We start from the raw sequence: 53,118 nt of genomic DNA, 5'->3' as shown, positions 1-53,118 counted from the left end.
TAACAAAATCATAACCATGTTCTTTCATTTGTGCTTCTAAGTAAGGAATGTGTTGGAAATAGTTTGCATCTAACTCTTTATCAGCTAACGCTTTATTCGGCAATACATAATCTTGGAACGTCACGATTTCTAATTCAATCCCTTTTTCTTTTAAAATCGGTTTTGCTTGTTCTAAAATTTCCGCATGTGGTACGTTTGATGCACCAACGACAAGTTTATTCGTTTTTTCTTCCGCACTTTCGCTTTTTCCGCAAGCAGCAAGCGCTAAAACAACAATTGCAGCAACAAGTAAAGAGATCCATTTTTTCATTTGTTTCTTCCTCCTTTTTATCGTTTATCTATTTTAGAAGTGACAAAGTCACCAATAAACTGAATAATAAAGACAATGACTAAAATGAGCACTGTTGCAACAAACGTAACATCGTTATTGTTGCGTTGGAACCCTTCTAAATACGCTAAATTTCCGAGCCCTCCAGCGCCAACAACTCCTGCCATCGCTGTATATCCGACGAGCGCAATCGCCGTCACTGTAATTCCAGATACAAGTGCTGGAAGCGCTTCTGGGAGGAGCACTTTCCAAATAATTGTCGATGTCGTCGCACCCATCGCTTTTGCTGCTTCAATGACACCTTTATCGATTTCACGAAGCGCAATTTCCACCATGCGCGCATAAAACGGTGCGGCACCGATAATGAGTGCTGGCAACGCAGCGTTTGCTCCAAGAATCGTGCCAACGACAAGTTTTGTAAACGGAATAAGCAAAATAATTAAAATAATAAACGGAATCGAGCGGAAAATGTTGACGAACGACGCAATGGCACCGTTAACGAGACGATTTTCCCATATGTTTCCCTTAGACGTTAAAAACAGCAATAAACCAAGTAAAATGCCAAGCACAAATGTTGCTATAACAGAGATAGCTGTCATATACAATGTTTCCATCGTCGCCGCCCATATTTTATCCCAAACGACGTTCGGGAATAGTTCATTCCACATTCGCCAACACCTCCGCTTCCACTTCTTGCTGGCGAATAAAAGCGAGCGCTCGCTCAACTTCTTCATTCGCACCGTCTAAATGAATGAACAACACTCCATATGAGCCATGATGCGTTTGTGAAATTTTGCCTTGTAAAATATTCACGTTTAAATCAAAATGGCGAATAAGTTGCGTGATGAGCGGTTGCTCAGCCGCTTCGCCGACGAATGTAAGTTGAACAACTTTGCCGTTTGGATATCGTTCAAGAAGATGCAACATCGCTTCTTTCGTTTCCTCCGGCTCCGTCACTTGTTGGACAAATCGTTTCGTAATCGGTTGCTGTGGCTTACGGAATACATGAAGCACTTCGCCCATTTCAACAATTTTTCCGTTTTCCATGACCGCTACGCGATCGCAAATTTTACGAATGACATGCATTTCGTGTGTAATTAACACGATCGTTAAATCGAGACGTTTATTAATATCGACGAGCAAATCTAAAATGGAGTCCGTCGTTTGTGGGTCAAGCGCTGACGTCGCTTCATCACATAGCAACACTTTCGGGTTGTTCGCTAACGCACGCGCAATGCCGACGCGCTGTTTTTGCCCTCCGCTCAATTGCGACGGGTATGCATTTTCTCTTCCTTGCAAGCCGACGAGTTGAATGAGCTCATCGACACGCTTCATCCGTTCCTCTTTCGGCACACCCGCAATTTCTAACGGGAAAGCAATATTTTCACACACCGTTCGCGACCAAAGTAAGTTGAAATGTTGGAAAATCATCCCGATTTGCTGACGAGCTTGTCGTAATTGTTTCCCACTAATTTTCCCCATATCTTTTCCATCGACAATGACTTCACCGCTTGTCGGCTTTTCTAGTCCATTTAACAATCGAATAAGCGAACTTTTTCCCGCTCCGCTATAACCGATGATGCCGAAAATTTCTCCTTCTGCAATATGCAAGTTTACATGATCGACCGCAGTCACATTTCCGCTTGCTGCTTTGTATACTTTCGTTACATTTGATAAAGTAATCACGTCGCTGTCACCTTCCTTCCATGAAAAAAGCCTTTCTGTTCAAGAGAACAGAAAGGCGTTATCGTCCATTCTGTCTCTTATCTCTCAAAGCAAACGCTTTGTGTGAATTGGCACCATTTCAGCAGCGCTGACGGTTGCCGGGTTTCATCGGGCACATCCCTCCACCTCTCTTGATAAGAGCGCTTTTAAACGCTTTATTCAGTTAACGTTTTAATGTATTCAAGAATGATGTTGAACTACGAATGTGAGTATATCATCGAAAAAAGGACGATGTCAATAAAAAATAATAAAAATTTTTTTAAAAAATAATAAAAATTTTTTTGATGTAAATAAGAAAACGTGCTAACTTTATATAGCTAGCACGTTACACCCGCGAATACATCGACCGAACGCCTGTCGCCGCTTCGATCGCTTGTTCTAAGTCTTCGATTAAATCATCCACATTTTCGATGCCGACCGATAAACGAATCATATCTTCTGTTACACCAGATGCTTGTAAATCTTCTGTGCTTAGTTGTTGATGCGTTGTGCTTGCCGGATGAATAATTAAACTTTTTGCATCGCCAACGTTTGCCACATGCGACCAAAGCTTCACATTGTTAATAAGTGCAGCTCCTGCTTCCCTTCCCCCTTGAATGCCAAAAACGACGACTGCTCCTGCCCCTTTTGGCATATATTTTTTCGCTAGCTCTTTCGCTGGATGGTTGTCATGTTCAGGATACAACACCCAACGGACAGCTGGATGATTATCTAAATATGCAACAATTTTTCTTGTGTTTTCAATATGTTCTTTCATGCGCACGTGCAACGTTTCAAGCCCTAAATTAAATTGAAAGGCGTTGAACGGGCTAATGGCTGGTCCTAAATCACGTAACAACTGCACACGTGCTTTCACAATATACGCTGCCGCTCCGATGTCTGCATAGATAAGGTTATGATAGCTCGGATCTGGTGTCGTAAACGCTGGAAACTTTGGCGAGTTCCAGTCAAACTTTCCACCGTCGACAATGATGCCTCCTAGCGTCGTCCCGTTGCCAAGCAACCATTTCGTCGCAGAATGAACGACAATGTCTGCTCCATGTTCAATCGGACGGCAAAGATACGGCGTCGCAAACGTATTATCGATAATGAGCGGGACACCTGCTTCGTGGGCAATGTTTGCAACCGCCTCAATATCTAACACATGCAAACTCGGATTGCCGATCGTTTCCGCAAAAATAGCTTTCGTTTTCGGTGTAATTGCAGCGCGGAAATTTTCTGGGTTAGCTGGATCGACAAAATGAGTTGTAATGCCGTATTTCGGTAACGTATTTGCAAACAAATTGTACGTCCCTCCATACAGCGTGGAAGCAGACACAATATCATCTCCTGCTTGAGCGACGTTTAAAATGGCCATCGTAATCGCCGCCATGCCGCTCGCCACTGCTAAAGCCCCTACACCACCTTCAAGCTTTGCTACTCGCTCTTCAAATACGGTCACCGTCGGATTATGAATGCGCGTGTAAATGTATCCTGCTTCTTTTAATGCAAATAAGTTTGCCGCATGCTCTGTGCTATCAAACAAATACGCATTTGACTGATAAATCGGTACCGCACGCGCTTTCGTTATCGGATCGGTTTGTAGTCCCCCGTGTACAGCAATCGTTTCAAATTTCATCATTTCTCCCCCTGAACGAATAATTGTTGAATATTTTGAATTTTAACACGATAAAAACTGCTCGTCAATGAACAAGATCGTACGGTTTAGCAAGAAAGAAAACTGACTCTAATAATAAAATGTGGCGAAACGATGCTGTGACGGACAATTCGTTTAAGCGAAGTTGTTGCTGAAGTTTTAACGATCCTTGTAGTAGTGACATAATGGCCTGTGCGGAACCACGAATCGATATGACCCGATCCTCGTTCGCTTTTTCAACGCGTTGAATTCCTTCTTTTGATATGCTTAATAAAATTTGCCCGCTTTCCCATTGCAATTGAATATATAAACCGTCATTTGGTAAAATTGGTGTTAACATATTCATACAACCGCCCCCGTCCCATGTATTGTCGTATTCATTGTTTCCATACGAAGACGGTGAGTTCCTTCTATAACTGCTCGACAAATGTCTTCCTTCCTCGTCAATTTCCCAAGAAATATGTCGAAAGCTGGCTTATTCAGCCAGCTTTCGCAACGTTTCATATACATGTGGAACGGAATGAAAGGCGTATATTTTTTTCACGAGTTTACCACGTTTAAAAATAAGTAAGCATGGAACGCTTTCAATATGCCATTCGATCGCTTTGTCAGGCACATAATTTAAGTCTTGACGCTCAAACGTGACAGTTGGCAATAACTGTTCAAGCACATCAACCATACGGCTTGCCACTTGGCATGTGCCACATAATGGCGTGTACATATAAACGACCTTCACAATCATCACACAACTTTCTACAAATATTGTGCGTGTACATCGATATTTGCGCTTAATAATACGACCGCAATATGATGTTTCGGAGCAGCTGCAACTTCACGATACATTTTATCAATATATAAATGCTCAGCTTCCGGAAACTCACGGCGAAGTTGGCGACGCAATTTTTCTCCCGCCTCATCAGAGTCAACTAAAATGTACACATCTTTATCATACAAAGCTTCGATTAATTCATCAAGTTTGGCGGTACCGAGCGTTCCGTTTGTGCATATAATTTCTACTGGCTCACTAATAATGCTCTCGATCTTTCTTTTATCTGACCGCCCCTCGACAATAATCACTTTTTCCACTTCAATGATCGCCATCGTCATCACCTTGCACATTCATTTATGTATATTATATTCGTTGTCGTTCACTTTTTCTCCTTTTATGAAATCGAAAAGGACAGCGATGCCACTGTCCTTAACACCAACCACCTTCTGTGTCGCAATCCACATATTTCGCATCTGGATGTTCAGTAACTGTCACCGTTTTCAAAATGCGCCCTTGTTGTTCTACATATCCGCTTTTCAGCTTGAATTCGTTCGTTTCCTGAGCAAACTCTCCAACACATTCGTTGTCATAAAACAGCTGAAAACTTCCATGCTTATTTAATTTCCCAACAACATCGTTTGTAATATCAATTGTTTTTTGTTTCAACAAAAAAGACACCCCTGTGTTGTAGGGTGCCCTGCGATTTGTTTTTTAGTCTTGATTAATCATTTGTTCGTATTGTTCAGCAGTTAGTAGGTTGTCTACTTCGCTCATATCGCTTGGCTCGATGACGATCATCCACGCTTTATCATACGGTGATTCATTCACGTACTCTGGATTATCGTTTAACTCTTCATTCACAGCTATCACTTTGCCACTGATCGGTGCATATAGTTCAGATACTGTTTTTACTGATTCAACACTACCAAATGGCTCGTTTGCTGTAAGTTGTGCGCCGACTTCTGGCAACTCAACAAATACGATATCGCCGAGTTCCGATTGGGCAAAATCTGTAATACCAATGCGAACCGTATCCCCCTCGACACGCACCCATTCATGTTCTTGTGAATAACGCAGCTCTTTTGGAATGCTCATCGTTGTCCCTCCAACACATTGTTTTCCTTTTCATCATACACGATTTTCGACACGATTTCACGACAATTTAAACATTTCATGATATTTTTGTTCGTCAAATCCGACAATGACTTGCTCTCCATTTGTGATGATTGGACGCTTAATTAACATGCCGTCCGATGACAACAATTGTAACATTTCTTCTTCTGTCATCGTCTTTAATTTGTCTTTTAATCCAAGTTCACGATACTTCATGCCGCTCGTATTAAAAAATTTTTTCAAATCAAGCCCACTTTTTTCATATAACGTCCGCAACTGCTCTTTTGACGGGGGCTGTTCTACAATATGTACAGCTTGTACGGAAATGTTGTTGTCATCTAGCCATTTTTTCGCCTTGCGACATGTGCCGCATTTTGGATACCAATAAAATGTCGTCATTTTCTCACCTCATCATCCTTATGTACAATAACAAAGCGAAAGTACCAGACGATGTGTCTGGTACTTCCATTATTACACAACATATCGCTCTGCTTCAATTAACGTTGCTGCCGCCTCACGTTTTTTCGCAATGACGTTGATTGGCGTATGGCGCGTTAATTTCCGCAACGCCGATAGCATCATGCGCAACATGTCCCCATGTTCCACAGCAACGATCGTTTCTTTCGCATGCGCTTCAATTTCGTTAAACGCCTCTTGGCAGAAAATTTGTGTATACAATACTTTTTGTTTATTTTTCTCAACCCCAGATTGCGCAATTGCTTTTTCCGTACGCAATAGTGCTGACTCCATCGCATACACGTTGCTGACAATATCTGCAATATTTACAAGCACTTCTTGTTCTTTTTCAAGTTTCGGACCGAATTTTTGAGCCGCTAATCCTGCGATCATTAAAGCAATTTTTTTCGCGTTGCGAACAAGATATTTTTCTTGTTCAAGCACGCCATCGCCTACTTCTTCAGGCATAAGCATCATTAACTCTTCTTGCAGTTGTTGTGCTTTTTGTAAAAGTGGCAATTCACCTTTCATCGCCTTACGCAAATACATACCTGGCACAAGGAGGCGGTTAATTTCGTTCGTTCCTTCGAAAATACGATTAATGCGCGAATCGCGATACATGCGCTCAATTTCGTATTCTTGCATGAAACCATAGCCACCGTGAATTTGTACGCCTTCATCTACGATGTGATCGAGCATTTCTGTCGCAAACACTTTATTTAACGAACATTCAATCGCATATTCGGCGATCGCTTTTGCCGTTTCTTTTCCATCTTTTGCTTGTTCATCTGTTAATTGTCCCATGCGCGCTTCAAATAAACCGACTGTGCGATAAACGGAACTTTCAGCTGCATACAATTTCGATGCCATTGTTGCTAATTTTTCTTGTGTTAACGAAAACTTCGAAATTGGCGTTTTAAACTGTTGACGTTGATTTGCATATTGAATCGTCACTTCAAGCGCACGTTTTGCTCCACCGACAGCACCAACACCGAGTTTATAACGACCGATATTCAAAATGTTAAACGCAATGACGTGACCTTTTCCAATTTCGCCAAGTACATTTTCTTTCGGAACGAGGGCATCTTGTAAAATTAATGTGCGCGTCGATGAGCTTTTAATGCCCATTTTCTTCTCTTCTGCGCCTGTCGATACGCCTGGGAATTCGCGCTCAACGATAAATGCTGTAAAGTGTTCACCGTCTACTTTTGCGTACACAACAAACACATCAGCAAATCCAGCGTTTGTAATCCATTGCTTTTCTCCATTTAAAATGTAATGCGTACCTTCCGCATTGAGTTTTGCTGTCGTTTTTGCACCGAGCGCATCCGAACCAGAACCTGGCTCAGTTAACGCATAAGCAGCAATTTTTTCGCCTGTCGCAAGCGCTGGTAAATATTTTTGTTTTTGCTCTTCTGTTCCGAACAAGACGATTGGAAGCGAACCGATTCCGACGTGCGCACCGTGCGAAATAGAGAAACCTCCAGCGCGCGCCATTTTTTCAGCAATTAATGCGGAGCTAATTTTATCTAAGCTCAAGCCGCCGTATTCTTCTGGCACATCTGCGCCGAGCAATCCAAGTTCGCCTGCTTGTTTTAAAAGAGCAACTGAGCGATCAAATTCATGATTTTCTAAATGCTCAAGTTGTGGCAACACTTCATTAACGACAAATTCTTCTGTCGTTTTCGCAATCATTTTTTGTTCATCTGTAAAATCTTCTGGTGTAAACACTTGATTTGGCGATATATCTTCAATTAAAAAGCTACCACCTTGCGCAATTTGTAATGCTTTTTCCATTGTTTATTCCCCCTCTTATAATAATTCAAATACGCCAGCAGCACCCATGCCGCCACCAATACACATCGTGACAATACCAAATTGTTCGTTGCGACGACGCATTTCATGTAAAAGTGTCAACGTTAACTTCGCTCCGGTGCAACCGAGCGGATGACCGAGAGCAATCGCTCCTCCGTTCACATTTACCTTTTCTTCATCTAATCCGAGTTCCCGAATGACTTGAATCGCTTGTGAGGCGAACGCTTCATTTAATTCAATTAAGCCAATGTCAGAAAGCTCAAGTCCCGCAAGCTTAAGCGCTTTTGGAATCGCCGCAATCGGACCGATGCCCATCACTTCTGGTGGAACACCTGCTACTGCAAACGAACGAAATTTACCGAGTGGTTGTAAACCGAGCGCTTTCGCTTTTTCGTGATCCATGACCATCACCGCAGCTGCGCCGTCACTCGTTTGCGAAGCGTTTCCCGCCGTTACTGTTCCGTTTACCGAAAAGGCAGGACGCAACTTCGCAAGCGTCTCCATATTTGTATCTGGGCGAACCCCTTCATCTTGACTAAATGTTATCTTTTTCTCTACTAATTTATTATTTTCAATATGACGGACAGTCACATCGACTGGTACAATTTCATCGACAAATTTTCCTTCTGCAATCGCTTTTGCTGCTCTTTGATGGCTACGAACGGCAAACGCATCTTGGTCTTCTCGCGTCACACCGTACTTCATCGCTACTTGCTCGGCAGTATGCCCCATCGACATGTAATACTCTGGCGCGTTTTCTGCAAGCTTCACGTTCGGACGTACGACATGGCCCATCATCGGAACCATGCTCATCGACTCAACCCCACCAGCAATAATTGTATCCGCGTGCCCGAGCATAATTCTTTCAGCAGCATATGCAATCGCTTGTAATCCAGATGAACAATAACGGTTAATCGTGATCGCTGGCACCGTATATGGCAAGCCAGCAAGCGCCCCAATGTTGCGCGCTATATTTAGCCCTTGTTCCGCTTCGGGCATAGCGCATCCGATAATGAGATCATCAATGTTTCCTTCATAGTTTCCTGCCCGTTTCAACGTTTCTTTGACAACGATCGCCCCTAAATCATCTGGTCGGACGTTAGCTAACGTCCCTTTTTTCGCTTTGCCGACAGGCGTACGCGCTCCGGCAACGATGACCGCTTCTTTCACGTCAATCCCCCCTTAGTTTCTTAACGGTTTCCCTTTCACAAGCATATGTTGCATGCGCGCTTGTGTTTTCGGCTCGCCGACAAGGCTTAAAAATGCTTCGCGCTCTAAATCAAGCAAATATTGTTCGTCCACTTCTGTTCCGTACGGTACGCTGCCACCAGCAATAACGTAAGCAAGTTTTTTCGCAATTTTTAAATCGTGCTCTGAGATGTAGCCGGAATGATACATTCCTTGCGCACCAAGCAACAACGTCGCATAGCCTGTTTCCCCGACAACCGGAATTTTTTTGCGCACCGGTGGTTTGTATCCGCTCTCATATAACGCTAACACCGCTTGTTTTGCGTCATGAATGAGATGATCGCCATTGATCGAAATGCCATCTTGTGCATTTAAGAAATTCAATTCACGCGCTTCCGCGGCAGATGTTGATACTTTCGCCATCGCAATGGTTTCAAACACTTTATTTGCAACTTTTTGTAGATCAAATTCCACACCGTTCGGCATGCCGCTCAAATGTTTAATATACAGCTCTTTATTTCCACCGCCACCCGGAATGAGACCGACACCGACTTCGACAAGTCCCATATACGTTTCAGCGGATGCTTGAATGCGTGAAGCTGGCAAGCAAATTTCCGTTCCGCCGCCAAGCGTCATCGCAAATGGCGCCACGACAACTGGTTTTGGGCTATATTTAATATTCATCATCGCTTGTTGGAATTGACGAACGACCATTTCAATTTCAAAATAGTTGTCATCTTGCGCTTCCATTAAAATCATCGCAAGGTTTGCACCGACGCAGAAGTTTTTTCCTTGATTTCCGATAACAAGTCCTTTATAGTTGCGGTCAACTTCTTCTAACGCATAGTTAATCATTTGAACAATATCAAAACCGATCGCATTGTTTGGTGAATGAAACTCAAGTAACGCCACATCGTCACCGAGGTCGATCAAGCTTGCACCACTATTTTTCTTAATGACCCCTTTTTGTTCTTTTAAGCGCTGAACATGGATGACTTTTTCGTTTTCTTCAACCGGTTTATATTGCCCACGGTCGTAATATGATACTCGGCCATGTTCGTGTTTATAAAACGTTTCATGTCCGCTCGCAAGCATATCTTCAACCCACGATGGTACTTGACGACCTTCGGCTTTCATTTTTTCAACAGACTGCTTCACGCCGATTGCATCCCACGTTTCAAAAGGACCGAGCTCCCAGCCAAAGCCCCATTTCATCGCACGGTCAATCGCTACGATGTCATCTGCAATTTCTCCAAGCAGCTCAGCCGAATATAATAACGTTGGACTTAAAATGTTCCAAAGCAATTGCCCTGCCCGATCGTTCGCATATACAAGCGCTTTCAATTTATTCGCTGTCCCTTTTGCCTGCTTGCTCATTTCAACAGACGGTGCCTTTAATTTTTTCGTCGGTTCATACTCAAGCGTTTCGTAATTTAATTCAAAAATGTCTTTTCCTTTCTTGTAGAAAAATCCTTGACCAGATTTGCTGCCAAGCCACCCCTTTTCCACCATTGTTTTCATAAAAGATGGAACAGTAAATACTTCTTTTTCTTCACCTTCTACTTTTTCAAACACATTGTTGGCCACATGAATAAACGTATCTAACCCAACAACATCAAGCGTGCGAAACGTTGCACTTTTTGGGCGGCCAATTAACGGACCTGTCACAGAATCGACTTCACCTACGCTATAGCCACCTTTCATCATTTCGCGCACAGTGACAAGCAAGCCGTACGTTCCGATCCGATTGGCAATAAAGTTTGGCGTATCTTTCGCAAGAACGACTCCTTTTCCGAGCACGTTTTCACCAAATTGTTTCATAAACGCAACAACCGATGGATCGGTATGCTTTGTCGGAATGACTTCTAGTAGTTTTAAATAGCGTGGCGGATTGAAAAAGTGCGTGCCTAAAAAATGCTTTTTAAAATCGTCCGAGCGTCCTTCCGCCATTGCTTCAATGGAAATGCCAGATGTGTTCGAGCTGACAATACTTCCTTGTTTTCTTACTTCATCCACTTTTTCAAACACACTTTTTTTCACATCAAGCCGCTCAACAACGACTTCAATAATCCAGTCACATTCTGCTAAACGGTGAAAATCGTCTTCAAAGTTACCGACTTCAATGAACGCTAAATTTTCTTTCGACATGAGCGGTGCTGGCTTTTGCTTCATTAAACGTTCGACCGCTTGATTGACAATGCGATTGCGTACTTGTTTATGTTCAAGCGTCCACCCTTTTGCTTTTTCTTCGGCTGTCAACTCTTTCGGTACGATGTCTAACAACAATGTCGGAATGCCGACGTTTGCTAAATGTGCCGCAATCCCCGATCCCATGACACCGGAACCGAGAACAGCTGCTTTTTTAATTCGCATTCTCCTTCCCCCTTATCCCGATTGAATGAATGGTCATTCATTTTTCCTTTATCTTAAATATAAATTATATTTCAAATTTTCGCAACAAATAAATGTAACGAATTTTGTCAACGATTTAGGAAATGATACGAAAGGAGGTGAATGGCGATGAAAATGAAAAAACACCCATCGAAAGCAGGTGTAAGTGCTGCAAGCGTAAAAGGAAATGCAGGACCAACAGTGGAACGTGATGGTGGCGGAAAAAAGACGAGCCAAAATCAACAATATGGAAAAGAAAATATGGGGAATGAATAAAGGTGGGATGCGCCCACCTTTATTTCTTTAATATCCCTTTTAACACAAATGCCACATTTGCTGGACGTTCCGCTAAACGACGCATAAAGTAGCCGTACCAATCGGTTCCGTATGGAACGTAGACGCGCATCGTATATCCTTCGCGCACTAATTGTTCTTGGCGCTCCGGGCGAATGCCGTATAACATTTGAAATTCAAATTGATCGTTTGGAATGTTATGTTCTTTCACGAGCTGTTTCGTATATTCGATAATCGCATCATCGTGTGTCGCAACAGCTGTGTAGTTGCCATTTAATAAATGCATTTTAATAATCTTTTTAAAGTTTTCATCTACATCTTTTTTATCTGGAAAAGCTACTTCTGGTGACTCTTTATACGCCCCTTTCACAAGGCGTAAATTTGGATGATACGCATTTAAATCTTCAATATCTTTTTCCGTGCGATACAAATATGCTTGCAATACCGTTCCGACATTGTCATACTCTTTTTTCAGCTGTTTAAAAATATCGATCGTTTTTTGGCAACGAGAATAGTCTTCCATATCAATTGTCACAAATACACCGTGGGCTTTTGCTTCATCTAAAATGCGACGCATATTTTTCATCACAAGCTCATCGGAAATGTCCAATCCCATCGATGTCATTTTTAGTGATAGTTGTGAATTTAATTTATTTTCACCAATCGCACGAATCGCCTCAATCGAATGGTTCGCCATTTCATTTGCTTCTTGTTCATTATCAACAAATTCCCCTAAGTAGTCGATCGTGACCGCTAGCCCTTTACGATTGAGTTCTTTAATCACGTCTACTGCACGTTCAATCGTTTCCCCCGCTACAAAACGCGACGCACCGAAACGAAGACCGTACCGCTTTGCCAATTTTGTTAACGTTTTATTTTTTGATAAAAATAAGAAAAAGTCGCGCATTAATTGTTCCATTGTTGTTTACCCCCTTTGCAAGCGCATCCACCCGTATTGTAACACGTTTTCAATCACTTGAATATGTTTTTGTCGAATAGTCGTATTTTTTGTCTACATACGTATAACTATACGGCACGTGGGCAATATACAGTCGAACATGATTTTACATGGAGGGATGATCATGCAACAACAAATGAACACACAACAACATGCGATGATGGCTCAACCACCTGAAATGATTTCAACGAAAGACGCCCTTTATTTAACGGATGCCTTATCATGGAATTTGCTTGCGATGAAAAAAGCTCATTTTTTTGCTTCTCAATGCCAAGATCAAGAAATTAAACAAGCGATTGAGCGCGTCGGACAAATGCATCAACGCCATTATCAACAATTGTTACATCAATTACAGCCATCCGCACACATGCAATAAGGAGGACATAACGATATGAAAGTGCAAAATACTGAAACACAAATTCCGAAAACACCACAAATGAACGATCGCGATTTTATTAATGATATGTTATCAACTGAAAAATATATGACGGATAGTTATTGTACATTTTTAAACGAAGCAAGCCATCAACATTTGTATGATGAAATTTTGCATATGTTTACCGAAACACAAAATTGCCAACGTGAATTGTACAACTTAATGTTTAAAAAAGGTTGGTACGCGCTTGAACAAGCAGACCAGCAAAAATTACAACAATCATATCAACAATTTCAAGGATACGCGAGCCAATTCCCATACAACAATATGATGCAGTAAGAAAAGCCGGCTGCTTAGGCAGTCGGTTTTTTTGTATAATAAGGATAAATTGTTTAGAAGCGAGGGATCATCGTGTTCCAGAAAAAACAAACCTACGAACTTGTTCCTGGAGATATTCTCCTACATCCTTTATACCGTCCAGACGGGCTATTATTCGTACAAAAACATAAAAAATTAAGTGAGTCAGTTATTGCACATATTAAAAAACAATTTCCAAAAGATTTTCCGTTTCTCGTCGTTTCATCCGAACAACAGCTTCACGATTTTATTCGTGAGAAGCAATATGAACATCATTCATTTTATGAAGCACTAAAACAAGTTGTCGATATACACCGTCAATATATCCAAATGCCTATTACTGTACAGTTATATGAACCATCATTGACAGAAGAAGAGGTAGAAACAACGTTTCTTGCTGAATTAAATCTTTTCTCTCCAACATGGGCACTAATCGAACAAACATTAGACTCTCCACGCCTTTTGCGACGTGCCAAACAAATTGATGAACAGCTAAATCGCATTGTGTTAAAAGACGAAACGATTTTACATTTATATCAGAAAATGCGCCAATATCACGATGTACTTGCGATCCATAGCTTAAACACAACTGCTATTTCATTAATGCTTGGGCTCGTTTTAGAGCTAAGAGATGAGGATATTATTGAACTTTGTCTCGCAACTTTGTTTGCTGACATCGGATTTACACAAATTCCAAAAGAACAATTTGTTAACTATTTAAACGAAGCGAAAACGAACGAGGAAATTATGCGCAATCATATTAAGTTATCTATTGAATTAATTACTTCCTCTGCATACGGTCGTCAAAAAAACATCATTTACGGCATACTTGATCACCACGAATGGTTTAATGGATGGGGTGTGCCAAATAAAAAAAGTGGCAACGACATCCATTTGTACGGACGTATAATCGCCATCGCACAATACTACGATGAACTTGTCGGCGGCTATATTGGCGAGAAAAGCTATACATCTTTTGAAGCGATAAACGAAGTATGGAATGAGCGCGGAAAAAAATTAGATCCTCACATTTTGCGTATTTTTTTAGATAAAACGGCTTTATATAAGGTTGGACAAGCTATTCAAATTCGTCCGTATGAGTGGGCTTCAATTATCGGATTTACAGATTATATTCACGATCCCCTCCGCCCTCTCGTCCAAAAGCGTGATGGAACAATCATTGATTTATCACGAAAACGTTAGGTCGCCCAACCATTGGACAAATGCCCTGCATACATTATCAGTGTAATGAAGAATGTATAGGGAGGGAATGCTCAATGTATGGTCGCAGACCGTTTTTCGGCTTTTTTGGTGCACCGTTTTTCGGAGGCTTTTTAGGTGGATTACTTGGTAGCGCATTAACGCCTTATCCGTTTTATCCACCACGCCCATATTACTACCCACCACGTCCATATCCGTTTTACCCATATGGCGGCGGATGGTACTATTAAGCATAAAAAGCTAAGGAGCACTAGCTCCCTAGCTTTTTTCTATGCTTGAAAAGAAAGGGCAACTTCATATGAAAACATTTCGTTTCCAAGCACATAGTCAGGACGATCTTTTGCTTTTTGCTCATGCGCTTTACGAAATGCCTCACTTTGCGTCCAAGCCTCGAACGATTGTTTGTTCTCCCACGTAGTGCATACACGTACTTCATCATAATCTTCAAGCCCTTGCGTCACATGCAATTCTAAACGAATAAACCCAGGTGATTGTTCGATACCTTTTCTTTCTTTAAATCGCTCAACAAGTTGTGAAGCATATCCTTTTTTTACACGAATCGCATTTGTAACAACGTACATGTGTCATCTCTCCCTTTTATTTTTTTGAAATTACGAATGGATCAGCAGTTACTTTTTTCCCTGCATACTCAACTGCATATACAACAGACTGCTCTTCATCTTTTTCCGAGATCATCGGAACTACAATGGTAGCTACTGTTCGGTCTTCACTTAACGTAATCGTTGCCGGTTGGACAACTTGCTCCTCCCCTTTATTAATCGCGACCGTTATTTTCATATTTGCTGCGTTTAATGAAGAAACAGGAATATCAAAATATAACGTAAGCGCACCGTTCGTTGCTTCTACATAATCTAGCTCAGCTACAGGAGGCGTAATTAAATCGTTATACACTTCGGATAAGTTGTTATATTCATTTGTCAAATCTGCCCGGAACGTATCCGATAGCTTTGATAATAATGCATTGACTGCATCAAGCACTTTTTTCGCTTCAGCGAGCTTCCCATCTTCGAGGTATTCATTCGCTTTTAATAGTTGCTCGTACACCTTCACATCATTTGCATATTTATCATAGAGCGCCTTACTTTTTGAAAATTCTTCTAAAAGCAGTTTTCGAACATTCGCTTCGGACACGTTGTTATATACACGAAGCTGACGATTTTGCACGTATACTTGCAACTGTTTATGCGCCGCTTCCAACGCATCCATATCTTCATCAACAATTGCTTGCTCCAAAGCCGTTCTCATCTTTTTAGATCCTTCAAATACAACAGACGCATTCAAATACGGAATGACTCGTTTAGCCATATACGTTTTATACGCACCATCTAACTCACTAACATATTTCTTTTTCTCTTTCCCAGCAGACTTTTGAACAGCTTGTTTCGCTTGTACATATAACTGATGGGCCTTTTTATACTCAGCTAAAACGGTCGCATGTGGCGGGATGCTCCCTGTTTTTTGAACATACGCTGTATACGTTGTATGGGCTTTTTTCATTTGCGCTTTCGCTTCATTGACGATGGTAGCCACATTCGTTTTCGCTTCTGAAACAATCGGTTGAAAAGAAAGAAGCAAACTGAACATGATAAAACCGATGACCGTCATATTTATAATTTTTTTCGTACTCATTGCCCCTCAAGTCTCCCTTCCTCATTTTTATCAACAATTACATGCGTAAATCGTTCACCGTTTAAATCGACATCAAACGCTTGCCCAAAACCAACAACGTAACGTCCCTCCATTGGAGTAAGTTGAAAAAGCGAAAAATCAATACTTCGCAATAAACGAATCATCGGTTTGCCGTGAATGTCCTCAAACTTAGCAAAAATATGATCATTTCCGTTGTTACCAATGTGCGTTGGCTTACACGTGAATCGAACGCGCTCTCGTGCAAACAAATTGGTTGATGTTGCTTCATCAGCAATCAACAATACAGAAACTCGCTCGTTACGTTCTATATATTGGAAATGTTCAGCCGTTCGGCTAATAAAAATGTAAAAATGACTTTCGTCTATCACAAAGGGGGCATAACTAATAAACGGCTCACCATGGTCATTTATTGTACTGATCATCATTGTTTTACATTGTTTCACAAATTGCACATAGCGCTCTCTTTTTTTCTCTTCCAATGTTTTCTCACCTTTTCTACGTTAAGCATGGAATGTGACACGTTTTTCGGATAGGAATAAAAAATGGCTTATCCCCTTCATAACGGATATCGACATCAATACCGAATATATCTTGAAACATTTGTTTGCAAATGACGCATTGTGTGCGATCATCATATTGAATCTTCCCGTCTTTCATTACAATCATTCGATCGCTGTATTGTGCTGCTTGATTAATGTCATGTAAAACCATAACGACTGTCATACCTAATTGGTCATTCAACATTTGAATGAGTTCCATCACTTCTAATTGATGGGAAATATCTAAATATGTTGTCGGTTCATCAAGCAACAACACTTCAGGCCGTTGTGCCAACGCCATCGCAATCCATGCACGTTGACGCTCTCCACCAGACAAAGAGTGTAAAAATCGGTATTCATACGATTGCAAATTTGTCATTTCTAATGCCCAACGAATCACTTTTTCATCTTCGTCGTTTAACGATTGAAACCAACCTTTATGAGGGTTTCGACCAAACTCGACAAGTTCTCGAACCGTCATATCCAATTGATGATTGTTCGTTTGAGGCAACATCGCCATTTTTTTAGCGATCGCCTTACGACTTAACGTATGAATTTCACTTCCATCTAGTAAAACGGTTCCACCGATTGGCTTTAACACATGTGAAAGGAGACGAAGGAGCGTCGATTTTCCTGAACCGTTCGGGCCAATCAAGCTGACAATTTCTCCTTTTTGAATGTCAATATGAACATCTTCAATTGAAAAATGCTCCGAGTGTTGATACGTAATATGTTTAGCCGAAAGCACGCACATTCCCCCTTTTATGGAGAATATATAAGAAAAACGGTCCACCTAAAAATGAAAGCAACAACCCGACTGGCAATTCAATCGGATCAAACCAACTGCGCGCAATCGTATCAGCAAACACAAGAAACACCCCGCCCCCTAGTGCTGATAACGGCAACACAAAACGATCATCGCTTCCAACAATAAGTCGAATCATGTGTGGAACGACAAGACCAATGAAACCAATTAATCCAGAAACACTGACCGCAATACCTGTTAAAAATGTACTAATGACAATTAAAAAGAATCGAGAACGTTCCACATGATGCCCTAACAGTTTCGCCATCTCATCTCCTAAATGGAGAATGCGAATGTGCCGAATAGCAAGAAGCGACAAAATCAATCCTGGGATGCTATAAAGCACTAACAATTTTGCCTGCTCCATCGTCGCCCCTGAAATGACGCCTGCCATCCAAGGAAGAACCGCTTGCACGCGATCGCTATACAACAACATAATCGCACTCATCGTTGCACCAATAATGGCGTTAATGGCAACACCGACTAAAATAATTCTTGCAATGGATGAACCACCTTGCCATGCTAAAGCGTAAATAAGCATCGCTGTGACAAATCCTCCGATAAACGCTGCAAGCGGCAACAAAATGATATATTGCGGCAGTACAATCGTAATAATGACTGCCATTAACGCCGCTCCTGACGATACACCGATAATACCAGGGTCAGCAAGTGGATTTTTCATTACCCCTTGCATAATCGTTCCCGAAACAGCTAAACACATGCCTACAATTAAGCCAACGATCGTTCTAGGCAATCGTAAGTCCCATACGATCGTATAAAACATCGAATCTTTTTCCCCTGTAAGCCCTTCCCAAACTTCATGCAATTGCAACTTTACACTTCCTGTAACGATCGAATATAAGCATACAAATACAATAGAGATGAGAAGAAAAACGAACGTCCATATTCTTCTTTTTGTATAAGGATGTTTTCTTTCCTGTGTGTCACTAACAGTCATGTTATCCCTCATCTATTACTTTTTCATTTTTGCCCGCACTTTTAATAACTCTTTATTCATATGATCTAATGCGTCTGTAATTTTCACTCCAGGGCTTGCGGCAAACAGTTCACTTGGTAAAAAGATGACGTTTTTATTTTTCACCGCTTTCAAGTTACGCCATGAACTTGTTGACATTAACTTAATCATTGCTTTTTTTGTTTCAGCATGGTTCGCATGTGTAATGATGAAAATTACATCTGGATTGCTCGCGATAATGCGTTCCGTACTTAAATTAGCGTATCCAGGATAGTCTTTCAGTTGCGAAAAGCTTGCTGCAATATTTTCTCCACCAGCTTTCGCTAATACATCACCGGAAAATGATGTCGGTAAAGCGACAAGGGAACTAGCCCCTGAACCGAATAAAATAACAGCACGCACTTTTGTTTTCGTTTTACTATATTTTTTTACTTTACTATCAATCTTTCCAACTAACACTTTCGCTTTTTGTGTTTTGTTAAACAATTTTCCTAGTAGCGTAATAGACGACTTAATATCATCCACGGAGCTACCAGAAGTGATAACGACTTTCAATCCCAATGATTGTGCTTTTTGAATATGCCCTAAAAAAGATGCCCCCGCAATCACTACATCCGGCTGTAAACTAACGATTTTTTCGAAGTTTGGTTGATGAATGTTTCCTACTTGCGGAACAGATTGTAAACTTGCATCCACAGGTGTAGCAGAAGTCGGTCGCCCTACGACTTGTACACCAAGCGCTTGAAGCGTATGTAAATCCCCCGGACTTAATACAACAACACGCTCGGGTGTACGATCAAACGTCACGGTTCGCCCGGCTAAATCTTTAATGGTTAACTCGGTCGATGCTTCAGCCGTCCCACCGTTGAAAGCAAACAATCCGACAAGCAAACATAAAGACAGGACATAAGAAAATAATTTCCTCATTTCCCTTTCTCCTTTCTAATGATTATCATTATCATTTACAAATAACATAATAATCGATATTGATAATCTTTGTCAATTAGTTTTTTTCGTATATAAAAAAGTTATAAACGGTAGAAACATACCCAAAATAAAAAACGACCGCCAACGCAGTCGTTTTCCTCTTTACTAAGTATGGAGACGGTGGGAGTAAAACCATATCATGTGAAACCTTGATATTTCAAAGTTTCAAAACCTCTGTTTCTTGCATTGTGCAAAATTTGTGCAAAATTATTTTCAGTGTACCAATCCATGCAAACAAGGCGGAGCGATCCGCCTTGTTTATCCAAAATAAGTGATGATTAAAACGATGACAAAGCACACCAACACTACCACATCACTCGGCTTCATCTTCTCTTCGACGCGATACGTTCCATACGTACCATCTACCTTCACCAGCTTTATTTCGCGGGGCGGTTCATCTTCATATGTGACTTCATCCAAGTCTAATAACAATTCCCCCTGTTTCCCGAAACTGTATAGGTCGCTGTCGTTCGGAAGGAATCTCCCCTTCTCGTCGCGCAGGCGGTTCGACACGTCGATTCGTGGACGACTGTAATAGTCGCGTTCCTGCAACATGTTCAGGAGCAACCGAAGCTTCTCCTCTTCTTGTGGCGTTAGCATTGACATCCTCAACTCCCCTTTTGTTTTCTGGGCATTGCTCCAGCCATAATTGATGGTCCAACAGCTCCCATGGAGGAGAGGGAAGAGGGACGTCTTTTTTCTGATATTGCTTTAACATTGCCTGAAATTCTTTTGTATGCGCTGCTGTAAAAAGAGCTGCTCGAATGATTTGATTTCGATCTAAACTCGTCGCGTAAAACAAAGCATCCACATAATCACGAAAAACAGGAGCATACCGCACTGTTGGACGATACACACTCATTTGGTTGACGTCACCGGCGCTTTTTCATTCGCAATAGCTTCAAGTATTTTTCGCCCCTCTGACGTCAAGTAGACGCCTTTCATTTGTAATAGTTGTTGAGCCAAATCTTTTGTCATTCGTCATTTCCCCTTTCAGTATTTTGACGTCTGTCCGACGTCTTGGTACATAATATGGACTAACAATTGAATTTATGCCATTAAAATTCTTGAATAAAGAAAATAAAATTCTTAAGAGGAGTATCAAAACCATTTATCGAAATGAAATAACAGGGGGGATTAATAGATGTTTCAATTAGAGAGTCGCATCGGAGAATGGCTTGAAAAGAGTGGATATCGAAAAGACTTTGTTGCTAAACAATTAGATATTGGTGTTCGTCAACTTGATAAATACATAAAAGGAGATAGCTTTCCATCTGTACCGCGTTTGTTTATGCTGGCGGAGTTATTCCGATGCACTACAGATGACTTGTACAGAAAAAAAGAACCTACTCAAAGCGAGTAGGCTTATATCTATTCTACGGATGTTTTAACTATGGTTTGGCTACATATGAAGCGAGAGCTTTTTGAACATCATAAATGCTTTTATCTTTTCTAAATTGTTTTGAAATAGTTGGTTCTATTGCACTTGAAATCCAAATTTTTAGTTCTGCATCAAGATCAAAATGCCCTGCTGTTTCTATACTAAAACGAGAGATACTTTTATAAGGAACAGAGAGATATTCGACTTTTTTACCAGTCATTCCTTGTTTATCGATTAATATAAGCCGTGTGTTTGTAAAAACAATAAGGTCTCTAACTAATTTGAAAGCTAGTTCAATTTTTTCGTTTTCTGCAATAATGACTTCTAATTCCTTTTCCACTTCATTAATATCTGCTTTAGTGGCATTACCCATTAATCCGTCTAATAGTCCCATCTTCTAACCTCCCTATTCATCGACAATCAATACCAGTTATTCGACAAGGAGATAAATTATTCCTTCTAATAAATAAAAAAATCCCCTGCCGAGTAGCAGGGGAAAAATCAAACGATCACAGCTGGATATCCTTTTTTCTTTAGTTCTTCTGCTAAACGTTCCGCATTTTTTCGATCACTGAACACCCCGACTTGGACGCGATACAATTTTCCGTCAGACGGTTTTTGTGTTGTCTGTGTTGAATTTTCTTTTTTCTTTAAGCCAAAGGCTTTAATAATACCTTGCACGTGGCCGTATATAATTTGTTGCAAGAACTGCTCCGATTTTAATTTGACAGCATCGTTGACATTGTCAATGAACAAGTTTTCTGTCAAAATGGCCGGCATTTTCGTTTCCCTCAAAACCGCATAGTTAGCTCGTTTCTTACCACGATCGTTAACATTACCAAGCGATTTCATGATTTCCGCATGAATGACATTTTGATATGCAATCGTTGCTGAGTTAGCGTTGGGGTGTACATACGATTCGAACCCCGTTCCTCCTCCAGCATTGATATGCACACTTAAAAAGAAATCTGCTCCTGTTTTATTTGCAATGGCTGCTCGTTCAGATAACTCAAGAAAACGGTCATCTGTGCGTGTGTAAAGTATTTCAACGCCTTCATACTCTTCAAGCATCTTACCGATATGTTTTACGATAGCAAGCGTCAGGTCTTTTTCCCTCAACCCATTCGCAATAGCACCGGGATCGTGTCCGCCATGGCCAGCATCCAGAACGATCTTCATTTCTTCTCCGCCTCCTTGCTTTTCCCTTTCAACACTTCCACCGCCTGTGTCAGCCGCTCTGGCACGGGTACACCCATACGTCCAGCATTTTCAAAAATACTCAACAATTCATTTGCCATATAAAAAACGATAGTCGCATCGCGGAACATATTTTTTGTTCCAAGTGCGCTATCGACCAAATGAGCCAGTGCAACCATGACAAAAATCATGACCTTCCTGACGATCCCTTTGAATCCGACCTTGCTGGATAAAGTTCCTTCTGTGTATCCCGCCACCATTCCAGTTCCGTAATCAATGATCACCATCCAAAATAATACGAGTAGCAGCCCTGTTGACTCGCCAAATAAATACCCAACCACAGCCCCCAGCGTGACCGCGACGGTCTTGTAAATGATATCGAATCGTTCCATATGTTTCACCTCAATAGCTATCAATGTAAAGATCGTAAGTCAGCTTCATCGTATTTGTGTTCGTTTTTGTGACCGGACTAGGCAAAAGGTTACGCGCACCGATAAAACCAATAGGTGAAATGGTAATAGTTCTTTTTGTCGTATCACCGTTCGACGGAGTAAGATGCCTAATCTCTAAAAACTGTTTATCGTGTTGGCTAAATACAATTGGAAAATAACTATAACTGTTTGAACCTGCAGGTGCAGGTGTATTCTTACTAAAATCCAATGTTGAACGGTCGAGAAAATAATTGTAGCCATTATACACACTCATAAAAAACATGTTTAATTCAGGTAAATAATGTGCTGGGTATATGAGATCTGTTGGTGAAATTGTTGTTGATGAAATCATTCTTACTTCCAAGGGACTAGACAAGTTACTTATATCATACCTTGCCACTTGAAATGGATATGATGATCCAGTGTTTGTTCGAGCACCAATATAAAATTCTTGCCCCGCAATACAGAAAAATTCTTTTGGATATCCAGAAAACGATCTAGTTGTTTGCGATGTTCCTGGAATATTTTTTGACATTCCATTTGTACCAAAACAAAATAAAGTATTAGCAGTAAATACATATATATCCCCATTCGATGCAATATCAAATACATCTATACTTGTTGTATTCAATACCGCATATACTGCTCCATTTGTTATTTCTTTTGTTTGTACATCGAAGTCATACATCAATATCGCGATCTTATTTGATGATGCTTCTCTAGCTGCAAAATATAACTTCCCGTTTTTAAAGCGAGCTAAAATATTATTTAAAAATACATATCCATTCGGGGCAGTAACTTGCACGGTTTTTTTACCTATCACCCCAAAAATTCCGTTAAGGAACGGATCATAATTCCAATATACACTTTGGAACGTTCCATTTGCTGCGTGCGTTGGCCAGTCATAGACAAGGTGAATGTGACCAGGCTCCACAAAACTTTCTGAAGAGTTTAGAGACCCTCTTTTCGTATCGCTACCTGAATATGTTGATTTCTTCCCTGCCCATCCAATCACGCGACCACGCATAATGATTTCATTTTCAGGATCTTCGGGACCGTCATAATCAGTCAAAATGATATTACTCATGGGAAACGATCCAAAATACCAAGGAACATCAAAAATGGTATTGTATTTAGATAAACTGTCCATAGGACCATTATATCTAGGTGAGGTATAACTTGTGTCGAGAGAATCTGCCAAAAAGGCAAACAAAGCCGCTTGTCGTTGTAGTTCCTCCATGATTTTCGAAATAAAGTTCTCACTCTCAATGCGTTCGACGATTTTTCCAGTCCATGCATCAAACAGCTCAACCGTATGCACGCCTCGCACCGTTTTAAAAGGCTTTTCTTTAACGATTTCTAGCACTTCCCCAGTCAAGAAGTTCTGTTTCTTCGCTTTGCTTTGTCGGATCATCTTCCCCCTCCTAGCCCATATTTGTAACAATTATTTCATGTGTTTCAATGTCTCTGTTCATGATCCTGTGATGTTGTTGCATCGATAGCAACATTGGATGATCAATGACAATATGAATAGCTTCGTTGGTTTGAATCGTTGTATACATCCCTTTGTTGAAACGATATATTTCCGCCACACTTGGACGTGGGATATCAGGTGCTAAACCACCTAACAAGTTTTGTGCATAAACGAACATTTGCAAACCGTCCTGGGGAATCTCGAGCGTCCCTGTATCTGTAAACATTTGCACTTCTAACATGCCTGTACCACTAGGCATTTGCGCAATGACAAACGGCAATCCGATCGTATGCCACCCCACAGGTAAATATTGCTTCATTTCTGGTCCGATGTTTGAACCGTTCATCATAATCTTTATCGTAAGCGTCAACGCTACTTTTGCCTGACAAATAAGTAAAAGTCCAATCTGTGCATTCGTACTACCGAAGTTCGTGACACTCATTTGCAGTGGAAACACAGGACCCGTTCCAATGGATTTTGATGAGCCAGATGTAGCATAAAGCAAATCAGGCTGTGCTGCTTGTACATCACTGCTAATACTGTCATTTGAAATGTCTCCCAGCCCTGGCTCTAAAAAACCCAGTTCTATTTCATTTCTCCACGGCTCTTGCGGGTAAACTTTCATGCGTAAAATTCGCGTTGTAACGTCTAGGCGTAAATCTTCGTTGAAAATCCGTACATCGTCCCCAAGATAGAACTTGTCCTCTTCAAGCCCTGTAATGGCTGAGAGGTCGAGAACACTAACTTGATAGCTGATTCTCGGAAACGCCATTTCTTTCAACATGTCCTCGGCATATCTCTTCAAGTTACCAGGCAGTATGAACCGTTCATCTTCAAGGATGTATTCTTTTCTATATTTCTGACGCGCTTCTGAAAGTGGAACGCCTTGCGAAACATACCAATCGTAATTTTCTACATAGTTTTTTCCATCGTTCACTTCTGCGATTGTCAGCCCGTTTTTCCCATACGGGATGATGACTGTAGCTTCAGGTGGGGTGATCGTCCGTTTTACGCTTTTGAGGTTTTTACGATACCTGAATGATGCACCACGATTGCTACCAATCCGCTTCACTAAGTTAATCATTCGATTCATGCTATCCCATTGGATTTCCAACCCTAGAATCTTGGCAACTTGTCGCACCAGCCATAACGCGGTTTTGCGGCTTTCCTTAAGACTGAATATTTCATCTTCATAGCCCGTTTCAATGATGCCAATTTTCCAGCCCGTACCGTTCAAAATTTTCTCCAATCCAGTTCTCAATTCCTCAGTGTTAATTTCAATCGCTGGAAAAACTCTATTGAGCAACTCAATGTACGCTAATTCCGCTGTGACAGCAAAATTAAATTGTCCATTTTCATCCATACCGTCCTCAATTTCTGTGACAATATAGCGCCGATTTTTATATACTAGTTGCCCATCGTATTGAATAAGTCTCGTTTTTGGATCATTGAACGGCATTTCGAAATATAAAATGGATTTGTCATTCAGGAAGTCATCTGTATAGATGTTCTTCGCGTTTTCGAGATACGCAGCAAGCCTCCTATCAAGCGTATATACCCGTATAATATCTCGATACACATTCGAGTGACGTCCTAGCGTCCGAACACCTCTTGCTTCTTCCCATATGGATATACCTATGCTTTTTAGTATCGGCGTTACCTGCTCGTTTTGTGTTTGCAACGTTGCGCGAATCATGAGAGTTTGAAAGTTTTGTACAGCATTCGGTAACGACTCTCCGTTGACCACCTCATACCATTCCACTCCGTCCGTCGATACCTCTACGATCACGGTTGTGCCTACTGGCGCTTCATAGTCAATTATCACTCGGCTTCCCGTTGCGTTTCGCACCATATCATTCGTAATCGTAGCAACCCATGTCCCGCTTGTTCGATACTTTGTTATCGTTGTATCTACGCCAGTGATAGAAAGATTGTCAATATACGCTTGATCGTCATGGCTGCTTACACTTCCGTCTTTGCTATACTGCCATTTAAACGTATATGTCCCCGATGCCAAATCTTTCGCAAAGTGTTTAAAACTTGTATTATTTCCGCTGTCTTTAAATTGTTCGACGCCGTTAATATAAAACCTTAAATAATCATAACCGCTCTCGCTACTAACTAAATAGTCAAATTCAATACGTCCGCCCTGTGGCAAATGAACTGTTATCTCCGTCGCGCTTGCTTGGCTGTCCCCTATATCTTTATTTGTATAAGAATATGATCCACTGGCCTTCCGCGCTGTCGTGCGCTGCCAGTCTCCTATGAATGTAAAATTCCGCTGTTCCCCTTCAAAATCATCTATAATCGTACCAATTCCACCAGTTTGATAGCTTTGAAGCATAAGACCGTTCGGACTTAAAACAAGGTTGTTGATCGTTCCTTGATTCCATTGCTGTCCTTGAAACAGCTTATTCATTTCAGATACAATCAAACGATCCTCCCTCCCTTCTTTCAAAAATATAAAAAGAACGTCATCCCTTTATGTTGCACTGATAATTGTTGCTCGGATTTTATCTGTCGTATTTTGAGCACAAAAATACAACTCTTTCCCATACTCAAGACGGAATTGCTGTCCAGGAGATAAAGGGATCCCTTTTGTGCTATCTACATCACTTTCACCGATGTAAATAGGTTCAACGTTTGCTGCGTCAGCAGTAATAATATATTCAACAATTCGCCCTTGTACAGAAGATAGAGGTATTACTAACTCACTTGTATTAGTGTTTGTCGCTGACTTCGCTATCGACTTCATGTTGTTCGGTGACACTTTTGTGATTTGTAGTATAGTCGGTTGTGCAATATTTACATTGATTGGTGTTACACTATCCACTAAGACAGTCGGTTTATTAACAATATCCACAGAACCAATTTTATTGTTACCTGATGGAAGCCCACTTGTAACATTGATATTCACTGGAGTCGTACTGTCAACACGAACCGTTGGGGTGTTCGCTATATCCACAGATCCAATTTTGTTCGTTCCAGACGGAATCGGTGAGATCAAGACACTTTTAAGTGCGTCGTTTTGCAACGCACTTGGTAGTTTCGCAATCAACGCTTTTAACAATCCGATGACCGTTTGCGCTGTAGCTGGATCCGACGTCGAGCCTAACGCTTCAATGTCAGCGTTCAACGCCTTCATGAACATGTGCCACTTGGCGCCGTCATAATACGACGAGGTTAATTTATTATCTAAATCAGTATTTAAACGTCCATTTTGTTGCGGCATGTGTCATTCCCCTTTACAAATATCGTTCTTGCCAAACAAGACGAATTCGAGCGCGCTGTCCATTTGCACTGCTATATGCAAATGTGTTTCCACCAGGGAAAAACGCACCGAATTCACCATCAATCATCGACAGAATATTATTTTCTGCAGTGTCATATGCCCCAGTTGTAGCAATATCCCGTTCCATGCTTTTCGTTGCTAAAAAGCTCTCTGTGTTGATTTCGATTGCTGAGTTAGGTGTTAGTACGCCGTTATGCAACAGATATTTGTCGTTGATCGTGATTTTTGGGTTTTGAATCTCCCCAAACACTGCTTGGATCATGAACGACGGATAGGTTTCTGCTGTACCATGGTTAGAAATATACTGCACGCTGTTAGAATCCATATCGAACGTTAATTCTCTAGTATCGATGGCATACCGAAACGGCTGACAACGGAAAACCAGTGTAAAGCTCGACAGTGTTTTGCGTACATCAATAGAAAACGAACCAGCTAACTTTCCAATATAATATACATCTGGTTCTTCACTAAGAATTAATTTACTCTCCTGACGAGTAAAAATGCGGGAAAGTTTTCTAATATCCTGTCTCCTTTTTTCTCTCGACTCGTGCGTTATAAGACAATCAATTTCAATTTCACGTGTCCCAAATTCTTTTGGAAACACGAGTGATCCATGACGCCCGGGAACATTTTCATAATTGTCCTCAAATGTCGGCAATGCTGGGTTGCGAAAACGTAAAACCTTAATATTCAATTCTTCCGAACGTATACCGTCAAACTGAAACCACATACTCATCGCAATCCCCTACTTCGTTTTGAGCGCTCGATTATCGTATACAATTCACGTGAAAGTTTTTCAATATCATTGTCGTTTCTAACAACCATATTTTCGATGATGATGGTCGGTCCTGCACTCGAAGCATCCGACATCACGTTACCAACGACGTTCGTTTCAACAACATGTTGAATCGTTGCTGGCTTTATACTTGGTAGAGCGATGTTGCCGATTTGTTGACCAGCTTTTGCTACCCGCTTCGCCATATCGGCAACGCTGTTTTCGGCTAGCTTTGCATCGTCTGTAATCCCAATCGCCAAACCTTGTGACAAATATCCTCCGTATTCCGCAAATAAACGGCTCGGGCTACGAATACCGAAAAAGTCTTTAATTTTATTGGTTAATCCAGAAAGCATCGACTTAACCTTTTCCCATAGCCAATCTGCCATGTTGCTCATACCGTTCCATATGCCACGAAGCAAATCTTTCCCGATTTCTACAAAGCTACTTGCCCAACTTCTTGCGGTGTTTTTGATACCTTCCCATATGTTGACTAACGTATCTCTTACACCGCCAAAGATATTAGAAATTGCGCTTCTTAAACTGTTGAATGTGTTTTGTACAGCAGAAGATAAACTGCTAACGATATTGCTAACGCTCGTTTTAACACCATTCCACACATTCGATAAAAATGAAGCGATTGCATTAAAAATAGTCGTTGCTGCTGTTTTCAACCCGTTCCATACTTCAAAAACAACCGTTTTAATTGTGTTCCAAATAGTCGTAAAAATCGTTTTGTATATGTTGAGTACAGTCGTAAAATACGCTTTTATCCCCTCAAAAATGGCTGTGGCCGCCGTTTTTAGTCCTTCCCAAACCGTTGTGATTACCGTTTTAATACCTTCCCATACGGTTGTAAAAATCGTTTTATAAATGTTGACAATCGTCGTAAAATACGTTTTCAGTCCATCCCAAACTACCACAGCTACTGCCTTTATCCCTTCCCATGTTGCCGATAGAAACGCTTTGATTTCGTCCCAGTTTTTATATAGCACAACACCGATAGCTACTAATCCAGCAATTGCCCCGATCGCAATACCGATCGGACCGGTGATGACAGCTATCGCACTTGAAAAGACTCCTGCCATTCCACCAGCGCTAGCCAACACGCTTGCCAATGCCCCAAACCCTTGCATAGCTGTTCCTACAATTGACAATACAACACCAATGGATGCAACAATCCCGAGCAAAACAGCTGAAATAGCCGCCCCGATTGCTATGAATTGCTTCATTCCGTCTGGAAAGCTATTAAAAGCATTGAATAAACCTTGCAGTGCCTCTGCAACTACACGAATAGCTGGGGCTAATGCATCGCCAATAGAAATTTGTGCCGTTTCAATAGCGCCCCCTAGTTCCTCAAGCGCACCTTTTAAATTGTTCTTCATTTTTTCTGCTGCTTCTTTCGATGCTCCGCTTGAGTTCTGAAGTGATTTCGTCAAGGAGTCTAATTTTTGTGGTCCAGCTTCAATCACGGTGAGCATTCCACTTGCTGCTTCCGTCCCGAAAATAGTGGAAAGCGCTGCAAGTTTTTGTGCATTGCTCATATTTTTTGTTTTCTCAGAAAGCTGGCCAATAATATCCCCGAAAGGTAGCATACGACCTTGTGCATCAGTCACTTGGATGCCTAGTGAAGCTAATGCCTCTCGCGCCTCTTTTGGTGGATCAGATAATCGAATGAGAGCCCCACGCAATGTTGTACCGGCCTGTTCTCCACGGATACCGTTATTCGCCATAATTTCTGTAGCTGCCGCAAGTTCTTCAAGCGAAATTCCTAATGTTTTTGCGATTGGAGCAGCATACTTGAACGTGTACTGCATATCTTGCACACCAGCTGCTGAATCATTTGCCGCTTGTGCTAGAACATCTGCTACTCTTGACGCCTCTCCTGCTTCAAGGCCGAATGCATTGAGTGCTGATGATACTGTGTCAGCAACTAAAGCCATATCTTCTCCCGATGCCTCTGCTGCTGCGATAATCCCTGGCATCGCCGCAAGAATTTGATTTGTGTTGTATCCCATCGCTCCCATAATCTCCATACCTTGTGCAACCTCGGTAGCTGACTTAGACGTCGATGAACCGAGATCAAGAGCAGCCTGTTTGAGCTTCTCTAATTCATTCGGCGTTGCCCCTGCAATCGCTCCAACTCGAGAAAGCTGTGCCTCAAAATCCATCGATTTTTTGACAGAAACACCTAATGCACCACTAATTGCTGCACTTGCTACACCGAATGAGGCAGCAATTTGCGCTCCAGACGATTGAAGGTTATTACCCACGTCTTGCAAGCGTTGGCCGGTCTCATTCAACTTGGTTTGTAGTTGTCCCCATGCTGTCGCTTGCTGTTCAATCGTTTGATTTAACTGTCGCAACTGTGCTTCGGTTTCTTTCATTTCCGCCGTCGCTTTGTTGTAGGCGATTAAGAGATCACTCGTTTCCTTCGCATCCGCACCTTTTGCCTTTACGCTTTCATCATATAGTCGCTTTAATTCTGACACTTTCGTTTTCTGTAATTCGAGCGTTTGCGCTAAACTGTTGGCTTTTGTACGCAATTGCTCAGACGTTGAACCAAAATTCTCGATACCAGCTGTTGCAGCACGAAATTCGGAATCAATCACTTTCAACTGCTGGTCAATTTTTTGCAAACTTTGCGTTACAGCTTGCTCTAACTTGTTAAAGCCGTCCGATTGCTTTTCAATCTCTTTATTTGTTTGTTGTAACTGTGCCTCTGTCTTTTTCATTTCTGCGACAGCTTTGTTGTAGGCGATAAGCAATTTCTCGGTTTCAGCTGCGTCTTTTCCTTTCGTTTGCGCACTTTCTTCATATCTGCGCTTTAACTCAGCGACTTTCGTCTCGTGTAACTGTAGCTTTTGTGTGAGGGATTCCGCTTTAATTTGTAGTCCTTCCAAACTATTCTCGAAATCCTTTACACCACCAGTAGCCGCTTTAAACTCCGCGTCAACGAGCCGTATTTTGCGATTGACAGCCTCAATGCTCGTCGTGAAATTTGCACTATCTAATCCAAGCGACACTCGCAACGTACCAACTTCCGCCATCGTTTCACCACCTTTACAACAACTGCTCAATCATCAGCCGTTCTTTTCGCGTCTCTTTTTCCTCCGCATAGTCTAGAAGTTCAAAATAAAAACCGATGTCCATCTCATCCACGAGGTACATCGGTATGCCGTTCTTAATATGCGTGAGGTAAAACTCTTTCACCGCGTCATATGGGTCCATTTCAGACCCCGTTACACGTTTGGGTCGCTCGTTTTCGCCACCCCAATAACTTTATTCATGCAATCCGAAATTGTTGGAATGAGGTGATCCGCCGCAATACCATCGTAAAATTCATCGACCGTAAATTGTCCGTTAAACAGTTCGACAATAAAAGCAATAATGGAATCTAGTGCCTCTACATCAATATTGTTAAAGTCATATTTTTTGCGCAGTTCTAACGCTCGACGAAACATACGTGCTTTGACAAACGGAACAGTAAATGTTTTCTCCTGACCATTGATTAATAATGTAACCTGCATGTTTATCCCTCCATGTTATGAAATTGAAAAAGAGAAAGGGCTTCCCCCTTTCCCTTTATGGCCTTTATGGCGTTGTTGTTTCCTGATACACGGCGCTGAACCAGTTTTGAATGACTGCTGGATCCACACCTTGGTCTTTTGTATTCACCGACGCTTTCCATGCTTCATCAAATTCCCGTTTTACAAATTTGCCTTTTAGTGTAGGCGTTTGAAATTCGATCTTATCCCCTTTTGTTTTATATTGCTCTTCCGGTAATTCGAATTTCCCTTTGTATAGCCACACATATTTCTGTCCCCCATTCGAAAGAGGAAGAACGAATCCAAGCGCAACATATGGGGCTGTATCACCACTTTTTTGAATAACGACACCATCATCGTTAATCGTTGCGCCTAACAAAAACGCCTGCATCTCTGTTGAAATGTCATCTACTCCAATTTCCACTTCAATTTCGCCAAGAGACGAAGCAACTTCAGCTGGTCCGTCATCCGCATACAACGTTTCTGTGTTTACCTTCGGGCTAATTTTTGCTTCAATTGCTTTCGCCAATCGTTTTGGCGTATCGTACTGAACACCAGTGAAATCATCTTTAATCAACTTAGCCACATATGGATGCTTTAAACCGATTACTGCCATCGTATTCCCTCCTAACAAATATAAGAAAATCGAATTGCTTTATGGTACGTTTTCGTTTCTTCCTCAAACAAATCAACTTCTGATGTGCGACGAAAACCTGCTGCTATCATTCTCTCTTTCACTTGCTGAACTATTGATGTGTAGTCGCCTTTTGACCACACATCGACTTGTATAAAATGAGCTGTTTGCTGTTCTTCATCGTCTGCATTTAGTGCTGAAAACTGGTTGTATTCAAAAAAGGTGATATAAGTCGTTGCTGTACCGCTGTACGTTTGAAACGCAACAGGAACACCAACATGTTTCAGTGTGTCGATGATCATCTTGTTTAAGCTCATAACCCCAACTCCCGCCGAATGACATCGGCCATTTCATCTTGCACACGATCGATGTTTTCCTCAAAAGCTGGTTGCAAAAAAGGATGAGGGTCTGCTTTCGGATATTTTCGCCCTTTTTTCTCTCCCGCTTTTCGACCGAATTCGACAAACAATCCATAAAAACGATCGCGATCTGGTCCGATATCTACTGTTCCATCTTCCTTGATATCAGAAATAACGATGTTTTCAGCAAGTTTTCCCGTGTCTCGTGGAGCTTTTTGTGAAGCCGCTTCCTGAACCACCTTTGCACCGGCCATAAGTGCTTCTTGTTTGACTTGCTCAGCTTCGTTCCCCAACGTCTCCAACTTCCGCAACAATTCTTGCACACCTTCTAATTTAAAACCCATCACATCACTTCCTTTGCCACAATCGTCATCGTGACATTACACTCATCATCATTAATGACAGACAAAATTTCAAACGTGCGTCCTTTATATTGAATACGCATATCGGGTGTAATCTCCGCTGTGTAGCGCACGACAAAACGAACTGTATTTTCGTTTTGCGTTGTCGCCGCTTCATAATATTCTCGCCCACGCAACGTTTTAATCGCTGCCCATAAATGATGCCTGTCTTGCCATTCTTGCGACAAAAAACCATTTTCACTTTGTTCTTCGGTTTGCTGCTGGATTGTAATGCGATGTTTAAATTGGTTAGTCAGTCGTCGCGCCATTTGTCATTGCCTCCTGCACAAAAAATGGCGTCAATGCATCAAAGGCTTTGCCCATTTCTTCTTCGCTCACCCGATATTCGTAGAAAATAGAAGCAACGATGAGCACTAAATGATCTGCTTCCGTTCCTGTTGCGTTTTTTACATACTTTTTGGCTGTTTCTAAATAGAAAGAGAGCATGGCGTCTTCCATGCTCCCATCGATTCGCAAATGTTCCTTTAACATGTCAACAGAGACTGCCATGCCTCTTCACCCGCTTACGCATTTAACTCAAGTTTAAAGACAGATGGCTCAAACGGACCATATACAAGCTGTCCATCATTCAAGTGCCAAATTTTAAAACCGACATGGTTTGTATCAGCGTATTTTTCAATTAATTTCGTTACTTCCATTGTTCCGATAACATCTTGAATGTAGAACGTTGAAAAATCACCAAAATACAAGCGCTGAATATTCGGTGTACCTGCATCCACGAAATCTGTCACATCAACCGGGAAACCGAGTAAGCGATAGCCGAAGCCACCTTCTAATCCGATATCTGGGCGCAAAAGTGGGAATCCATCTGCCGTTTTAATTGTTTCAATTGCCGTCAATGCAGCACGGTTAATCATCCAACGCGCGTTTTTAAGCATGGACGTTGGCAAACTGTTTTTAAGTTGCACAAACTTGTCGTAAATGTCCGTTGCTGTCGGTGTAAAAGCGACCGCTTTGCGAATCAACGCACCTGGATTGTCTGCACTATTGAAGAAAAACTCCGCTTCTTCACGTACGTAAGCTTTCTTCAATTCATCCACAACGATTCGTTCCACATTCATCTCGCTCATTGCAAGAAGCTTCTTTGTGACAAGCACAAGTGCATCCGTTTCCGTTGGATTCAAATAGTACTCATCAAACTCGATATCTGTCTCTGGAATCGGCTGATTCAATGCACGCTCTGTTTTCACACGGTTTGCTTTCGCTTTTTTAATTAAAATCGGAAAGCCTTGTGTCCCTTTTGTTTGTACAACCTTTCCGTATTTTCGTAACAAGTTTTCTTCTTGGGCATAGGCAATAATTTCTTTCGCTAACGACTCCGGAACAAGTACATTGCCGCCGTGCGTCTGAACTCCCATTGCCCGAGCTTCGCTTTCACTAATTTGTCCTACAAGATATCGGCAAAAAGCGTTGCGTGTTTTCATTTCATTTGTTTTTACTTGGACACGAGAGGAAAGAGATTGGTTAATTATATTTGTTAAACCAGCACGCTGTTCTTGTGTTAAGATAGAGCGCTTTTCTCCTTCGTCCTCATCTTGTTCTTCATCGGCTTCGTTCTCGTCATCTTCTCCCCCTTCATCATCACCGCTACTATCGTTATCAACTGTTTCATCAAACTCTGCGAGAGCCTCGTTTACCGCATCTAAATCAGCTGTTAATTCATCGACTTCTGCCTGTACTTCTTCCATCGAACGAGTTTCAGAACCTTTTTCTAATAAATCTTTAAGCTGTTTTAATCGTTTTTCCAATTGCGCTTTACGCCGTAATAAATACTTTTTCATCGTTTCAACGCCTCCTCAATTTGTTTAATTAGTTTTTGTCTTTCATAATGAAGTTCTCGCTGTTCTGTAAACCTGTCGCGCACATATGCCTCTGTATCCTCGTAAGCAGGAAGACTCACAATGCTAATTTCATAAAGCTTTACTTCTTGGATGGTTCGTTGGGCTGGGTCTACGTCCCAGTTCCATGAATCCCGAACGACTTGGAAGCCAAACGAACATTGATTGATATCGCCGCGTTGCATGGAAATCATTAAGTCTTTTGCCCAGATCGTATCTGGTGGCGTAACACGGAATTTCAACCCTTTCTCATCTTCTTCGAGCGTGAGTGTACCGCTTTTCGTCCGCCCTAAAACATAATCCCAATTGTGATTAAAGAGCGCACGGACATCCGCTTTTTCCTTTAATGATTTGGCGAATGCTCCTTTGGCAATCGTTTCTTGAAACATATCTCCAATCATGGTCGGAGAATCAAAAATGCTCGCATAGCCTTCAATGACTTGCGAGCTTCCTTCGGTTCCAGCGCGTATTTCAATGTTCGAGAGCGTAAAAATTCGCTTTTCTTTCTCATTCATGGCGTCTCACCTCCTTTAATCACCTTTTTTAACGTCGCCTCCAGATTATCGAGACCGATTAAGTCTTTTGAAATGTATAGTTTTTTCGCTTCTTCTTGCTCTAAACGATCAAATCCAAGCATTTCGCGCGCATCGTTCGGTGACGCAATGGACGTTCGCACCAAGTTGTAAGCAATGTCCGTTTTCGTTTTCATTGTCACATAATCTAACGGGTTAATCTTGAAGCGAATCCGGCGCCCGCCTTGAGGGAAAAATAACTTTGACAAGTGCTGTTCAAGGTTTTTTATAATCGGACGTAGTACAGTCGTATAAAGCATCATCATGAATTGCTCCATATCCGTCTTTTGCAATTCAAGCAAATGTTCCAAGTCCACGCCCAAAAATTTACCTAAGTCTTTTTTATACACCGAAAGATATTTAAGAATTTTCTCGTCATCCACTGGGCTTTGTAACGCTTCAATCTCATATCCTTTGCTAAGTGGAATTAGCTGAATTTTATTCCCTTGTCCAGTCTGTTCTAGCTTGTCAAGGATGGCCATAATCATTGCATTTTGCGCTTGGTTATTTGGTGCAATATGCGTATCCAATTTCAACAAATACGCAAGCAATCCACCTTTTCTATACTTGTCTGTTAAACTATTTTCCGCATTCATGACCCCTTCGAGCGTTTGGCGTGCTAAATCTAGCAATCCTACACCATCTAAATGATTCGTCCCAATATTTTTAACGTGAACAATCATTTCCGCAGGGATTTGAACGCCACCAACGCTGTAAATTTTGCTTCCGTCCTCTAACAATTCCGAGTAGACCCCATTTAATACGTGCCATTCATTTCCGTTTTTGAAAATGTAGACTTTTCCACGTATTAAGAGCGTGTTGACGATAAGTTTTTTCATTTCAAATTCAGTCAAATATTGATTTGGATTGCGCAAAATCCGTAACGTATATAGGTCATTAATGTCCTTTCCTGCCTCGTCCTCAATAAAAAAATCAGTGAGCGCAATTTGGTCACTGATTAATTTCATCAAATTATAAATGTCAGAAGATTGAAGAATGTTTTCGTCGGTCACATAACCACCGTAGTTCCAGTAAAAGTTGTTAAAGACATTGAATTTAGAGCGTTTAAACCATCCAGAAAGCCGCTGCCATAATCCCAACGTTCTCACCTCCTTCATCGCTTATCCTTCATCGCTTATAAAGCACTTCAATCATTGCCATATATTCTTCTTCGCTAACGTCCATCATCATATTCATCGTTTCCTTATGAGCTGTAAGCATGGCCACAAAACCATCAATTTTGTACTGACTTTGTTTTTTCGACGGTGCTTTGAGCCCTTGTGTGTTGATAAAAGCAACGACATTTTCCGTACAGTAGATCAATAATGGATTGTCGGTTTCGACGCGCCTCTCATACATTAAAATTTCTAAATCATCGAAAGGCGCATTGAGTGTAGAAGGATATTGCCGCACTTCTACACAATCAAAACCTTCCATTTCTAACTTTTCAACTAGCTTGACCGCATGCGCTGGGTCATAGTTAATTTGTTTAATATCGTACATTTGTGACTGTTCCTTAATGTACTCAAACACCATATCATAATCGATTGTTTTCCCTTCGCACAAAGTCACAAAACCACGCTCCACTAAATGGCGATAAGGGATGTTCTCCATCTTTTCACGAGCTTCTAGTCCTTCCGATGGAATGAAATACATTTGTTTTACTTTCAATTTTGCTTTTCCGCTGTCGTCCACAACAGGAAAGTTCAAGCTCACACACGTTAAGTCGGTTGTTTTTGATAAATCCAAGCCGACCACGCACGTCATACCCGTTAAATCACCTAGGTCGTTAACTAAACATCTTTCAACAATATCTCTTTCAAAATAAGTGCCACTGGAACGAACGAAAATGTTCAAATGTTTTGCTAAAAACTCGTCTTTTCGTTCGGCGGACACTTGCGCCTCTTTAAACTGATTCATCAAATAGTCTTTTTTCACCGAAATCCCGTAGTTTGGATTCACTTTTGCCCAAACTGTAGGATCATCCCATCGGTCGCCTTTATCTGGCTCATAAATGAGTACAAACCAAGAATCATCGTCAATCTCACCATTCAAAATCTTTTTGCAGTAATCATAAATTTGTAGACCGACAGACGTTGTACCTTTACCAGCTGTCGAAACGATCATCATTAATGGCTGTCTCCTTGCACCCATACCAGACTTTAACACATCATACATATCTGCATTTCCTTGCGCATGTACCTCGTCTAAAAGGACAAAATGAGGATTTTTCCCATCAAGTCCTTTCGTTTCTCTAGACAGTGGCTGCAATGTATTTTTAAACTTTTTGCCATTGACCGTAAAAGAGTAAACGATCGCATTCACGCCACCTTTTGGTCCCTTATAAATTTGTGTTCGCTGATTCAAGTCAGGACTGTTTTCAATCGTAATCGCTATTTTTTTCGCAGATATGTTCGCTTGCTCTTTATCTACCGCAGCAGTGTAGCATTCGGCACCAAACTCTCCATCTGCATATAACGCATAGGTTGCTGCACCAGCTGCAATCGTTGTTTTTTCATTTTTCCGCGGAACTTGAATATAGCTTGTACGAATCACTCGCACATCTTGACCGTTATCATCTTTCTTTTTCCAACCATAAATGTTTGTGAATGCAAACCGTTGCCAATCTTTTAACTCATAATGCCGCCCAGCGACTTCTCCTTCTGCATAAATACAAAACGTTTCCATGAAATCCATCGCACGATTAGCAGCGTCTAAATCAAGCCAAATGTCTTTTCGCTTCTTCCAACGTTCATAACGCTCAACAGCTTTCTGAACCGTTTGCGGATACTTCTTTTTGTTTCGCTTCACCTTCTTTACAAACTGGTCAGCATAATTCACACCACGCTCGATCATAAAACATCAGTCCCATTTATTCGCAAATGCTTGAAAAGCGTCTGTTGTGGCATTCGCCACTTCCCCAGTAATCTGTTTTTGCGTTTTTGGCGTCAATCCTAACTGTTCCAACAACTTGCTCATTTTCGTATTCCAATCGGCCGTTTGTTGAGCAAGTGGATGCTTCATCTCATTTGTTGCACCAGCTTTGTTTGTATGTGATTTTGTTGCAGGAAATCCTTCTTCTTGCCACTTTTCATACACTTGCGAATAAACCATGTAGGCATCTAAGTACAACTCTAGCAACGGCTCAAGTGACTTGTTGTAAGTGCCATTTTCCTTGAGTAGACCAACAATCCGCTCCCGTTCCTTTTTTCGTTTTTTCGTTAGTGCCGCTTTTATTTTTTTATCCAAATTTCACACCCCCTTTGAAAATTTCATTTTGGCGCACGTTTGAGGCCGGTCGCGGTCTTTTTCCCACAATCACCCAAAAATCAAGGGTAGGGGGGCTAAATGTAATAAATATACATTATATCAACAAAAGAAATACGGTCGTTCCTCCCACTTCCGACTTCCTTCTTCAACCTTCTTATGGCACGATTCGCAAAGCAAAATAAGATTGCTAGGGTCAAGTTTAAGAGAAGGATTTTCGCTAATCGGCACAATGTGATGAATGTGCGCCTGCCTCCCAAATACAAATCGTCCACATTCTTTGCAGCAACCTCCATCACGTTCATAGATGTATTCACGCATTCGCTGCCACTCCAGTGACCGATAGAACGGTTTATTTTTCGACTGGTGCTTTCGTTTAGGCTTATGTTCGTCGCAATACAAACCTCGAACAATGCGACGATTACAGCCGTTATAGTTGCAATATCGCATTATTTATCAGCTACTTTACTTTTAGTCGTTGCTTTGTTTTGTGCCGGTTTCTTCTCTGCCATCTCTTCTTTTCGCTCCATTACAACTCGCTTACTTTCTGAATCCCACTTTTGAATATGCGTAGCCGTTTCCCGGATGATTTGCATGTATATCAGCTCCTTTCATAAAATAAAAAGCACCCCGAAGGATGCTTTTAAAGAATTACTATATAGATACTACTGTGAATCTAGATATTTTTGGTGTTAATATTACATTTCTCAGCTCAATATCTTTTCCATATTCCATAGTGACAATACTAAATTGTTTGTTTATCATCATCGTAACTTCTTGAACTGCTTCATCAATATTTTGGGCTGAATGAGTTAATTTACCTAACAATTGATTATTATCGTTAAAAAACTCCACTTGATATTGTTTTGCCATAGTCTCTCCCTCCTTTCGCCAACTCAATACGACAAAAGGAGGCATATTCCTACACCGTTCGTTCGTCAAATCTCGACAAAAATAATAACCGCCACTCCATATGAAGTGGCGTCCCGCTTCAACCAAAGTCTTTCACGTTATCATCATAACACCTCTAAACGAAAACGTTGTGCCATCTTTGTGCCAAAATTGTGCCACGATTGTGCCATCATCCGCTTACCAGTATCGACTCCCCCGCTTCCTGTTCTTCGTAAACATCCGCTTGGCCATTTCATGCATTTCGTCTATCGGTTTGCTTCGAATAATGTTGGATACATCCACCGTCGTCAGCTTCCTGTTCCCGATCCGATAGCCTTTTTTGTTAAGTTCCTGCACTACTTTCGTGACGCTTTCCAGCTGCACATACAAATACACCGCTTCTTCTTCCATCGTTGTTGGTGTGTAGCTTTCAAGCATCTGAATGTATTCTTGCAAATATTCGATTCGCTTTTTCGCTTCCTCGACCAACATCTACTTTCCCTCCAATGACTTCACTTCAATTTACAGACTGATGCACTCGCCCAATGATGAAACCCCTTGATTTTTCTAGCTTCAAACCATTTTGCAAAACGAGTGCACACCATGATTTTTTATGTTGTACTAATAGCTAAAAAAGAAAAATCATATCTTATATTTCATCATCGCTTTGTCCATGGCATCTTGGTTGACGCCGATATACTTCAATGTAATGTGTGGACTCGAATGGTTAAACAGCTCTTGAAGCATGGCAACGTCTTTTGTTTGCTGGTAAAAATGATAGCCAAATGTCTTTCTCAACGTATGCGTACCCACTTCATCCAACGATACATATTCGGCCGCCTCACGAAGAATGCGATACGCCGTTGAACGGTCAATAGGACGGTTCCCGCCTTGTCGGCTTCGAAAAGCATATTCGCCGTCTTTGAGCGTTTTCGCGTACTCAATTAACTCTTTCCGTATCGCTGGCGGAATGCGGATTCGTTTTTCCTTTCTCGTTTTCTTTTCTCGAAGTTTCAAATGCGTTTGTAGCAAGTCTTCCTTCTTCAATTGCAATATGTCCGATATACGCAAACCTGTATTAATCCCAATGATGAACAAAATGTAATTTCGTTTGCTTCGTTGTAACAAGTATTTTTTCATTGCTGCAATCTTTTCAGTATCACGAATCGGTTGAACAAAGTTCATGGCTCGTCCCTCCTTCTTTTCCGATACACTTCGATTTCAAGAGCGAATGCCAGCTTGTAAAATGCCCTTGATTTTAAACGATAATAATGCCGATGACTCATCCCTAGCTCGTTGTAAACGGCGTAATCGAATACCTCTTCTCCATTCATATATCGCTGAATAATAATCGCTCGTTCCCAGTAATCGAGACGATTCACCGCCTCGATGATACGCTGAATGTACTCCGCTCTCTCCCGCTCGTAATCTGCGTTTCTAATGGCTATTTCTTCGGTTGAGGAGTGGAACTGATTTGTTTTTGTAGGAACGAGCGAGTAGTGTTGAGTCACCTTTGGCAGCTGGTCTAATTTCAATGTCAGCAAGAAAATGCGATATTTTTCGAGCGCCGCTTCTACCGCTTTTTTCGTCGCTTTTCGATCGATTTCAGGTAACATAAAATCCATCTTCCCAACCTCCGAAATAGTGATTATCGCTGTCGAAATGCCCCACCCTTGCCACGTCTATACACTGGGCGACAGACGCCCATTAACTCCTTAATATCTCGCTCCGTCAGCCGCTCTTTACCCCGTTTCTTTTTACGCGCTTTCTTCCGTTTGTTTTGACGTTCTTTATTGACTTTCATCCATTTTTTTAATTCTTGCTGGATTGTTCGCATGGTACCTCTCCCTTTCGTTTTTCTGGTAAAACAAAAGAGGACACCAATCATACAGAGATAGCTTTGCTACTCTGTACAATCAGTGTCCTCACGCTCTCGGTCTTGGACATATTTGGTTTTAATTCCATTATATCAAGCTGTCTGGTGATGTAAAAGCTTATCGATGTACGCAATTCCTTTTGCCGTAATATAAGTTTGTGGCTTGTTGATGATTTGATCGCCCATTTGAATCGGCTTTTCTTTGACCACAAAGTATCCGCGATCGATATATTTTTGATAAGGTGTATTGTCGTTCATCAGCAAGCCCATTTGCCGTAGCTTCTTGAAAAAGTTATTGCGACCGTATCCAAGAATTTTCGCAACCTCGCCAACCTTCTGATAATTTTCACCGCTAAGAAACCGATCATGTTGTTCAATTTTCGGCTGTGCTAACGCAAGTTTTTGCTCCAATGCTTGCTTTTCCCGTTGTTCTTCAATCCATCGCTCCGCTCGTTTAATCGGGTCTTCAATCATATATGACGGTGCATGTAGAACAAGCAACTGTTCTTTCATTCGCTTAAATTCTTGAATAAATTTCACCTTCATCTTCATCGCTTCTGGAGTGACGTAACTCATAGCAACTAAAGCGAATGCATCTTCTGTTAGCAAGTATTTACGATAAAACTGCTTGTTTTGAGGATGTTGGTAATGGGTCTGCGCAAAGTTGCTCAACCCCCATTCTCTTTCGCCAGCTTGATTAAGTTTGTCGAGTTGCACTTCGATATCTCGTAAAACGTCTGCATGTCGCTTTCCGAAACAATCCGCTACCGTTAAGCTATCCGTAACAGCGCGACCATTATCAATGAAAACTAGATTGCTCATTCTATTTTTCCTCCTTAAAAAGAAATATATTTTCTCCCTCTTTTCCTCTTTATTAAGGAGGGATGAATATGCATAAAAAATTTTTTCAAAAAGTAATTACCAAATTATTTTTAAATGAATATTTTTTTAATTTTTTCCTAATGGCCGTTCGGCCTCGGGTAATCAACTTAGACTTTATTAACCTTATTGGAATTCTCCTCGGATCAATTTGCTGATCCGAGGAGAAGCTTAATGTATAAAAGAATTTAAAACGGCAAATCATCTTCACGTGGCCATTTACTGCATGCGCCCCAGTTTTGTGGATCATTACGCCATCGCTCGGCTTCGATTTCTTCGTATTTGTCGTATAGAAAGTCAAAAAGCTGACGTAAAGATTCGCTCTCCGGCGATCCAAATGCACTTTCGGAAAAGCTGATGTAATCCTTTAGCTCCAATACATCGTCTTCAGAAATTGGCGGCAATGTAAGCAATATCATCACCCCAAGAACTCATAAATGTTTGTTTGCCCCTCTGGAACGACAAATAATGTCTGTTTCCGTTGAATGTGCAATTCTCCAGACGATACTTCTTGAAGCGCCTTGTCCGTCTTACAAATCGGACATTGCACAAGATGCTGTTCTTCAAAGTCTTGCGAAACTGCAAACATTACCTCGCAACTTTCACACTCATACACATGAACCGCAATTTTCACTTCAAAACAACTCGCTTTCCTCGTATTTTATCCGCGCGGTTTTTCCTTTTGCTGTTTCAATGATCGTATATCCATGTTCAACCGCTTCCGCTACTTTCGCTTTCCCTTGCACGCCGTCAACGACAATCACAAGCACCTTCCCTGGCACGACGGGGTGTGAAACGATCATATTATCTATATCAATCTGCAATTCTTGTGCTCTTTTGCTCACCGGAATCCCTCCGTTGTGGTATAATAAAGTTAGGCTGTCGGGAGGAATCCCGGCTTTTTTGTTTTATTCAATCACTTTCCATCCGCGTCGAAGTCGGCTTTGTAGCTCATACTTGCGCAACGGCTCATATACATAAACCGCATCGCGATTTTCCTTTCGATATAGCAAATACCATTTGGCTTTCCGCTTACGACGTTTCATTCAGCATTCACGTCCGAATGTAGCTTCTCAAGCGCAACTAAGTAAGCGTATTTAAATTTCAGCACTTCGCAATATACGATGGCATCGACCATTTCCTGTTGCAAATGCTCTAACCACCCCAAAAATGTGTAGTCGCTTGGATTGACGGTTTTGCCGTATTTTTCAATCCCCTTTTCCGTTTGTGTTTCGAGCAACTTTTGCACGTTGCGAAGTATTTGGTTTTTGTTAAGCTCATTCATCCAATGCTTCGCGTTCATCTCAATACCCACTTTCCTGGCGATGATGGTTGACTGCATTTTTGCGCATATACGCTGCCTCAACTTCATCCCAAGTAAATCCGAGCGTTTCCATTAATCCGACATAGAGATTGAACGTCCATTCCCATTGCTCTTTAATGTTCGCGAGCCTTGCTTGGTCGTATAACGCTAAAAATTGTGCATCGAGCGATATTTTTGTGATTGGGATAATTTCAACTGACGGTTTAACATGAATCTCGTTGCCAATCGACAAGAGAAAATGCAATACATCTGCGCCTTCTTCAAGAATTTTTGCTTTCGATGAAGGTCCTTTGTTGCTCCAAAACTTAAAGCATCGAGTTTCGTTTGCCAGCTCCCCGATCTCTACGAGTAAGGCAAGCAACTTAGAGTAAATTCTTCTGTCATCAGGTTGCCTTGGATGCTGCTTCTCAATCCGCTCATCCAGTTCCCGCTGCATGTCAAAAAGCTTGGATAAATCCATCATTTTGCTCCCCTTTTCTTTCTGTTTTGTGGCCAGCGCCAGTCAATGATTCGACGGTTATCTTCATCGTAATATTTTTTGCGTGGACGGCTTCGGTACGCCTCTAACTCTTCTGGTGTTAAGTAGCTAACCACAACTGGACCATGTAAAGACTTACGACTCATCGCAAATCCTCCAATCGTTTTTGTATTTCTTTTAGCGCCATTTGTTTATATTGAATCGGACAATGTTCATATCGCACGATAACGTATAACTGTCTAAGCGTTGCTTCTGACCAGTTCATTACGTTCCCCCTCCGCTCTTTCGTATTCCTGTTGAATCTCTTCTAACGTCAATTTCGATAGCGACCGTCCATCTGTTGCCACGAAAACGCCTTTTCGCCTTAGACGTTGAATCAATACATGTTTGAGTAAAAGCACATGTTTCACCTCCGAAAAAAGCGATCAAGTTTTGACAGCGAATATGATTTGCCGTTGATTTCAAGCGACACAAGGCGTTCTCTAGTAATCTCGTATCGCTCTAATACGTCACGCAACGCTGTTTCGGATGGAATACTGCCAGTGAAACCAACGATTCGCCCAACGTCGTTTCGATACTCTAACCGAATCCAAATCGGGTACGGCATAGCGCTCACCTAGTCATTGCGATATTTTTTCAGTCGCTCTTCTAGCTCGCGCCGCTTGCGTTCGAGCGCTTCTTGATCTGCGTCAGCTTTGTGTTCATATTGCGAATAGTCGGTATTCAACCAGTCTGGAACAATCTCCGTCCGAATGGCTTTTTTTCCATTCGTGCTAGAGCCATTCCGTTTTTTGGCTTGCTGTTCTTTGAATGCCTTTTGCGCTGCACGCACTTGTTCCACGGTTTGATAGCCCTTATCAGACCAGTCACGCAAAATGGTTTCAACGTATTTCCACGTCTTGACGCCATTTTCTACTGCAATTTTCATCGCTTCTAAAACAAGTGTTTCAGACGTGTCATCGATCCAAGTTGAAATCTTTTCGCTTATGTAGCCACCAATCGTGCCAAATCCGTTTTGTTCAAAGAAAGCGAATGGATTCTCGCGCACGCGTGCTTCTTCTTCTACTTCTTCTTTTTTCTCTGTAGTAATCTCTGTAGTATTCTCTGGTATTGGTCTGTTCAAATTGAGCACATCGAATGGCCATTTTGAACAGATGGACTGTTCATTTTGAGCAGATGGACTGTCGATTTCGTCAGTCGTCTGTTCATTTTGAGCAGTCGATGTGTCATTTTGAACAGTCGTTTGTTCATTCACTTTGTAGATCGGATTTTCAAGCTCAGCCAATTTGTCATAATTGATTCGATACCATTTCGTCTTGTCGATCTTTGAGCGATTGAAATTCCCTGCAATAATAAGCCCTTGCTTTTCAAGTTTTGTGATGATACGGCGAATCGTACTTTCCGACCAGAACGGAAATTGCTCTTGCCATTCCTCATATGTGTTGTATACCCACTTATGCCCTTCGTGTATGTGATTGCTGCGTTCAAGCCAGTAATGCAATTGCTGCAACACGATGCTTTCATTTAAGCCGATCATAGCCGCTAGTGACGGTAAAAGCACTAACGGCTCCTCGTTCAAAAGAAATTTTGTCGCCATGTATATCCCCTTCCTTGCTTTCCATATCATGTTCTGGCATAATGAACCTAGAAGTCTGAAATAAAAACCTGTATATCACCTTTTCCTAATCGGTCGGCTATTTCTAATGCGATTTGACGGCACTCGCTCGCCTTTTCCCTAGTTTTATCTGAACGTAGTGGGATGTAAATGACACATTGAGCGCGTGAATGAGTGCCGTATGGATCGTTTCGAAATAGCCGTTTTTCTTGGTTACGAATTCTACTTCAAATAGCATATTTACGCGCATGAAGCATACAATGTAGTGATGCTTCATAACCTCCCTTCTAGCAAGACAAAACATTCTTTTTCTCAAGCTGGCGCAACTTTGCAGACACAGATAATTCACTTCGCTCCAAGCGTGCAGCAAGCTCCGAAATATCGAAAATGTCTTTATGTTGCCATAGATAAAACTCTTCCTCTTCGGTCCACTTGCCTCTTTTTATGCGAGGGCTTTCTTTCGATAACAACACAGATAGCTGTTGCATTTGCTTGCCGATCGGACAACTTATGACACATACGCTTTGTGTACCGTTATGCCGTTCTTCACATCCTGCACACTTATCGAGCAATTGCAAGATTTGCAAACGAATTTGCTTTTTCTCTTCCCGCGTCATACCATCACCCTAGCAATCGTGATACAAAATCAATTTGAATGCCGCGCTTGCGCATATCAGCAACGATTTCAAACAGCTGCGCGCGACGTGCTTTCTTTTGCTCAATTACTTGCAGCTCATCTAACAAAAAACGCAACTCCGACATTTCGATTTTCGCTGTTTCATAGTCGCGGTTTTGAAGCGATTCCTGTATGTACTCGATGCACCGCGATGCTTTTTGCACTAAATCCGCTTCTTGTAAAAAGAGTGTATCTTGCATAACTTCTTCCTCCTCTGAAATGAATGGCTAGACGTCTTCGCAATGACCATTCATGTATTTTGGCGCGGCTCCCCTTTCGGATCGTCGCCAGCTCTCGCTCGGTCTAGTGTGCATACGCACCGATTGAAGTACAAGCTGATGGGCTGGGGGACACACCCATTTCCAGGCTGGGGAGATACCTGTTGCTTGTACTCCAATCGGCAAGCATGCGCTTGCCCTTCCTTTCGCAAATCGTTTATGTTAAAATGTGATTAGGTTCGGTTATTTATTGAGCGATGGCTAGTGTTGGCGCACTGGCCATTTTTCTTTTGTACCACTCTTGTTTTACTGTGAGTTCCAAGGCGAGTAGCAATGCTGGATCATTACGAAACTCGGCACATAACTTTCTCACTTCACTTGCTTTCATTAAACGGCTTGCTGAAATGACAAAATACATTACCACCACTCCTTTCGTGATTGTTCCAAGCGTTTGTTCATTTCCTTTTTCCATCCAAGCAACGCTTTGCCATATTCGCTGTTAAGCTGACCTTCCCGCGAGAGTCGTAAAAATTCACTTGTGTAAAAATGAATCGCTTCGACGTCCGTCATTTCCGCTAAATTCGGTAACTGAATCATTTGATTTTCCCCCTTTGTCATTTTCGAATAAATCCTTTCGTCTGCAATTTCGTACGATGCTTTTGCCACATTTTGAGCCACGAAAAACCGTAATCGACACATATAACCGCGACATATTGCGTGAGCGCTACAATCGCGTCAATCGCTTGCAAAATCGCTTCTTCCAAGTGCTGTTTGTCGTACTCCCTAATCGCCCGAGGATGATTCGCTACACATACACTTTCAATCGCTTGTAGCGCTTCAGTTAGTTCCTCTTTCGTTTTCATCGCCACGCTTGCACGGTGTAGATCGACCACCTCACCGTCCAGCTTCACTGGTCCCCATCCTGTGTATTCCGCCGCTGCCTCTAATGCCACCCACGGATTGTTATGCTTTTCGGTGAAATATTTCGATATGTTCGGTTGTACCCGATACCGTCCGTTTTCTTGCTGGGAAACCGCTTCGCGAGATTCATAGATTTCAAACGAAAGCTGTTGTTGTGTCATCCCTGTCGCCTGCCGCGCCGCTTTCACCGCATCGGCCGCTCTACCACGTTTCATTGTTTGTTCTCCCCCTTCTACCATCACCATTGAGAATGGCATGTTATAGTATCATTAGAACAGGCTCATTGAGCAATCGGTGTTTTTGTGTTTTTGTTGGTCTTTGTTTCTTTTCTCATGAATATGTCGCGGAAATACTTTTGCAAGAACTCTTCCATACGCGATGCGATGAAGCACCATCGCTCTCCTTTTTTCTCTGGGTAATACACAAATCCACCGTTTTCTAAATCAAGCATTTGCCGATAGCGCGGATGCAAAAGGATGTTCTCTTTGAGCCAATCCTCGCTATATCCTGTGCGTTCTTTGAGGTCTTGCATCGACCACCAAATTTTATCCAATTCGCTCTACCTCCTTGTAGGAATTTCCTCCCTTCATGTCGAATAATGGCGGTGAAGGGAGGGGATTATCATAATGGACATCAGCCATTTGTTTAAAGGGCAAAATTTAGAGTTGTCTTGTCCTAAGTGTTCTGAAAAAATCACATTTGACGCATCTAAAGCTTTTAAATCAAACAGTTCTATTTCTTGTTCAAGATGCGGCACAACCATCAAACTGGATAATCAGGACGCGATCAGAGACGTTGAAAAACAACTCGGGCGCTTAAAAGATCTTTTTAGTTAAGCCTTATCCTTAACGACAGTGGAGTAAAGAAGTTGAATAACTCTATCAAATTCCTCTTTGCTCCACCCTTTTTCTAAGGCGTACTCTGTGAGCATTATGGCATTTTGTAGTGTACTGTTGATTTGTTGCCAAGCGGGAATCGACTGAACATCGACTACAACTGTTTTCAGTTGTTTGTTTGTCATTCCACTCACCTCCTTTTTCGTAGAATGAGTGAATGTAGACTTATAAAAACTCACCACGTCTTCTAAGTTCGTACCTAATGAAGTCCATAAAGTCACTGTCACTTATTTTTTCTTGTTTCTTTATCTCTAAGAGCGTCTGAACCGCTTCAGATGTTCTTATCTTTCGTAACTCATACGACAACCGATCGTAAACTTTAACACCATCGCCTTTTTTCAATTGATCTAAAACTTGGCGAATGCGATCTGTTTTGTTTTGTTCAACATGCCGTTCGATGTTGTCAAAGCATTGCTCGCTCGTCATTCGCTTTCACCTCCTTTTATGTCGTGGGGATTGAGTTGTTGATGAGAAAAGACACAATGGAAAATTCCATTTCAATCCCCTCCTTGTAGGAATTTCCTCCTTCTTGTCGAATGACTACGTCAGGAAGGAGGTGAAAATGGTGGATATTCAACTAACTAAAGATGCTGATGCTTTGATTTGTCTTCTTTACAAACAATACTGCGCTAAACTAAAAGACGGTGTTCCGAAATCACAAGCTAAAATGTTTGGAAGTTCAGAAGACATCCATCAGACGATCGCACCTAAATGGTCTTTTGAAAATGTAGATGAAACGTGCCGTGAACTACACCGCGCTGGTCTAATCGAATGTCGTTATGGAGACGACATCGTTTGGTTTGTACAGCTCAGTGACCTCGGCGTCATCTACATGGAAAATCGCTTCAAAGAGGGTCTCAAAAGTGTGTTAGAGTATCTGAACAAAATTCGAAACGTCTTACCCATCTAATGTTTTTAAAAAGGATACGGTTTGTCTTTCACGTCTAGGAATCTCGCTTTGAGCTTTTCAAGTGGGGTTTCCCGAATATATTGTTCAGACAAGACCCACGCTGTCCCATAATGGTATTTCATTGGTTGCGGAAACTCTTTAATACCGACTGCTTTCATCCATTGAAGCTTCTCTTCAGGAAGCGAAGAATCAAGCACGTATTGTGCCAGTAAAGTGATCACACCTTTGTATGAAACAGCTGATGTTTCCTCGCAGCCGCTACGGATTTGATTTCTTAAGCGATATAGTTGCCTTTGACTGCACCCAAGCGTTTCGGCTAGCTCATGCGCTGGAAGAGTAAGAACGAGTTCTTCAAACTTACGGATGAGCTCTTGCTCTTTCTCTGACACTCCATTCACCTCCGTTCATGTCGTGGAGATTTTAAGGGATCAAATTCAACAACTGAATTAACATGTGCGCTGTCTCCTTATGGGGACGGCACTCTCTCCAACGTGCGGTTCTCAACTTCCCTAATCACGTTTTTGATCTTAGCCGCACCACGCTCATAAATTAAGCGATGTAGCATACGTTCAACTTCAGTTCCGTCTTTTTTCACTTTGCCATGCTCCCAAAGAGCTGCGGTCAACTCACTTACCGTCTTTGCATTGCTTAGAACGCTTTGAACCCATTTGTCAGATTCTTGTTCAACATACTGTTCGATGGTTTGAAGAATTTGCTTTTCATCCAAGCATTGCTCGCTCGTCATTCGCTTTCACCTCCTTTTATGTCGTGGGGATTGAGTTGTTGATGAGAAAAGACATAATAGAAAAATTCATTTCAATCCCCTCCTTGTAGGAATTTCCTCCTTCTTGTCGAATGGCTATGGCAGGAAGGAGGTGATAACAGTGAACAAAATGGATATCGAGCGAGAGCTAGATAAGTCGTTGGATCGGTTTACGCAAGAAATCAATTTCATCCTAGAAACTTCCGATTTTACGGAGAGCCAAAAAGAAAACTTGCTTTTGATGATGAAACATGTATTTTATACGTTCAGCGATTTTAAAAATGTGATTAAAAGGCTAGGGTAGTTATAGAAAGCTGGAAGTCGAATTTTACCTATTCGGCTTCTGGCACATCATGGGCATCTCGTTCATTTCTCGTACCAGCATGTCGTGCACATGATCCCATACTACTTCACGCACAATGTTACGATTCCATTTCGCGTCATTCGATTGTTGACGGACAAAGACGAGTGCTTCTCCGTAAGTAACAAAACTGTTTTTCACTTCTGCAAACTTAGATATAGCTACACGCTCAAACATTTGCTGCAAATCATCCATTGTACTTTGAGGCGCTTCATGCTTCATACAATTACTCACCTCCTTTCATGTCGTGGGGATTGAGTTGTCAAGGAGCTAGCTTTTGTTCACTATAAGTTAACTGGTTACCCAAAAAAATATTGTCTGGGCTAGTATCGAATACTTGTGCTATTTTCACAGCCAACTCATAGTTTAATCGCCGTTTTCCGTTCTCAATCATCCAGTAATACTCTTTAGAAATGCCGACTAAATCGGCAACTTGCTTACAACTAAGTCCTTTTTCAGTACGAATACTTTTTAATTTTTCCAAAATCAATCGTTTATCACCCCTCTTTGTTAACATCAAGTTAACTTTATTATAATTAACTTCCTGTTAACATTCAAGTATTTTTTTATAAAAAATTTCTATTTAGTTAACAAAAAACTTTCCCTCTTTATGTTATCTATTTGTTAACTTATAATTATTATGAACACAAGAAAGAGGTGTTTTATGTGTTAGGTGACCGTTTAAAAAGGCTAAGATTAGAAAAAAAACTCACCCAAGAAGAACTAGGGAAGAAAATAAATGTCACAAAAGTATCCATATCGGGATACGAGAACGGGAATCGAACACCTGATACTGAAACACTTCAAAAACTCGCCGACTTTTTCAACGTCACCACCGACTACCTACTCGGTCGTACCGACGATCCGAATCCGTCGGAAAGCGATGGCATTCCTGAAGAACTAAAAGACCCGTCACTTGGTCTGTTTTTTAAGGAACTGGCAGAGGCGCCGGAAGAACGGCGGGAACAGCTTTTGAAGATATGGGAAATTCTAAAGAGCGAAGGCGATCGGAATAATAAATAACAACAAACACAGTAAGAGAAGACACCAAAAACATAAAGAGGTTGGTGTCACCTAACCGAAGACGAAATCAGAGAGATTGTTCAACATTTCGAGTGGGTAATGCATAAAGCTGCACAAAAGAATAAGTCATCAGGAAAAGACACCGAGGAATAAATAGATAAGGTGTCTTTTTTATTTTGGAAGAGGGAGAGAAAAAATGAACAAATTCAGAGAAATTAAAGATTATCAATCGATTGTTAGGGGGCACAGTGAGCTCGAAATCCAGTAAAAAAATTTTTTATCAACATAATATATGAGGGAGGATTATCGATGAAATCTCCAAATTTATCTGTTGAGGATGTAAAAAAAATCCTTGAGTCCTGTCGAGATGCTATATCTGATTTAGAATTTTTAAATAAAGGTGGGCAAAAACAAGTTTTTAAATGCAAAATTAATAATAAATACTATACTCTCAAATTCTTGGAATTAACAGATTTAAAAGAACCAGGAGATGTAAATGATACTCAAGATATTCAATCAGAGATTTTAGCTCGAGCAACTAGGGAAATAGATATCATGCGAAAATGTAATACACCGACTCTTGTGAAATTAGGACCAATAGGAATGACTCTCGTAAACTACGACGAAAAAAAATTCCTTTATTTTTCAGAAGAATTTATAGAAGGACATGATTTGTTTCAAGTCTTAAGCAAAGGTCCCCTTTCTCAAAGCGAAGTCATACAACTTGGTGTGGACATCACTACGGCTATAGACCACCTATGGTCTATTGGAATGGTTCATCGTGATATTAAACCTAAGAACATAATGCGAAAGATTGATGGAACGTTTGTATTATTAGACACAGGAATTGCCTTTGATACTCAAGGAAAGGCTCTAACCCAGGCCTTCCATATTATTGGAACGAAAATCTACATGTCACCTGAACAGCTGGCAAATATTAAAACTTCTTTAGACTTTAGATCCGATCTCTATTTACTTGGGGTTGTATTGTATGAATCTTTGACAGGGAGGCATCCATTCTTTACCCCTCATATGAACTCTGTACAACTCGTTTCCAAAATATTAAACAACGAGTACATCCCACTATCTCAGTTATATAAAGGGGTACATCCTAAACTTGAAAGGTTAGTAAACAGACTACTATCTGTTCAACCACATTTAAGATATAGATCCTGCAAATCATTAATTCAGCAGTAACTATTCAGCCACCTCATAAAGTGAGCTGAATATTTTTTGGTTTTCCTGTCTATCATGTGAATACGGATAGACAAGGAGGTGAATCGCATGTTGACGGTACAACAAGCTGTATTTACGGTTGAGAGCTTAATCAGCAAAGTCCAACAACAAAAACAGCTCATTCATCAACTCATTCAAGAAAATGAACATTTGCGTCAAGAAAACAAACAGCTACGCAAAGAAAATGAACAACTGACATATCGCGTTCAAGAGCTGGAAGCACGCACGAAAAAAAACAGCTCTAATAGCCATTTGC

83 protein-coding genes, 1 pseudogene and 1 riboswitch (1 of these 85 only partly in view) are annotated in these 53,118 nt (G+C 41.3%); of the genes and pseudogenes, 12 read left to right on the top strand and 72 right to left on the bottom strand.

Annotated features, from left to right (window positions below):
- The 13 genes from JV16_RS08205 to JV16_RS08145 all read right to left on the bottom strand — a co-directional run.
- Window positions 1-310, bottom strand: the 5' portion of a protein-coding gene (locus tag JV16_RS08205; protein ID WP_021093661.1) for a MetQ/NlpA family ABC transporter substrate-binding protein. 515 nt of this gene lie to the left of the window's left edge; the window shows 310 of its 825 coding nt (coding positions 1-310); it begins with the start codon at window positions 308-310; its stop codon lies beyond the left edge, outside the window.
- A 17-nt stretch (window positions 311-327) separates the two neighbouring features.
- The gene (locus JV16_RS08200; RefSeq protein WP_009362265.1) at window positions 328-996 is read right to left on the bottom strand and encodes a methionine ABC transporter permease; all 669 of its coding nucleotides are present in this window, start codon (window positions 994-996) and stop codon (window positions 328-330) included.
- Window positions 986-2,014 (bottom strand): methionine ABC transporter ATP-binding protein, encoded by a 1,029-nt coding sequence (locus JV16_RS08195; RefSeq protein WP_021093662.1) that lies wholly within the window; start codon window positions 2,012-2,014, stop codon window positions 986-988. Before JV16_RS08195 ends, JV16_RS08200 begins: the two co-directional genes overlap by 11 nt.
- Before the next feature lie 74 nt (window positions 2,015-2,088).
- A riboswitch (SAM riboswitch) is annotated at window positions 2,089-2,194 on the bottom strand.
- A gap of 184 nt (window positions 2,195-2,378) precedes the next feature.
- The gene (locus JV16_RS08190) at window positions 2,379-3,671 is read right to left on the bottom strand and encodes an O-acetylhomoserine aminocarboxypropyltransferase/cysteine synthase family protein (RefSeq protein ID WP_021093663.1); all 1,293 of its coding nucleotides are present in this window, start codon (window positions 3,669-3,671) and stop codon (window positions 2,379-2,381) included.
- Window positions 3,672-3,735: 64 nt separating this feature from the next.
- Window positions 3,736-4,035 carry a hypothetical protein gene (locus JV16_RS08185; protein WP_021093664.1) on the bottom strand — a complete coding sequence of 100 codons (300 nt, stop codon included), beginning with the start codon at window positions 4,033-4,035 and terminating at the stop codon, window positions 3,736-3,738.
- A 129-nt stretch (window positions 4,036-4,164) separates the two neighbouring features.
- On the bottom strand, window positions 4,165-4,434 hold the full coding sequence (locus JV16_RS08180) for a thioredoxin family protein (protein ID WP_035062821.1): 270 nt from the start codon (window positions 4,432-4,434) through the stop codon (window positions 4,165-4,167).
- 8 nt (window positions 4,435-4,442) lie between these two features.
- On the bottom strand, window positions 4,443-4,790 hold the full coding sequence (locus tag JV16_RS08175) for a ribonuclease M5 (protein ID WP_021093666.1): 348 nt from the start codon (window positions 4,788-4,790) through the stop codon (window positions 4,443-4,445).
- A 97-nt stretch (window positions 4,791-4,887) separates the two neighbouring features.
- Entirely contained in the window at window positions 4,888-5,127 is a 240-nt protein-coding gene (locus JV16_RS08170; RefSeq protein ID WP_021093667.1) for a YusG family protein, read from the bottom strand.
- Window positions 5,128-5,169: 42 nt separating this feature from the next.
- A complete protein-coding gene (gene gcvH, locus JV16_RS08165) occupies window positions 5,170-5,553 on the bottom strand; it encodes a glycine cleavage system protein GcvH (RefSeq protein ID WP_021093668.1) in 384 nt (127 codons plus the stop codon).
- Window positions 5,554-5,610: 57 nt separating this feature from the next.
- A complete protein-coding gene (locus JV16_RS08160; protein ID WP_021093669.1) occupies window positions 5,611-5,970 on the bottom strand; it encodes an arsenate reductase family protein in 360 nt (119 codons plus the stop codon).
- Window positions 5,971-6,042: 72 nt separating this feature from the next.
- Window positions 6,043-7,824: an acyl-CoA dehydrogenase family protein gene (locus tag JV16_RS08155; RefSeq protein ID WP_021093670.1), complete on the bottom strand. Its 1,782-nt coding sequence runs from the start codon at window positions 7,822-7,824 to the stop codon at window positions 6,043-6,045.
- A 15-nt stretch (window positions 7,825-7,839) separates the two neighbouring features.
- Window positions 7,840-9,012 (bottom strand): acetyl-CoA C-acetyltransferase, encoded by a 1,173-nt coding sequence (locus tag JV16_RS08150; RefSeq protein WP_021093671.1) that lies wholly within the window; start codon window positions 9,010-9,012, stop codon window positions 7,840-7,842.
- Window positions 9,013-9,024: 12 nt separating this feature from the next.
- Window positions 9,025-11,403: a 3-hydroxyacyl-CoA dehydrogenase/enoyl-CoA hydratase family protein gene (locus JV16_RS08145; RefSeq protein ID WP_042535179.1), complete on the bottom strand. Its 2,379-nt coding sequence runs from the start codon at window positions 11,401-11,403 to the stop codon at window positions 9,025-9,027.
- A gap of 147 nt (window positions 11,404-11,550) precedes the next feature.
- Between JV16_RS08145 and JV16_RS15210 the strand changes: the two genes are divergently transcribed.
- Entirely contained in the window at window positions 11,551-11,697 is a 147-nt protein-coding gene (locus JV16_RS15210) for a YuzL family protein (RefSeq protein WP_009362277.1), read from the top strand.
- Window positions 11,698-11,716: 19 nt separating this feature from the next.
- Here JV16_RS15210 and JV16_RS08140 read toward each other — a convergent pair whose 3' ends face one another.
- Entirely contained in the window at window positions 11,717-12,634 is a 918-nt protein-coding gene (locus JV16_RS08140) for a proline dehydrogenase family protein (protein ID WP_009362278.1), read from the bottom strand.
- Between the two features lie 163 nt (window positions 12,635-12,797).
- Between JV16_RS08140 and JV16_RS08135 the strand changes: the two genes are divergently transcribed.
- The 4 genes from JV16_RS08135 (at window position 12,798) to JV16_RS15780 (ending at window position 14,857) form a co-directional block, all read left to right on the top strand.
- Window positions 12,798-13,049 carry a hypothetical protein gene (locus JV16_RS08135; RefSeq protein ID WP_009362279.1) on the top strand — a complete coding sequence of 84 codons (252 nt, stop codon included), beginning with the start codon at window positions 12,798-12,800 and terminating at the stop codon, window positions 13,047-13,049.
- 15 nt (window positions 13,050-13,064) lie between these two features.
- Complete coding sequence (locus JV16_RS08130) at window positions 13,065-13,388, top strand: spore coat protein (protein ID WP_009362280.1); 324 nt, start codon at window positions 13,065-13,067, stop codon at window positions 13,386-13,388.
- Between the two features lie 72 nt (window positions 13,389-13,460).
- Window positions 13,461-14,609, top strand: a complete 1,149-nt coding sequence (locus JV16_RS08125; protein ID WP_021093673.1) for an HD-GYP domain-containing protein — start codon at window positions 13,461-13,463, stop codon at window positions 14,607-14,609.
- Window positions 14,610-14,683: 74 nt separating this feature from the next.
- A complete protein-coding gene (locus JV16_RS15780; RefSeq protein ID WP_009362281.1) occupies window positions 14,684-14,857 on the top strand; it encodes a hypothetical protein in 174 nt (57 codons plus the stop codon).
- A 39-nt stretch (window positions 14,858-14,896) separates the two neighbouring features.
- On the opposite strand, the gene JV16_RS08120 is transcribed toward JV16_RS15780, so the two are convergent.
- From JV16_RS08120 to JV16_RS15685, 7 genes are all read right to left on the bottom strand, one after another.
- A complete protein-coding gene (locus JV16_RS08120) occupies window positions 14,897-15,208 on the bottom strand; it encodes an antibiotic biosynthesis monooxygenase (RefSeq protein WP_021093674.1) in 312 nt (103 codons plus the stop codon).
- A gap of 16 nt (window positions 15,209-15,224) precedes the next feature.
- On the bottom strand, window positions 15,225-16,277 hold the full coding sequence (locus tag JV16_RS08115) for a hypothetical protein (RefSeq protein WP_021093675.1): 1,053 nt from the start codon (window positions 16,275-16,277) through the stop codon (window positions 15,225-15,227).
- Window positions 16,274-16,777 (bottom strand): HugZ family pyridoxamine 5'-phosphate oxidase, encoded by a 504-nt coding sequence (locus tag JV16_RS08110; protein WP_021093676.1) that lies wholly within the window; start codon window positions 16,775-16,777, stop codon window positions 16,274-16,276. Before JV16_RS08110 ends, JV16_RS08115 begins: the two co-directional genes overlap by 4 nt.
- Before the next feature lie 16 nt (window positions 16,778-16,793).
- The gene (locus tag JV16_RS08105) at window positions 16,794-17,585 is read right to left on the bottom strand and encodes an ABC transporter ATP-binding protein (protein WP_021093677.1); all 792 of its coding nucleotides are present in this window, start codon (window positions 17,583-17,585) and stop codon (window positions 16,794-16,796) included.
- Complete coding sequence (locus JV16_RS08100) at window positions 17,572-18,600, bottom strand: FecCD family ABC transporter permease (RefSeq protein ID WP_021093678.1); 1,029 nt, start codon at window positions 18,598-18,600, stop codon at window positions 17,572-17,574. The genes JV16_RS08105 and JV16_RS08100 overlap by 14 nt, the downstream gene beginning before the upstream one ends.
- Before the next feature lie 15 nt (window positions 18,601-18,615).
- Entirely contained in the window at window positions 18,616-19,545 is a 930-nt protein-coding gene (locus tag JV16_RS08095) for an ABC transporter substrate-binding protein (protein ID WP_021093679.1), read from the bottom strand.
- A 318-nt stretch (window positions 19,546-19,863) separates the two neighbouring features.
- Window positions 19,864-20,211, bottom strand: coding sequence for a hypothetical protein (locus JV16_RS15685; RefSeq protein WP_160289325.1), 348 nt, complete (start codon window positions 20,209-20,211; stop codon window positions 19,864-19,866).
- Window positions 20,212-20,749: 538 nt separating this feature from the next.
- Here JV16_RS15685 and JV16_RS08080 point away from each other — a divergent pair.
- Window positions 20,750-20,968, top strand: coding sequence for a helix-turn-helix domain-containing protein (locus tag JV16_RS08080; RefSeq protein ID WP_042535176.1), 219 nt, complete (start codon window positions 20,750-20,752; stop codon window positions 20,966-20,968).
- A gap of 28 nt (window positions 20,969-20,996) precedes the next feature.
- On the opposite strand, the gene JV16_RS08075 is transcribed toward JV16_RS08080, so the two are convergent.
- From JV16_RS08075 to JV16_RS07885, 45 genes are all read right to left on the bottom strand, one after another.
- Window positions 20,997-21,380 carry a PH domain-containing protein gene (locus tag JV16_RS08075; RefSeq protein ID WP_042535174.1) on the bottom strand — a complete coding sequence of 128 codons (384 nt, stop codon included), beginning with the start codon at window positions 21,378-21,380 and terminating at the stop codon, window positions 20,997-20,999.
- 107 nt (window positions 21,381-21,487) lie between these two features.
- Window positions 21,488-22,165, bottom strand: coding sequence for an N-acetylmuramoyl-L-alanine amidase (locus JV16_RS08070; protein WP_042535172.1), 678 nt, complete (start codon window positions 22,163-22,165; stop codon window positions 21,488-21,490).
- The gene (locus JV16_RS08065; protein ID WP_042535170.1) at window positions 22,162-22,575 is read right to left on the bottom strand and encodes a phage holin family protein; all 414 of its coding nucleotides are present in this window, start codon (window positions 22,573-22,575) and stop codon (window positions 22,162-22,164) included. The genes JV16_RS08070 and JV16_RS08065 overlap by 4 nt, the downstream gene beginning before the upstream one ends.
- 10 nt (window positions 22,576-22,585) lie before the next feature.
- Complete coding sequence (locus JV16_RS08060; protein ID WP_052481242.1) at window positions 22,586-24,028, bottom strand: hypothetical protein; 1,443 nt, start codon at window positions 24,026-24,028, stop codon at window positions 22,586-22,588.
- A 10-nt stretch (window positions 24,029-24,038) separates the two neighbouring features.
- Window positions 24,039-26,522 carry a phage tail protein gene (locus tag JV16_RS15010; RefSeq protein ID WP_052481240.1) on the bottom strand — a complete coding sequence of 828 codons (2,484 nt, stop codon included), beginning with the start codon at window positions 26,520-26,522 and terminating at the stop codon, window positions 24,039-24,041.
- Window positions 26,523-26,570: 48 nt separating this feature from the next.
- Window positions 26,571-27,320, bottom strand: coding sequence for a hypothetical protein (locus JV16_RS08045; protein WP_042535164.1), 750 nt, complete (start codon window positions 27,318-27,320; stop codon window positions 26,571-26,573).
- Window positions 27,321-27,333: 13 nt separating this feature from the next.
- A complete protein-coding gene (locus tag JV16_RS08040; RefSeq protein WP_052481238.1) occupies window positions 27,334-28,116 on the bottom strand; it encodes a distal tail protein Dit in 783 nt (260 codons plus the stop codon).
- On the bottom strand, window positions 28,113-31,205 hold the full coding sequence (locus JV16_RS08035) for a phage tail tape measure protein (protein ID WP_052481236.1): 3,093 nt from the start codon (window positions 31,203-31,205) through the stop codon (window positions 28,113-28,115). Before JV16_RS08035 ends, JV16_RS08040 begins: the two co-directional genes overlap by 4 nt.
- Window positions 31,206-31,218: 13 nt before the next feature.
- Window positions 31,219-31,386, bottom strand: a complete 168-nt coding sequence (locus tag JV16_RS15680) for a hypothetical protein (protein ID WP_155732709.1) — start codon at window positions 31,384-31,386, stop codon at window positions 31,219-31,221.
- Between the two features lie 11 nt (window positions 31,387-31,397).
- Complete coding sequence (gpG, locus tag JV16_RS08030; RefSeq protein ID WP_042535162.1) at window positions 31,398-31,685, bottom strand: phage tail assembly chaperone G; 288 nt, start codon at window positions 31,683-31,685, stop codon at window positions 31,398-31,400.
- A 64-nt stretch (window positions 31,686-31,749) separates the two neighbouring features.
- Window positions 31,750-32,319 (bottom strand): major tail protein, encoded by a 570-nt coding sequence (locus tag JV16_RS08025; RefSeq protein WP_042535160.1) that lies wholly within the window; start codon window positions 32,317-32,319, stop codon window positions 31,750-31,752.
- Window positions 32,320-32,330: 11 nt separating this feature from the next.
- Window positions 32,331-32,654 carry a tail completion protein gp17 gene (gene gp17 / locus JV16_RS08020; RefSeq protein ID WP_042535159.1) on the bottom strand — a complete coding sequence of 108 codons (324 nt, stop codon included), beginning with the start codon at window positions 32,652-32,654 and terminating at the stop codon, window positions 32,331-32,333.
- The gene (locus JV16_RS08015; protein ID WP_042535157.1) at window positions 32,651-33,040 is read right to left on the bottom strand and encodes an HK97-gp10 family putative phage morphogenesis protein; all 390 of its coding nucleotides are present in this window, start codon (window positions 33,038-33,040) and stop codon (window positions 32,651-32,653) included. Before JV16_RS08015 ends, gp17 begins: the two co-directional genes overlap by 4 nt.
- Entirely contained in the window at window positions 33,040-33,366 is a 327-nt protein-coding gene (locus tag JV16_RS08010) for a phage head closure protein (RefSeq protein WP_042535155.1), read from the bottom strand. Before JV16_RS08010 ends, JV16_RS08015 begins: the two co-directional genes overlap by 1 nt.
- On the bottom strand, window positions 33,347-33,607 hold the full coding sequence (locus JV16_RS08005; protein ID WP_042535153.1) for a head-tail connector protein: 261 nt from the start codon (window positions 33,605-33,607) through the stop codon (window positions 33,347-33,349). The genes JV16_RS08010 and JV16_RS08005 overlap by 20 nt, the downstream gene beginning before the upstream one ends.
- 14 nt (window positions 33,608-33,621) lie before the next feature.
- On the bottom strand, window positions 33,622-34,899 hold the full coding sequence (locus tag JV16_RS08000; RefSeq protein ID WP_042535151.1) for a phage major capsid protein: 1,278 nt from the start codon (window positions 34,897-34,899) through the stop codon (window positions 33,622-33,624).
- Complete coding sequence (locus JV16_RS07995; protein WP_042535149.1) at window positions 34,896-35,471, bottom strand: HK97 family phage prohead protease; 576 nt, start codon at window positions 35,469-35,471, stop codon at window positions 34,896-34,898. The genes JV16_RS08000 and JV16_RS07995 overlap by 4 nt, the downstream gene beginning before the upstream one ends.
- On the bottom strand, window positions 35,468-36,628 hold the full coding sequence (locus tag JV16_RS07990) for a phage portal protein (RefSeq protein ID WP_042535147.1): 1,161 nt from the start codon (window positions 36,626-36,628) through the stop codon (window positions 35,468-35,470). The genes JV16_RS07995 and JV16_RS07990 overlap by 4 nt, the downstream gene beginning before the upstream one ends.
- A 28-nt stretch (window positions 36,629-36,656) precedes the next feature.
- Window positions 36,657-38,384, bottom strand: a complete 1,728-nt coding sequence (locus tag JV16_RS07985) for a terminase large subunit (RefSeq protein WP_042535142.1) — start codon at window positions 38,382-38,384, stop codon at window positions 36,657-36,659.
- Between the two features lie 6 nt (window positions 38,385-38,390).
- Window positions 38,391-38,777: a phage terminase small subunit P27 family gene (locus JV16_RS07980; protein ID WP_052481234.1), complete on the bottom strand. Its 387-nt coding sequence runs from the start codon at window positions 38,775-38,777 to the stop codon at window positions 38,391-38,393.
- Between the two features lie 120 nt (window positions 38,778-38,897).
- Window positions 38,898-39,116, bottom strand: a complete 219-nt coding sequence (locus tag JV16_RS15930) for an HNH endonuclease (protein WP_244463808.1) — start codon at window positions 39,114-39,116, stop codon at window positions 38,898-38,900.
- 128 nt (window positions 39,117-39,244) lie between these two features.
- On the bottom strand, window positions 39,245-39,391 hold the full coding sequence (locus JV16_RS15675) for a hypothetical protein (RefSeq protein WP_160289324.1): 147 nt from the start codon (window positions 39,389-39,391) through the stop codon (window positions 39,245-39,247).
- 58 nt (window positions 39,392-39,449) lie between these two features.
- The gene (locus tag JV16_RS07975) at window positions 39,450-39,668 is read right to left on the bottom strand and encodes a hypothetical protein (RefSeq protein WP_042535140.1); all 219 of its coding nucleotides are present in this window, start codon (window positions 39,666-39,668) and stop codon (window positions 39,450-39,452) included.
- A gap of 216 nt (window positions 39,669-39,884) precedes the next feature.
- Entirely contained in the window at window positions 39,885-40,178 is a 294-nt protein-coding gene (locus tag JV16_RS07970) for a hypothetical protein (RefSeq protein ID WP_042535138.1), read from the bottom strand.
- Window positions 40,179-40,328: 150 nt separating this feature from the next.
- Window positions 40,329-40,871 carry a site-specific integrase gene (locus tag JV16_RS07965; RefSeq protein WP_042535136.1) on the bottom strand — a complete coding sequence of 181 codons (543 nt, stop codon included), beginning with the start codon at window positions 40,869-40,871 and terminating at the stop codon, window positions 40,329-40,331.
- Complete coding sequence (locus tag JV16_RS07960) at window positions 40,868-41,311, bottom strand: ArpU family phage packaging/lysis transcriptional regulator (RefSeq protein WP_042535134.1); 444 nt, start codon at window positions 41,309-41,311, stop codon at window positions 40,868-40,870. The genes JV16_RS07965 and JV16_RS07960 overlap by 4 nt, the downstream gene beginning before the upstream one ends.
- A 23-nt stretch (window positions 41,312-41,334) precedes the next feature.
- Window positions 41,335-41,523, bottom strand: coding sequence for a hypothetical protein (locus JV16_RS07955; RefSeq protein ID WP_042535132.1), 189 nt, complete (start codon window positions 41,521-41,523; stop codon window positions 41,335-41,337).
- A gap of 132 nt (window positions 41,524-41,655) precedes the next feature.
- Window positions 41,656-42,384, bottom strand: coding sequence for a Rha family transcriptional regulator (locus JV16_RS15670; RefSeq protein WP_042535131.1), 729 nt, complete (start codon window positions 42,382-42,384; stop codon window positions 41,656-41,658).
- 245 nt (window positions 42,385-42,629) lie between these two features.
- Window positions 42,630-42,860 (bottom strand): hypothetical protein, encoded by a 231-nt coding sequence (locus JV16_RS07945; protein WP_244463809.1) that lies wholly within the window; start codon window positions 42,858-42,860, stop codon window positions 42,630-42,632.
- The gene (locus JV16_RS07940) at window positions 42,860-43,030 is read right to left on the bottom strand and encodes a hypothetical protein (protein WP_244463807.1); all 171 of its coding nucleotides are present in this window, start codon (window positions 43,028-43,030) and stop codon (window positions 42,860-42,862) included. Before JV16_RS07940 ends, JV16_RS07945 begins: the two co-directional genes overlap by 1 nt.
- 46 nt (window positions 43,031-43,076) lie before the next feature.
- Window positions 43,077-43,286 carry an XtrA/YqaO family protein gene (locus tag JV16_RS07935; protein WP_042535127.1) on the bottom strand — a complete coding sequence of 70 codons (210 nt, stop codon included), beginning with the start codon at window positions 43,284-43,286 and terminating at the stop codon, window positions 43,077-43,079.
- A gap of 63 nt (window positions 43,287-43,349) precedes the next feature.
- Entirely contained in the window at window positions 43,350-43,487 is a 138-nt protein-coding gene (locus JV16_RS15775) for a hypothetical protein (RefSeq protein WP_167333729.1), read from the bottom strand.
- The gene (locus JV16_RS07930; protein ID WP_042535125.1) at window positions 43,484-43,744 is read right to left on the bottom strand and encodes a hypothetical protein; all 261 of its coding nucleotides are present in this window, start codon (window positions 43,742-43,744) and stop codon (window positions 43,484-43,486) included. The genes JV16_RS15775 and JV16_RS07930 overlap by 4 nt, the downstream gene beginning before the upstream one ends.
- A gap of 1 nt (window position 43,745) precedes the next feature.
- Window positions 43,746-44,228 (bottom strand): dUTP diphosphatase, encoded by a 483-nt coding sequence (locus JV16_RS07925; protein ID WP_052481232.1) that lies wholly within the window; start codon window positions 44,226-44,228, stop codon window positions 43,746-43,748.
- Entirely contained in the window at window positions 44,225-44,389 is a 165-nt protein-coding gene (locus JV16_RS15770; protein WP_167333728.1) for a hypothetical protein, read from the bottom strand. Before JV16_RS15770 ends, JV16_RS07925 begins: the two co-directional genes overlap by 4 nt.
- Window positions 44,386-44,508 carry a hypothetical protein gene (locus tag JV16_RS16095; RefSeq protein WP_275451382.1) on the bottom strand — a complete coding sequence of 41 codons (123 nt, stop codon included), beginning with the start codon at window positions 44,506-44,508 and terminating at the stop codon, window positions 44,386-44,388. Before JV16_RS16095 ends, JV16_RS15770 begins: the two co-directional genes overlap by 4 nt.
- Window positions 44,483-44,644 (bottom strand): Fur-regulated basic protein FbpA, encoded by a 162-nt coding sequence (locus JV16_RS15195; RefSeq protein ID WP_084220315.1) that lies wholly within the window; start codon window positions 44,642-44,644, stop codon window positions 44,483-44,485. Before JV16_RS15195 ends, JV16_RS16095 begins: the two co-directional genes overlap by 26 nt.
- A 5-nt stretch (window positions 44,645-44,649) precedes the next feature.
- Window positions 44,650-44,850: a hypothetical protein gene (locus JV16_RS07920; protein WP_042535123.1), complete on the bottom strand. Its 201-nt coding sequence runs from the start codon at window positions 44,848-44,850 to the stop codon at window positions 44,650-44,652.
- Between the two features lie 9 nt (window positions 44,851-44,859).
- Complete coding sequence (locus JV16_RS07915) at window positions 44,860-45,840, bottom strand: DnaD domain protein (RefSeq protein WP_042535121.1); 981 nt, start codon at window positions 45,838-45,840, stop codon at window positions 44,860-44,862.
- Between the two features lie 305 nt (window positions 45,841-46,145).
- Window positions 46,146-46,475 carry a hypothetical protein gene (locus JV16_RS07905; RefSeq protein WP_042535119.1) on the bottom strand — a complete coding sequence of 110 codons (330 nt, stop codon included), beginning with the start codon at window positions 46,473-46,475 and terminating at the stop codon, window positions 46,146-46,148.
- A gap of 4 nt (window positions 46,476-46,479) precedes the next feature.
- A complete protein-coding gene (locus JV16_RS07900) occupies window positions 46,480-46,734 on the bottom strand; it encodes a hypothetical protein (RefSeq protein ID WP_042535117.1) in 255 nt (84 codons plus the stop codon).
- Between the two features lie 265 nt (window positions 46,735-46,999).
- Window positions 47,000-47,176: a hypothetical protein gene (locus JV16_RS15665; protein WP_160289323.1), complete on the bottom strand. Its 177-nt coding sequence runs from the start codon at window positions 47,174-47,176 to the stop codon at window positions 47,000-47,002.
- Window positions 47,170-47,349 (bottom strand): hypothetical protein, encoded by a 180-nt coding sequence (locus tag JV16_RS07895; RefSeq protein WP_042535115.1) that lies wholly within the window; start codon window positions 47,347-47,349, stop codon window positions 47,170-47,172. Before JV16_RS07895 ends, JV16_RS15665 begins: the two co-directional genes overlap by 7 nt.
- Before the next feature lie 17 nt (window positions 47,350-47,366).
- A complete protein-coding gene (locus JV16_RS07890; RefSeq protein WP_042535113.1) occupies window positions 47,367-47,888 on the bottom strand; it encodes a helix-turn-helix domain-containing protein in 522 nt (173 codons plus the stop codon).
- 65 nt (window positions 47,889-47,953) lie between these two features.
- Window positions 47,954-48,226: a DUF771 domain-containing protein gene (locus tag JV16_RS07885; protein ID WP_084220313.1), complete on the bottom strand. Its 273-nt coding sequence runs from the start codon at window positions 48,224-48,226 to the stop codon at window positions 47,954-47,956.
- 73 nt (window positions 48,227-48,299) lie between these two features.
- Between JV16_RS07885 and JV16_RS07880 the strand changes: the two genes are divergently transcribed.
- The gene (locus JV16_RS07880; protein WP_042535111.1) at window positions 48,300-48,509 is read left to right on the top strand and encodes an SIR2 family protein; all 210 of its coding nucleotides are present in this window, start codon (window positions 48,300-48,302) and stop codon (window positions 48,507-48,509) included.
- Here the strand turns inward: JV16_RS07880 and JV16_RS07875 are convergent.
- Together JV16_RS07875 and JV16_RS07870 are read right to left on the bottom strand one after the other, a co-directional pair.
- Window positions 48,506-48,694, bottom strand: a complete 189-nt coding sequence (locus tag JV16_RS07875) for a hypothetical protein (RefSeq protein WP_042535109.1) — start codon at window positions 48,692-48,694, stop codon at window positions 48,506-48,508. The genes JV16_RS07880 and JV16_RS07875 overlap by 4 nt on opposite strands.
- A gap of 40 nt (window positions 48,695-48,734) precedes the next feature.
- A complete protein-coding gene (locus JV16_RS07870; protein WP_042535107.1) occupies window positions 48,735-48,995 on the bottom strand; it encodes a hypothetical protein in 261 nt (86 codons plus the stop codon).
- 136 nt (window positions 48,996-49,131) lie between these two features.
- Between JV16_RS07870 and JV16_RS07865 the strand changes: the two genes are divergently transcribed.
- Entirely contained in the window at window positions 49,132-49,479 is a 348-nt protein-coding gene (locus JV16_RS07865; protein WP_042535105.1) for a hypothetical protein, read from the top strand.
- A 5-nt stretch (window positions 49,480-49,484) separates the two neighbouring features.
- Here the strand turns inward: JV16_RS07865 and JV16_RS07860 are convergent, their stop codons facing one another.
- Together JV16_RS07860 and JV16_RS07855 are read right to left on the bottom strand one after the other, a co-directional pair.
- Complete coding sequence (locus tag JV16_RS07860) at window positions 49,485-49,868, bottom strand: hypothetical protein (RefSeq protein WP_042535104.1); 384 nt, start codon at window positions 49,866-49,868, stop codon at window positions 49,485-49,487.
- A gap of 77 nt (window positions 49,869-49,945) precedes the next feature.
- The gene (locus JV16_RS07855) at window positions 49,946-50,224 is read right to left on the bottom strand and encodes a hypothetical protein (RefSeq protein WP_042535102.1); all 279 of its coding nucleotides are present in this window, start codon (window positions 50,222-50,224) and stop codon (window positions 49,946-49,948) included.
- Between the two features lie 139 nt (window positions 50,225-50,363).
- Here JV16_RS07855 and JV16_RS07850 point away from each other — a divergent pair, with 139 nt between their 5' ends.
- The gene (locus tag JV16_RS07850) at window positions 50,364-50,546 is read left to right on the top strand and encodes a hypothetical protein (protein WP_042535100.1); all 183 of its coding nucleotides are present in this window, start codon (window positions 50,364-50,366) and stop codon (window positions 50,544-50,546) included.
- A gap of 24 nt (window positions 50,547-50,570) precedes the next feature.
- Here JV16_RS07850 and JV16_RS07845 read toward each other — a convergent pair whose 3' ends face one another.
- Together JV16_RS07845 and JV16_RS07840 are read right to left on the bottom strand one after the other, a co-directional pair.
- Window positions 50,571-50,825, bottom strand: coding sequence for a hypothetical protein (locus JV16_RS07845; protein WP_042535098.1), 255 nt, complete (start codon window positions 50,823-50,825; stop codon window positions 50,571-50,573).
- Between the two features lie 40 nt (window positions 50,826-50,865).
- Window positions 50,866-51,093: a helix-turn-helix transcriptional regulator gene (locus JV16_RS07840; RefSeq protein ID WP_042535095.1), complete on the bottom strand. Its 228-nt coding sequence runs from the start codon at window positions 51,091-51,093 to the stop codon at window positions 50,866-50,868.
- Between the two features lie 176 nt (window positions 51,094-51,269).
- On the opposite strand from JV16_RS07840, the gene JV16_RS07835 reads away from it, so the two are divergent.
- The 3 genes and pseudogenes from JV16_RS07835 to JV16_RS07825 form a co-directional block, all read left to right on the top strand.
- Window positions 51,270-51,626, top strand: coding sequence for a helix-turn-helix domain-containing protein (locus tag JV16_RS07835; RefSeq protein WP_042535094.1), 357 nt, complete (start codon window positions 51,270-51,272; stop codon window positions 51,624-51,626).
- Window positions 51,627-51,935: 309 nt separating this feature from the next.
- Window positions 51,936-52,823 (top strand): serine/threonine-protein kinase, encoded by an 888-nt coding sequence (locus JV16_RS07830; protein ID WP_042535092.1) that lies wholly within the window; start codon window positions 51,936-51,938, stop codon window positions 52,821-52,823.
- An 87-nt stretch (window positions 52,824-52,910) separates the two neighbouring features.
- Window positions 52,911-53,118 (top strand): annotated as a pseudogene (locus JV16_RS07825) (IS66 family transposase); the annotation flags it as partial.

The organism is Anoxybacillus ayderensis (assembly GCF_000833605.1).
In the GTDB taxonomy this organism is placed as follows: Bacteria; Bacillota; Bacilli; order Bacillales; family Anoxybacillaceae; genus Anoxybacillus; species Anoxybacillus ayderensis.
The sequence above is the reverse complement of the archived record's forward strand: the minus strand, read 5'-3'. Positions and strand labels throughout refer to the sequence as shown.

Excerpts from the sequence above, each read along its gene's own strand:
- JV16_RS07905 (WP_042535119.1), bottom strand. The coding sequence starts at position 46,475 with ATGACGCGGGAAGAGAAAAAGCAAATTCGTTTGCAAATCTTGCAATTG.
- JV16_RS08100 (WP_021093678.1), bottom strand. The coding sequence starts at position 18,600 with ATGACTGTTAGTGACACACAGGAAAGAAAACATCCTTATACAAAAAGA.
- JV16_RS08200 (WP_009362265.1), bottom strand. The coding sequence starts at position 996 with ATGTGGAATGAACTATTCCCGAACGTCGTTTGGGATAAAATATGGGCG.
- JV16_RS08155 (WP_021093670.1), bottom strand. The coding sequence starts at position 7,824 with ATGGAAAAAGCATTACAAATTGCGCAAGGTGGTAGCTTTTTAATTGAA.
- JV16_RS07875 (WP_042535109.1), bottom strand. The coding sequence starts at position 48,694 with ATGACAAACAAACAACTGAAAACAGTTGTAGTCGATGTTCAGTCGATT.
- JV16_RS15680 (WP_155732709.1), bottom strand. The coding sequence starts at position 31,386 with ATGGACCCATATGACGCGGTGAAAGAGTTTTACCTCACGCATATTAAG.
- JV16_RS07870 (WP_042535107.1), bottom strand. The coding sequence starts at position 48,995 with ATGACGAGCGAGCAATGCTTTGACAACATCGAACGGCATGTTGAACAA.
- gcvH (WP_021093668.1), bottom strand. The coding sequence starts at position 5,553 with ATGAGCATTCCAAAAGAGCTGCGTTATTCACAAGAACATGAATGGGTG.
- JV16_RS15775 (WP_167333729.1), bottom strand. The coding sequence starts at position 43,487 with ATGAAACGTCGTAAGCGGAAAGCCAAATGGTATTTGCTATATCGAAAG.
- JV16_RS15930 (WP_244463808.1), bottom strand. The coding sequence starts at position 39,116 with ATGCGTGAATACATCTATGAACGTGATGGAGGTTGCTGCAAAGAATGT.
- JV16_RS07965 (WP_042535136.1), bottom strand. The coding sequence starts at position 40,871 with ATGAACTTTGTTCAACCGATTCGTGATACTGAAAAGATTGCAGCAATG.
- JV16_RS08135 (WP_009362279.1), top strand. The coding sequence starts at position 12,798 with ATGCAACAACAAATGAACACACAACAACATGCGATGATGGCTCAACCA.
- JV16_RS15770 (WP_167333728.1), bottom strand. The coding sequence starts at position 44,389 with ATGAGTCGTAAGTCTTTACATGGTCCAGTTGTGGTTAGCTACTTAACA.
- gp17 (WP_042535159.1), bottom strand. The coding sequence starts at position 32,654 with ATGAGCTTAAACAAGATGATCATCGACACACTGAAACATGTTGGTGTT.
- JV16_RS08035 (WP_052481236.1), bottom strand. The coding sequence starts at position 31,205 with ATGGCGGAAGTTGGTACGTTGCGAGTGTCGCTTGGATTAGATAGTGCA.
- JV16_RS07915 (WP_042535121.1), bottom strand. The coding sequence starts at position 45,840 with ATGGCGACAAAATTTCTTTTGAACGAGGAGCCGTTAGTGCTTTTACCG.
- JV16_RS07985 (WP_042535142.1), bottom strand. The coding sequence starts at position 38,384 with ATGATCGAGCGTGGTGTGAATTATGCTGACCAGTTTGTAAAGAAGGTG.
- JV16_RS07845 (WP_042535098.1), bottom strand. The coding sequence starts at position 50,825 with ATGAAGCATGAAGCGCCTCAAAGTACAATGGATGATTTGCAGCAAATG.
- JV16_RS08025 (WP_042535160.1), bottom strand. The coding sequence starts at position 32,319 with ATGGCAGTAATCGGTTTAAAGCATCCATATGTGGCTAAGTTGATTAAA.
- JV16_RS08160 (WP_021093669.1), bottom strand. The coding sequence starts at position 5,970 with ATGACGACATTTTATTGGTATCCAAAATGCGGCACATGTCGCAAGGCG.
- JV16_RS15780 (WP_009362281.1), top strand. The coding sequence starts at position 14,684 with ATGTATGGTCGCAGACCGTTTTTCGGCTTTTTTGGTGCACCGTTTTTC.
- JV16_RS07920 (WP_042535123.1), bottom strand. The coding sequence starts at position 44,850 with ATGCCGTACCCGATTTGGATTCGGTTAGAGTATCGAAACGACGTTGGG.
- JV16_RS07880 (WP_042535111.1), top strand. The coding sequence starts at position 48,300 with ATGGACATCAGCCATTTGTTTAAAGGGCAAAATTTAGAGTTGTCTTGT.
- JV16_RS08005 (WP_042535153.1), bottom strand. The coding sequence starts at position 33,607 with ATGGCAGTCTCTGTTGACATGTTAAAGGAACATTTGCGAATCGATGGG.
- JV16_RS07890 (WP_042535113.1), bottom strand. The coding sequence starts at position 47,888 with ATGAAACGTGGTAGAGCGGCCGATGCGGTGAAAGCGGCGCGGCAGGCG.
- JV16_RS08045 (WP_042535164.1), bottom strand. The coding sequence starts at position 27,320 with ATGCCGCAACAAAATGGACGTTTAAATACTGATTTAGATAATAAATTA.
- JV16_RS07970 (WP_042535138.1), bottom strand. The coding sequence starts at position 40,178 with ATGTTGGTCGAGGAAGCGAAAAAGCGAATCGAATATTTGCAAGAATAC.
- JV16_RS07975 (WP_042535140.1), bottom strand. The coding sequence starts at position 39,668 with ATGGCAAAACAATATCAAGTGGAGTTTTTTAACGATAATAATCAATTG.
- JV16_RS07830 (WP_042535092.1), top strand. The coding sequence starts at position 51,936 with ATGAAATCTCCAAATTTATCTGTTGAGGATGTAAAAAAAATCCTTGAG.
- JV16_RS08040 (WP_052481238.1), bottom strand. The coding sequence starts at position 28,116 with ATGAGTATGTGGTTTCAGTTTGACGGTATACGTTCGGAAGAATTGAAT.
- JV16_RS08140 (WP_009362278.1), bottom strand. The coding sequence starts at position 12,634 with ATGGAACAATTAATGCGCGACTTTTTCTTATTTTTATCAAAAAATAAA.
- JV16_RS07945 (WP_244463809.1), bottom strand. The coding sequence starts at position 42,860 with ATGATATTGCTTACATTGCCGCCAATTTCTGAAGACGATGTATTGGAG.
- JV16_RS08145 (WP_042535179.1), bottom strand. The coding sequence starts at position 11,403 with ATGCGAATTAAAAAAGCAGCTGTTCTCGGTTCCGGTGTCATGGGATCG.
- gpG (WP_042535162.1), bottom strand. The coding sequence starts at position 31,685 with ATGCAGGTTACATTATTAATCAATGGTCAGGAGAAAACATTTACTGTT.
- JV16_RS08190 (WP_021093663.1), bottom strand. The coding sequence starts at position 3,671 with ATGAAATTTGAAACGATTGCTGTACACGGGGGACTACAAACCGATCCG.
- JV16_RS15670 (WP_042535131.1), bottom strand. The coding sequence starts at position 42,384 with ATGAGCAATCTAGTTTTCATTGATAATGGTCGCGCTGTTACGGATAGC.
- JV16_RS08060 (WP_052481242.1), bottom strand. The coding sequence starts at position 24,028 with ATGATCCGACAAAGCAAAGCGAAGAAACAGAACTTCTTGACTGGGGAA.
- JV16_RS07930 (WP_042535125.1), bottom strand. The coding sequence starts at position 43,744 with ATGAACGCGAAGCATTGGATGAATGAGCTTAACAAAAACCAAATACTT.
- JV16_RS08015 (WP_042535157.1), bottom strand. The coding sequence starts at position 33,040 with ATGGGTTTTAAATTAGAAGGTGTGCAAGAATTGTTGCGGAAGTTGGAG.
- JV16_RS16095 (WP_275451382.1), bottom strand. The coding sequence starts at position 44,508 with ATGAACTGGTCAGAAGCAACGCTTAGACAGTTATACGTTATCGTGCGA.
- JV16_RS15675 (WP_160289324.1), bottom strand. The coding sequence starts at position 39,391 with ATGCAAATCATCCGGGAAACGGCTACGCATATTCAAAAGTGGGATTCA.
- JV16_RS07940 (WP_244463807.1), bottom strand. The coding sequence starts at position 43,030 with ATGTTTGCAGTTTCGCAAGACTTTGAAGAACAGCATCTTGTGCAATGT.
- JV16_RS07955 (WP_042535132.1), bottom strand. The coding sequence starts at position 41,523 with ATGCGAACAATCCAGCAAGAATTAAAAAAATGGATGAAAGTCAATAAA.
- JV16_RS08185 (WP_021093664.1), bottom strand. The coding sequence starts at position 4,035 with ATGAATATGTTAACACCAATTTTACCAAATGACGGTTTATATATTCAA.
- JV16_RS08075 (WP_042535174.1), bottom strand. The coding sequence starts at position 21,380 with ATGGGACTATTAGACGGATTAATGGGTAATGCCACTAAAGCAGATATT.
- JV16_RS07895 (WP_042535115.1), bottom strand. The coding sequence starts at position 47,349 with ATGATTCAGTTACCGAATTTAGCGGAAATGACGGACGTCGAAGCGATT.
- JV16_RS07865 (WP_042535105.1), top strand. The coding sequence starts at position 49,132 with ATGGTGGATATTCAACTAACTAAAGATGCTGATGCTTTGATTTGTCTT.
- JV16_RS08120 (WP_021093674.1), bottom strand. The coding sequence starts at position 15,208 with ATGTACGTTGTTACAAATGCGATTCGTGTAAAAAAAGGATATGCTTCA.
- JV16_RS08080 (WP_042535176.1), top strand. The coding sequence starts at position 20,750 with ATGTTTCAATTAGAGAGTCGCATCGGAGAATGGCTTGAAAAGAGTGGA.
- JV16_RS15685 (WP_160289325.1), bottom strand. The coding sequence starts at position 20,211 with ATGTCAATGCTAACGCCACAAGAAGAGGAGAAGCTTCGGTTGCTCCTG.
- JV16_RS08130 (WP_009362280.1), top strand. The coding sequence starts at position 13,065 with ATGAAAGTGCAAAATACTGAAACACAAATTCCGAAAACACCACAAATG.
- JV16_RS07855 (WP_042535102.1), bottom strand. The coding sequence starts at position 50,224 with ATGACGAGCGAGCAATGCTTGGATGAAAAGCAAATTCTTCAAACCATC.
- JV16_RS08115 (WP_021093675.1), bottom strand. The coding sequence starts at position 16,277 with ATGAGTACGAAAAAAATTATAAATATGACGGTCATCGGTTTTATCATG.
- JV16_RS07995 (WP_042535149.1), bottom strand. The coding sequence starts at position 35,471 with ATGAATGAGAAAGAAAAGCGAATTTTTACGCTCTCGAACATTGAAATA.
- JV16_RS15210 (WP_009362277.1), top strand. The coding sequence starts at position 11,551 with ATGAAAATGAAAAAACACCCATCGAAAGCAGGTGTAAGTGCTGCAAGC.
- JV16_RS07960 (WP_042535134.1), bottom strand. The coding sequence starts at position 41,311 with ATGGATTTTATGTTACCTGAAATCGATCGAAAAGCGACGAAAAAAGCG.
- JV16_RS08095 (WP_021093679.1), bottom strand. The coding sequence starts at position 19,545 with ATGAGGAAATTATTTTCTTATGTCCTGTCTTTATGTTTGCTTGTCGGA.
- JV16_RS08070 (WP_042535172.1), bottom strand. The coding sequence starts at position 22,165 with ATGAAGATCGTTCTGGATGCTGGCCATGGCGGACACGATCCCGGTGCT.
- JV16_RS08175 (WP_021093666.1), bottom strand. The coding sequence starts at position 4,790 with ATGGCGATCATTGAAGTGGAAAAAGTGATTATTGTCGAGGGGCGGTCA.
- JV16_RS07900 (WP_042535117.1), bottom strand. The coding sequence starts at position 46,734 with ATGCAAGATACACTCTTTTTACAAGAAGCGGATTTAGTGCAAAAAGCA.
- JV16_RS08000 (WP_042535151.1), bottom strand. The coding sequence starts at position 34,899 with ATGAAAAAGTATTTATTACGGCGTAAAGCGCAATTGGAAAAACGATTA.
- JV16_RS07925 (WP_052481232.1), bottom strand. The coding sequence starts at position 44,228 with ATGATGGATTTATCCAAGCTTTTTGACATGCAGCGGGAACTGGATGAG.
- JV16_RS08065 (WP_042535170.1), bottom strand. The coding sequence starts at position 22,575 with ATGGAACGATTCGATATCATTTACAAGACCGTCGCGGTCACGCTGGGG.
- JV16_RS08010 (WP_042535155.1), bottom strand. The coding sequence starts at position 33,366 with ATGGCGCGACGACTGACTAACCAATTTAAACATCGCATTACAATCCAG.